We start from the raw sequence: 57,671 nt of genomic DNA, 5'->3' as shown, positions 1-57,671 counted from the left end.
TCCCTAAAGGGGAGGATTCTATTAGCGTTATAATACCATTGTACTTCATATATTTTTATTTTCTACCGTAATAGTAACAATGTCCTTTTTTGGTAGTTAGAAGGATTATTACTCATCCCACCATACTTTTACATTTATGCTATTACCATCTGTGTTAGTAGAGGCTTCTGTATAATTGCTATTATTTAAGGCTTCTTCCTCAGCTGGGTAGGGCATACGAACAGGAAGCATATTGTTGTTTAAGCTTGCCGAGATAGTTTTAAGTTGTGGGTAGCCTGTTCTTCTATATTCTATCCACCCTTCATAACCATTTATCATATTAGAAATCCATTTTTGGGTAATAATTTGTTCCATAGGATTTTGCCCGTTTTGCCCATATGCTGCAACAGTAGTAAGGTAATTTGTTGGTAATGTTGTACCCCAATACGCAAAAGATTCTTCTACTGCTTGTTCATATAATATCTGTGCATCAGCAGAAATAAGTAATTTTTCTGCGGCCTCTGCAAGTAAAAATTTGGTTTCCCAACTAGTCATAAAATTAGCATCTAAAACTCCAGGGTTCTCTCTAAAAATAGTTCCTGTTAAAGAATAATCTGCTAATGCAATGGAGGTTTGTGAGGCATCTATACCATTTAGTAAACCGTTGTATTCTCCTGTAGTACTATTACTAAAAGGTCTAAATAATGTAGCAAGCCTAGGGTCGTTTAAATTGGTTAATATGTCGTCCATTGTTTCTGATAAAACAAAGTTGTTAAAATCGCCAACACGTAATCTTGCTAGTCTAAAATTGTTTGGTTCTCCGTCTGTAAAATCAAATTTTGCATTTTGAGAATTGTTTGCAATAAACTTGTTGTCGGTATATAAAGCTTGTATTTGTGCTGCTACATTTTCTTTATCCGAAATACGCATTAAAAATTTTAATTGTAACGATTTAGCAAAACGAACCCATGCATCTAAATCGCCATTAAAAAGAATATCGCCTTCTAAGGTTATAGAACCGTTATAGTTTTCTATTGCAGTAATTCCTTTTTCTAAATTATCTAGTATACCACCTTCTTCTAAGTAAATAGATTCTTGTGTATCATAAGCCGGTGTTACCGTAATGTCTTTCCCTTTAAAAGCTTCGGAATAGGGAACATCACCAAAAATATCGGTAAGTGCACCAGCCATATATGCTTTTAGTATTCTGGAAGGTCCTTCATAAACAGCAAAAGTTTCATTTTCTAAAGCAAGCGTTAGTATTTGTTCGTTATCTCTAAGATTAGTATATAATATTGGCCAAGGATTACCACCAAGTTGTGGTGATTTTAAATCATGGCGGTCAAAAAGATTAAAATCTAATGCTGTAGTATACTGCCCCAATAAGTTTCCTGCAGTAAAACCTTCATAAGACATTTGCTCTCCATAATCATAAATTACTTGTCTTAAAAGTAAACTTGGTTGTACGCTAACAGGAGCATTAGGATTCGTATTTATTTCTTTAAAGTCTTTGGTACAAGAAAATACTGTTGCAATAATGCAAAGTGTTATTAGTATTGTATATTTTTTATATATCATTATAGTATCTTAAAAATTAAATCCTGCTTTTATTCCAAAGCTTCTAGTAGTAGCGTACGACATGTCTTCTATACCGCTAATAAATCCTTGCCCTTGAACAGCTAATTGCTCGGGGTCAAAGTGTGGATTCTCTGTTATTGCAAATAAATTTTTTCCTATGAAAGAAACACGTAGAGTAGCGTCATTTTTAAAAACTTTTAATTTATCAAAAGTATAGCCTAGAGAAACCTGACGAAGTTTTAAAAAAGAAGCATCATAGGTATTGTTTTCTTCATGGTTACGGTCATAAAATTGGCGGTAATAACTCTCTGCAGTTACGGCTGTGGTATTAGGTTCATATATTGGAGTATCTATTGTACCAACATTAACAACACCTTGAGGAACAATACCTTCTTCTGGTCTAAAAGCCGTTTCTGCTAATTGACCACCAACATTACCTAAGGCGCGTGTTCTAGAAACTATAATACCGCCTTGTCTCCAATCTAACAAAAAGCCTAAATCCCATTTTTTATAATTTAATTGATTATTAAAACCAAGCATAAAATCTGGATTGTAATTTCCTAATTTTTGTAGATTATTATCTGGAATATAACGGCCTTCATCCGTTAGTATAAAGTCGCCATTTTCATTTTTTAAATATCCAGTACCATATAAATCTCCAATACGACCACCTTCTTCTGCTTGTAAAAATACCGTTTGGTTTTGACTGTCGTATATTCTAGAGTAGGCCAATGTTAATAAGCCACCATCTTGTGGCAAGCTCTCTACAGTAGCTCTGTTTCTACTAAAATTAAAGGTGGTGTTCCAGCTAAAATCTGTAGTAAGAACAGGAGTAGCATTAAGAATAATTTCAACCCCTTTAGAGCGTACTTTTCCTCCGTTAACTACTTGTTGGGTAAAACCAGAAGAGATACCAATAGGTAAAGAAATAATTTGGTCTTTAGTAACGGCATTGTAATAGGAAACATCAAAGTTTAAGCGGTCTTTAAAAAAGCGAATATCTGCTCCTACCTCAAAAGAGGAGGTTTGCTCTGGTTTAAGGTTTGCGTTTGCAATGGTATTTTGGTCACTAAAAGTGGGCTGTCCGTTAAATGGTGTTTGTGCTACAAAAGCACCTGTAGTTTGGTACGGATTTGTATCATTACCAACTTGTGCCCAACTAGCTCTTAATTTTGCAAAAGAAATTTCTTGCGGTAAATCTACTACCTCAGAAATTATAAAACTTGTAGAAACAGAAGGGTAAAAGAAAGACGTATTATCTACAGAAAACGGTGTTGCTAGTGCGCTAGACCAATCGTTTCTTCCAGTAATATCTAAAAATAGAAAGTTCTTATATCCGAATTTGGCTAAACCATAGAAGCTGTTAATTCTTTTTTCCGATGCAAATTCAAATACTTCAATTGGTGATGCTGCATTAGATAGTTTAAAAATTCCTGGTTGTGCTAAACTTGTGGTTTGTGATTGGTTCGTTACTGCTCTTTGGTTCATTCTATTTGCACCTAAAGAAATATCGACTTTAAAATCACCAAATTTGTTTTTATAATTTAGAAGAAAATCGGTATTTATTTCTCTAAAAAAAACATCATGCTCTGCATACGCACCATTGCTAAACCTGTTAGAGCTATACGCACGTTTAAGTTGTCTTAACTCGCTAGAATAATCCATTCCTGTGCGTATGGTAGCACTTAAATTATTGGTAACATCATACTTGGCAGAAAGGTTACCAAAAACTCTATCTCTATTAAAAGAATTGGTGTTTTCATTTAAGATAAAGTATGGATTATCAAAAAAGGTATAATTAAAAGAATATTGTTGTGTGCCTTCTAAGCCAGGTTGCCAATAATTTTTTAGATTATTAATATTTAAAGAACGAGGTCCCCACGCTACTAAAGAATAATTTACATTCTCGGAACCATAACCACTAGAAGGCCTATTATCACTCTGTGAATTTACATAGCTTATAGAAGAATTTATATGTAGTTTTTCTGTGGGCTTAAATCCTAAACGTGCGGCTATGGTTTGGCGATCTAAATTAACTCCTGGAATAATAGACTTGCTTCGTAAATCGGTAAAAGAAAGTCTTAGATTTCCCTTATCAAAATTAGAAGCTATTGCTAAGTTATTTATGGCTGTAGTTCCTGTTTCATAAAAATCTTTAAGATTGTCTGGGTTAGCGTTAAACGGAGTTGCAGTTATTGGCAAACCACTGTAAAGAGCAGTATCACCACCACGTACTACCGTACCATTTGCAAGAGTCACAGGACTATCAAATTGAGGCACTAGGTTGCCTGCATTTAATCTTGGCCCCCAACTATAGGTTATATTATCATTAGTACCTCCACCAAGGCCATCTATATAGGCAAATTGTCCAGAATTACCTTGACCATATTCATTTTGAAAATCTGGTAAACGAAAAGCAGAATCTACAAAGAAACTGGTATTGTAACTAATACCTAAACCTTTGTTTTTAGAGCCGTTTTTGGTCTGTATTAAAATAACTCCATTAGACGCTCGTGTTCCGTATAATGCAGCAGCACTAGGACCTTTTAAAACAGATACTTCTTCAATATCATCTGGATTTACCTCCATGGCACCGTTACCAAAATCTATTTCCTGAAAACCTGCAGCGGCTTCATTGGTAAAATTAAAAACAGAGTTATTGTTAATAGGAACACCATCTACCACAAAAAGTGGATTGTTATTAGAGAAGGAGGCTTCTCCTCTAATAGTTATTTTAGAAGAAGAACCAACTCCTGTTGCACCTTGGTTAATAGTTACGCCAGCCAGCTTTCCGCTTAAATTATCTAGGAAGTTGGCAGATTTTACTTCGGTTACTCCTTTGGCATTTATACTTTGTACAGCATAGCCTAGTTCTTTAGTTTCTCTTTTAAAGCCTAAAGCAGTTAAAACTACTTCATCTAACTGTTCTGAAGATTCTTCTAAAACAGCATTTACGGTTTTATTATAGTGTATTGGTATTACTTGTGTTGTATACCCTAGGGCAGAGAATTGTAATGCGCCTTGAAAATTAGGAACATCTAAGGTATAAGCACCATTTGTATCTGAGGCAGTTCCTTTTGAGGTTCCTACTAATGTAATATTTACATTAGAAATTGGGTCTCCAAAAATAGTTGTAATAGTTCCGGATATGGTTTGTTGTGAATGGCCTAATGCACTAGCAAATAGGACAAATAAAAGCATTGTATACTTCATTAATAGGTATAAAAAATGATTATTTGTAGGGTTTAATGAACCTACATAGTTATTTATATAAAAGTTTATTGCAATTGTAAGGAAGGGGATCCTTTATTGTAGAAGATTCTTTTGGTAGATGAAATAACTATATTTTGTAAATAGTAGAATATGTTTTTGGCTTCTTGAACAAATTGAAGTAGTAGAATATAAAAACTAGAATTTCTTAAGCTGTATAAAGAAGTTATTGTAAAAACATCTTTTTCGACATCAATATCTTTAAATGTTTTTAGCTTATAGATGGTAATTTTAGATGCATTTGCCCAAGAAAAAACTTCCTTTTGTAAGGAATTTGTTTGCCACGATAAATTTTTAAAAAAGCTAGCGTTAAACTGACTTTTAGATAAACCCATAAGGTAAAAACCACCATCTGCAGACAGCCCTAAAATAGTTTTATTTTCAGAAATTTCTTTAGCCGCTCTAAGTAATTGGCTTGTTGTTAATTGCGGCGTGTCGTTACCAATTGTAATAACATTTTCATATCCTAAATTGTAGACCGATGATATTGCATTGGTAAAACGCTCTCCAAAAGTATTTCCTACTTGTTCTTGTTCTGTAAAATGAAAAAATGGAAGCTTAGACTTAGAAATAGTGTCTAATGTCTTTTTTGTTAAAGCCGAAAACAAAGAAATACCGTTAGCTATTTTTTTGTGCTTTACTTCTTCTATAGAAGATTGCGCAAAAAAAACAATGGCAGTTTGTTTTGAACTTGTAAATGTCATTTCCTTGATTCTAAAGTAAACTTACACAAAAAAAGATGCTTTTACATTGGTCGGCAGCTTCTTTTTTTCATTACAAAAGATAGTTTTTTATTTTTTTAATTAAGAATAAAGAAAAGACTAGTTAGTTTGTTATAGAAAGTATTTTAAACGTATTTCATTATTTAGAATACGGTAAAGAGAGTTGTTTGTTGGGTAAAAAGTTTTTTTGTATTTATTTCTTTAAGCAATAGATACAAAACAAACTACAGGGTTTGTTTTATTTAGAATTATTGGATGTTTTTTAATTATAAAAAGGGTAATTTTAGACAAGAATTATAGTAAAATGGCAAAGACAAATACAGATTTAGGTTCGGTAGGCCTAGTACTTTCTGGAGGAGGCGTTCGTGGGCTTGCGCACATAGGTGTAATTAAAGCTATGAAGGAGTATAATATAAATGCCACTACGGTTTCAGGGAGTAGTGCAGGCGCCTTAGTTGGGGCATTGTATGCAAACGGAAATAGTATAGAAGAAATGTTAGATTTTTTTAAAAGTACACCACTTTTTAAGTATAATTTTTTAACCATGGCCAAGGCTGGGTTTATAGATACTGATAAATATATTTCTCTTTTTAAAAACTACTTTCCAGAAGATTCTTTTGAGGCTTTATCTAAAAAATTATATTTAGTAGCAACTAATTTGCAGAAGGGAGAAGAAACCTATTTTTCAACTGGAGAATTAATACGACCATTATTAGCTTCTTCTGCTTTGCCTCCAGTTTTTAGTCCTGTAGAAATGAATGGTTATTTATATGCAGATGGCGGAATTATGAATAATTTTCCTATTGAACCTGTTAAGAAAAATTCTAACTTTATTATTGGCAGTAATGCCTCAGTAGTTAGTCCTTTAGAAAAAAAAGATTTAACGAATGCAGTTAAACTAGCCGGAAGAGTTACTGGTTTAATGATATATGCATCCTCTAAAGAAAAACTAAAATCTTGTAACGTAGTGGTAGAACCTTTAGAGCTAGAAGAAATAGGTCTTTTAGATAAAAAAGGTATGGACAAAGCCTTTCATATAGGGTATGAACATGCAGTAAAAAAAATAGAAGCGTATTTAGAATCTACACGTCATCAAAATCTACCTTTAGAGTAGGTGTTGTTGGGTGTGCTTGGCAAGTAAGTATTAAACCTTCTTCAATTTCTCCATCGGTTAAAATCTGATTTTTTACCATTTCTGCTTTACCCTCGGTAACACGAGCAATACAGCTACTACAAACACCGCCTTGGCAAGAGTAAGGTGCATCTATATTTTCTTTAAGAACGGCATCTAAAACAATTTCTTTCTTATTCATAGATAATGAAAATTCTTCATCATCTACAAGAACAGTTACCTGTGTTTTTCCATCCGCACTTTCACTTACAGGAAGTTCTTCTTTAATTTCGGTACTGGTAAAAAGCTCAAAATGTATTTTATCTTTAGGAACTTCATTTTCTTCTAGTGTAGCAGTTGCCAAAGTAATTAAAGCCTCTGGACCACAAAGGTAATACCCATCAAAAGAAACTTCTTTATGCTTATTTTTTAGGGCATAGTTTATGGTAGAAACATCAATCCTACCAAAAAGAGAGTTCTCCTCTTTAGTTTGGCTATTGGTAAAATACACAAAGAATCGGTTGGCATATTCTAACTGCAGTTTCATTAAATCGGTATAAAACATGGTTTCTTTATACGACTTGTTTCCGTATACCAAAACAAATGTACTATCTGCATTACTGTTTAAAACAGATTTTGCAATACTCATAATAGGAGTAATACCACTACCAGCAGCAATTGCGGCAATGTTTTTTGCAGAAGATGTAGCATTAAAAACAAAACGACCTTCCGGAGCCATTACTTCTAAAACATCCCCTTCTTTAAGCTTGGTATTGGCATAATCAGAGAATCCGCCAGCATCTACTTTTTTTACACCAATAGTAATAGTCTCACTTTTTGGTGAAGAACTTATGGAGTAAGCTCTACGTAACTCTTTTCCTTTAATTTCTTTTTTTATGGTAATGTATTGTCCTGGTACAAAATGAAAAGTTTGTAAATGTTCTTTAGGAATACTAAAGGTTATTGCTACAGAACTTGGAGTTAAAGGTTTTATGTGTTTTACCGTTAGGGGATAAAAATGAGCCATGCTTTACTATTTAAATAAGAATGCAAAATTAAGCAAAGCAAGTAGGTTACTAAAGTAGAATAGTAAAAATATATACCTAAGTTTATTATGCATAAGAAAATTATGCATATATTTGAGGTAAGAAAATTAATACATGGGTAATTCTAAATTATATAAAGGGAGTTTAAATACTATTATTTTAAAACTGTTAGACGAACAGGGTAAAATGTATGGGTATGAGATTACCCAAAAAGTAAAAGCCCTTACCCAAGGAGAGTTACAAATTACCGAAGGCGCTTTGTACCCTGCTTTACATAAACTAGAAGCCGAAGGTTTGCTAGATGTGGAGGTAGCCAAAGTAGATAATCGTTTACGCAAATATTATAAACTAACAGAAGCAGGAGAAAAAGAAACCGTAAACCGCTTGGCAGAACTAGAAGAATTTATACGTAGTATGCAAAATTTAGTAAATCCTAATTGGAGTATTAATTAAGATGTTTTTAATATGAGGTTGGTTAAACAAGACATACAAAATATAGATGCTTATTTAAAAGAAAAAGGTATTAAGTACATGGATATTCGTTATGAACTTATAGATCACTTGGTATCTGAATACGAGTCTATAGAAAATTACCCAGATTTAGAAAGTTTTTTAAGAAAACGTGTTGCATGGTGTAGAAAAGTAGCAGAAGAAAAAAGAAAATCTATACATTGGGGATATCAAAAGGCATTTTGGACTAGGCTTTTTAGTTTTTTAAAGAAGCCGATGACTTATTTGTTTTTAATATTTTGGGCTGTTTCGTTACATATCTTGGTGAGTTTGCTAAGCCCTAAAGTTTTTAACGCTGTCATTATATCTATTTTTTATTGTGTTCCTATATGTCAAATAGGGTTGTTTTTTTATCAAAGACAATTAGATGGAATAAAGAAAAAGGTGTTGTCATATGATACCTTATTTAATATTTATAGTTTTCCGCATTTGTTTATGTATTTTCTTCCCCTTATAGTTGATTATATGAAATCGGAACCGTATTGGCTTGCGGGCTATTGTACTATTGGGATATTATTAAATGCTACTGCTCTAATAGAAGTTGTTAATAGAAGAAAACTAATACTAAAAGAGTATAAATTTCTTAAAAAATATTTTTCATGAAATTAAGCCAATCTCAAATACAGAATATTGAAAACTACTTAGATAATAAGAAGTTAGAACAAGTAGACCTTAGATATGAGGTACAAGATCATATGATTGTTGGGATAGAGCAATCATTAGCAGAGGGTATTTCTTATAAAGATGCGTTTAACCAGCAAAAAGAGAAATGGAATCCGGAATTGGAAAGTTATTCTTCTTTTTGGTTGGGGTACGCATATGTTGGGCCTAAATTAATGATGAAAAAATGTATTGCGATAATTAAGAAAATATATTTTAAATCAATTCTTTCATCTTTAATAACAACTGGCTTACTATTAGTGTTTTTTAGTTTTATACCAAAGAGTTTTTTTGTTAGTGCAATAGATGTATTTATTGGAGTTGTTTTTTCTTGCCTTTTTTTATTATCTGTCGTCTGGTTTTTTAGTATTAAAACTTCTAATATTAAAACTACCTATCAATATTTTTATAAGATACAAAGTCTAAACATTGGTATATTTATTTTTATGTTCATGGACATGGCATTTAATGAAAAACAATATGTTACACCTGACATGGCTTTTTTAAAACTGTTATTCCCAATATATATGTTAGTTTCCTACCACCATTTATTTAAATTTTACCAAAAACATAATAGAGTTATAAAAAGACTAGCTTAGTAATGCAACTAAATCAAGCACAAATACAACAACTTTATGCTTTTACTAGCAAGCATTTTGTAGAACATTATGATTTGCAAACCGAATTGGTAGACCACATAGCAAACGGTATAGAACAACAACTTTCTGAAAACTCAGATATAACTTTTAAACAAGCTTTAAATAATGAGTTTAGAAAATTTGGCGTTCACGGTTTTGAAGATGTTATTGTTAAAAGAAAAAGAGCAATGTCCTTAAAATACTGGAAAATAATTTTTGGGTTTTTTAAAGACTATTTTAGTTTCCCTAAAATAATTGCCACGCTTTCTGCTATTTTGTTTTTAGGATTGGTTTTTTGGAATATTCCTTTAGAAATAAAAGAAAACTTTTTTTCAGGGATAGGAGCACTAATTATAGTTCTATGGTTGTTTTTTATGATTAGAAATAAAAAACAAAAAAAAGAAACAAAAAAAAGGTGGATGCTAAAGGACCAAATAGATAATATAGGTAACTCATTTAACCTTATTCATTTAATCTTCTTCCCTATTATAAATTCTAACCTTTTAGGTTCCGTTTTAAGATGGCAAGTATTTTATATAGATGTTCTATTAGCTTTTATTATAGTTACAGTAGTGCTTATTAGTTTTATTATTCTTAAAACTATCCCTCAAAAAGCAGAAGAATTATTGACTAAAACCTATCCAGAATATAAATTACTACAAACCTTGTAACAAATTACCCTATTTTTATACTAACAAATAAATTTTTAAACACAAACCATGAAAAAAGTAGTATTAGGTCTTATTTTATTTTTAGCAGTACAGGTACAAGCCCAAGAGAAATCAGCTTTACAAACAAAATCCGAAGAACTTATAAAATTAACGGGGGCAAGTAAAGCTTTTGAAGATGCTATAGCGCAAATAGGAGCAGGTGTTGGCGCAGATAAAAAGGAAGCTTATAAAAAAGAAGCAGACGGTACTCTAGGAGAAATCTATGACCAATTAGGAGCATTATATGCAGAAGAATTTACAGAAGAAGAAATAGATTCTTTAATTAGTTTTTACCATACAGATTTAGGTAAAAAGTTAAGCGTAAAACAATTATTAATTAGTCAAAAAGCAATGATGATTGGACAATCTTGGGGAATGAAGGTTGGCGGGATAGCACAAAAATATGCACAGTAATATTGTTTTTATTTTAGTTTCATAAATTCAATTTTCAACGTACAAGGACTAAGTACTTTTAAAAGTGCTTAGTCCTTTCTTTTTATAGAAGCCTATACATCATAAAAATAAAGTGCATTTTACCGACCAACGGTATAATAATATGGTTGTTTTTTAGTTTAAGTTAGGTACGAATACAGATAATTTTGAAGCTTCAACATAAATTTATAGTTACCGCAATTTTAATTGGACTAGGGTTTAACTCTTGTTCTACTAAAAAAGATGCCTTTTTGAATAGAAATTGGCACGCCTTAAATACCAAGTATAATACCCTATACAATGGTAATATTGCTTTTGAGGAAGGAAGAGAAACTTTGAACACTAATTACCAAGACGATTATTGGGAAATACTACCCATAGAACGTATGGAGGTAAGTGGAGAAATAAAGTTAGACTCAGAAGATAACAATCCAAATTTTATTATTGCCGAAGAAAAAGCTACAAAAGCCATACAAAAACATAGTATGGATATTAAAAATGTAGAGCGCAATCCGCAAACAGATGAGGCTTTTCTACTTTTAGGAAAGGCAAGATATTTTGACGAGCGCTATATTCCTGCTTTAGAAGCTTTTAATTATATACTTAGAAAATACCCAGCTAGTGATAAACTTAGTGAAGCCCGCATTTGGAGAGAAAAAGTAAATATTCGTTTAGAAAATGATGATTTGGCGGTTAAAAACTTAAAAAACTTAATGAAGTATGATAAGTTAAAAGACCAAGAATATGCAGATGCCCGTGCTATGTTAGCGCAAGCATATATTAATTTAAATGCACCAGATACTGCAATTCAGCAATTAAAAATAGCATCGCACTATACTAAAAAGAACCCAGAAAAAGGTCGTTACTACTATATCATAGGACAATTATACAATCAATTAGGTCATAAAGACAGTGCAAACTATGCTTTTGATAAGATTATAGATTTAAACAGAAAATCTCCTAGAGTGTATATGATAAATGCACACCTGCAAAAAATTCAGAATATAGAATTAACAGGAGAAAATGAGGAAGAACTTTTAAAATACCTTACTAAGTTAGAGGAGAATAGAGAAAACAGACCTTTTTTAGATAAAATTTATCGCCAAAAAGCAGAGTATTATTTAGCAACAGAATCGGATAGTTTGGCAATTGTATATTTTAATAAATCGCTTAGAAGAACACAAAACAAGCCTAAATTAAATGCTTTAAACTATGAAAATTTAGCGGAATATAATTTCGATTTAAATTCTTATAAAAATGCAGGAGCTTATTATGATAGTGTACTAACTAACGTACCAGAAAACACTAAAAAATATCGTACTGTAAAAAAGAAGCTAGACAATTTAGAAGATGTTATAAAGTATGAAGATGTTGTACATTATGCAGATAGTGTTATTACAGTTTATGATATGCCTAAAGACAAGCAAATAGCATATTATGGCAACTATATTGAAGAACTAAAGAAAGCCAAAGAAGAAGAAGAAAAAAAGGCAAAGCAAAAATTAACAGATGGTTTTGCAGCGTTTAGCGAAAGTAAAGGGGGCAAGGAAAATAAAGGCAATTTTTATTTTTACAATATTACTAGTTTAGGATATGGTAAGAACGATTTTAAGAATAAATGGGGAACAAGAAAGCTAGAAGATAATTGGCGTTGGAGTAATAAAAACACAACAGTTATAGAGGACAATTCTGGAGATATTGTAGCAAATAATAAAAGCAGCTCTTTAGATCCAACAGAAGAGGAAAAATTTTCGGTAGAGTTTTATCTAAATCAAATTCCAACAGATGTTTCTGTAATAGACAGTCTTAAAACAGGAAGAAATTTTGCAAACTACCAATTAGGATTAATCTATAAAGAAAAATTTAAAGAGAATCTTTTAGCTGCCGGTAAACTAGAGGGGGTGTTAAACTCTAATCCTGAAGAAAGATTAATATTGCCATCTAAATATAATTTGTATAAAATTTATGAAGAAGAAGGTAGCTCTTTAGCAGCATCTATGAAGCAGAATATTATTAGCAATCATGGCGATTCTCGTTATGCAGAAATATTATTAAACCCAGAAGCAGTATTGGCTGGTAATTTAGATAGTCCAGATGTGCGTTATGCAGCATTGTATAAAAAATACCAAAATCAAGAGTTTTTAAAAGTAATAACAGGAGCAGAAGAAAACATTAACAAGTTTACAGGAGACCCTATAGTTCCAAAGTTTGAAATGCTTAAAGCAAATGCTATTGGAAGGTTACAAGGTTTTGTAAACTTTAAAGAAGCTTTAAATTATGTTGCTCTTACTTATCCTAATAACCCTGAAGGAAAAAAGGCAGAGCAAATGATTGCAGAGCATTTACCTAAGTTAGAAGAAAAAGAATTCTCTTCAGAAACAGGCGCTACAGGAAAAGGAAATTGGAAAGTAGTATTCCCTTTTAAAAGAAATAATAATGATGCAGCTCTAGTTTTAAAAGAGCTTTTAGAAAAATCTATAAAAGATTTACGATATAAGAATGTAGTTTCTAAAGATATTTATAACTTAGAAGACCAATTTGTGGTGGTGCATGGTTTTAAATCTAAAGAATTTGCTTTAGGTTATGCAGAGCTATTAAAAAATAATAAAGACTATAAAGTTACTAATGAGAATTTTGTAATTTTATCTTCTAACTATAAAGTAACACAAGTACATAAGAATTTAACAGAGTATAAAAAGTCTCTTTTAACCCCAAAACCCTAAATTAATGTTTTCAGATAAACAAAAACCTAGAACTATGAACGAAGTAGGAGGACAGCCTAACAGAATTGAAAAAAATACTAAAATAAAAGGAGATATTGTATCTGAAGCAGATTTTAGGATAGATGGTAAGTTAGATGGTAATGTAACCACCTCTGGTAAAGTAGTTATTGGTAAAGGAGGTTATATTCACGGTAAAGTAGAATGTGTAAATGCAGATATAGAAGGTAATTTTAACGGAGAACTTTTAGTGTCCGATTTACTTTCCTTAAAAGCATCTGCAGTAATAGAAGGTACTGTTTCTGTGTCTAAATTAGCGGTAGAGCCGGGTGCTACTTTTAACGCTTCTTGTACTATGAAAGGTAAAGGTGGTAGTTTTAATAAACAACAACCAAGCAGTGGAGCAAAAGCCTCGTAAAAAAGATAACGGAGCTTTACGTACAGCAGCAAAACTTTCTGGAATAGGCATTCAAATGGGTGTTACTATTTATTTAGGTAATTTGCTAGGAACTTGGTTGGATCAAAAATTTAATACTACGTTTTTAGAAATTTCAATAACTTTGTTGGCAATATTTTTATCTACTTATATTTTAATAGTTAAAGCCAAGAAACTAAATACCTAAACAAGTTGTTAAAATCGTTCATTCAATATAGTATTGTTTTTACAATACTTTTTTTTGTTGCAAAATATTCGCATTTATATTTTGTACAAGACTCTATTTCTTTTTCTCTCGGAAAAATGTATGTATACCATTATTTATTTTCTTTAGGTATATGTATTCTCTTTGCTTATTTAGCTTTTTCTAATATTTTAGAAAATCAACTAGGTTTAATTTACCTTGGAGCATTGTTTTTAAAAATAATTTTCTTTGTAATTATTTTTAAAAACATAGTGCTTAGTGAAACACCAATCCCAAGAATAGAAAGGGTTCATATGCTACTTCCATTAGCTTTATTTTTATCTGTTGAGGTGTTATTTATTTCAAGAATATTAAGACGTTTGTGACAAATAAAGAATAAAGAAAAAAAGTATTTGATATTTATTTATAATACCTACCTTTGCGCAAAATTTTAAGGGAGTAATTTTTCGAATTGTTTATAATGAATATAGCATCAAAATACTTTAGTAAATTAGCTTTATTAATTATCCTTATGTCCTCATTTCAAGGATTTTCTATTTCTGAAAAAGAAAAAGAAGGGCATTCTCAGGAGGATAACGGACATGTAGATACTAAAGAAGAAATTGGCGATTATATAGCGCATCACCTTAAAGATGCACACGATTTTCACTTATTTTCATATACAAGTGATTCAGGAGAACGCAAGCATGTAGGTTTTTCTTTACCAGTAATTATTTGGTCTAGTAAAGGTTTGGTTTCTTTTATGTCATCAGAATTTCATCATGATGATGCTGGGCATACTATAGTAGACAAGAAAGGGTTAAAATTCACAAAAATACATAGTAAAATTTATGAGTTAGATGCTAATGCAACTGCCGTAAGTTTTGATGAGGAACACCATGCAACTAATGCACATAAAGTTTTAGATTTCTCTATTACAAAAAGTGTTTTTGGAATATTAATAGCAGGTTTGTTAATGTTCTTAGGGTTTTTCTCTTTAGCAAAAGGATATAAGAAAGGTGCTATTCCTACCGGAATAGGACGTGTTTTAGAGCCTCTAGTAATATATGTAAGAGACGAAATTGCAAGACCTAATATTGGAGAGAAAAAATATAAGAAGTTTATGCCTTACTTGCTAACAGTATTCTTCTTTATATGGATATTAAACTTAATAGGATTAACACCATTAGGTTTTAATGTAACAGGACAAATAGCAATAACAGTATGTTTAGCATTATTTACTTTAGTAATATATATGACAAATGGCTCTAAAGATTTTTGGGCGCATACGTTATGGATGCCAGGGGTTCCTTATATTTTAAGACCGGTATTAGCTTTTTTAGAATTAGTAGGATTTATTCTTATTAAACCATTCTCATTATTAGTACGTTTATTTGCAAATATTACGGCAGGGCACTCTGTTGTTATGGGTATTGCGGCACTTATGATTTTGCTAAAAGCGCAGTTTGGAACAGCAGGGGCAACAGGAATATCATTTTTCTTAACCTTATTTTTAATGGTTATAGAGGTTTTAGTAGCTTTTTTACAAGCGTTTATTTTTACAATGCTATCGGCACTTTTTATAGGAATGGCGGTAGAAGAACACGATCATACACATGATCATTAATTTAGGATTTGTTTAATTAATATATAAAAATCAAGTAGTATGTACAATTTAATTGGAGCAGGATTAATCGTAATCGGTGGAGGAATCGGATTAGGTCAAATTGGTGGTAAAGCAATGGAAGGTATTGCTCGTCAGCCAGAGGCTGCTGGTAAAATCCAAACAGCAATGATTATCATCGGAGCATTATTAGAAGGTTTAGCATTCGGTGCTTTACTTTTAGGAAAATAATTCCGAAGAAAGCTAAAAAAGAAACACATTCTGCAACGGTTGGTTGCAGAAGTGTTTTTTTAAAAGATTAAACAAAATTAGAATAGATATAATATGGATATTTTTAACGATTTTTCTATAGGCTTGTTCGCAATGCAGGCTTTTATTTTAATAGTATTAATTTTCTTATTAGGAAAATTTGCTTGGAAGCCAATTCTTAATGCAATAGAAGGTCGCGAAGAAGGTATTAAAGATGCCTTAGAAGCTGCAGAAAATGCTAAGAAAGAAATGCAAAATTTGCAAGCAGATAACGATAGGTTATTAAAAGAAGCTCGTGCAGAAAGAGAAGCTATGCTTAAAGAAGCAAGAGAAATTAAAGATAAAATGATTTCAGACTCTAAAGAACAAGCACAAGTAGAAGGCGATAAAATTATTAAGCAAGCGCAAGCTGCTATAGAAGGGGAGAAAAAAGCAGCATTGGCAGATATTAAAAACCAAGTTGGTAGCCTTTCTGTAGAAATTGCAGAGAAAGTAATCAAAGAGCAGTTATCGGATAAAGACAAGCAACTAAAATTAGTTGAAGGTTTATTAGGAGATATTAAATTGAATTAATAGAAGATGAGCAATTCAAGAGCAGCCGTTCGTTACGCCAAAGCAATTTTAGACCTTGCAGTAGATAATACATCTGTGGATGCAGTGGAAGCAGATATGCGTTCTATAGTTAGTACTATTGCAGAAAGCAAAGAATTGCGAGATTTATTAGAGAGCCCTGTAGTTAGTGGAGAAACTAAGAAAAGTGCATTATTGGCAGTTTTTAGTGGAAGTAACACTATTACAGAAGGAGCTATATCTAATTTAATAGCAAATAAAAGAATCTCTATATTAAATGAGGTTGCTTTAAAATATATAATACTTAATGAGCAGTTAAAAGGTAAAGATGTAGCGTATGTAACTACAGCAGTTCCTTTAACAGCAGATTTAGAAAAGAAAGTATTAGAGAAAGTAACAAAGTTAACGGGTAAAGAAGTTACCTTAGAAAACAAAATTGATGAGAGTATTCTTGGAGGTTTTGTGTTACGTGTAGGCGATTTGCAATATGATGCTAGTATCGCTAATAAATTAAATAATTTACAAAGAGAATTTACAAGTAGTCTATAATATATTTTCGGATTTTTAGAAATCCAGAACCTTATATCTAAAACAAATGGCAGGAGTAAAAGCCGCTGAAGTATCAGCAATTTTAAAGAAACAATTATCAGGATTTGACGCTACAGCTTCATTGGATGAAGTAGGGACAGTATTACAAGTGGGTGATGGTATCGCACGTGTATACGGTTTATCTAATGTACAATACGGAGAACTAGTTGAATTCGAGGGTGGTTTAAAAGGAATCGTTCTTAACTTAGAAGAAGATAACGTTGGTGTAGTACTTTTAAGTCCATCTAGAGACGTTAAAGAAGGGTCTGTTGTTAAACGTACACAAACTATTGCATCTGTAAACGTAGGTGAAGGTATTGTAGGTCGTGTTGTAAATACTTTAGGTCTTCCTATAGATGGTAAAGGACCTATTTCTGGTAAAACGTATGAAATGCCATTAGAGCGTAAAGCTCCTGGAGTTATTTATCGTGAACCTGTTACCGAGCCATTACAAACTGGTATTAAGGCAATTGATGCTATGATTCCTGTAGGTAGAGGACAACGTGAGTTGGTTATTGGTGACCGTCAAACTGGTAAAACTACCGTTTGTATTGATACCATCTTAAATCAAAAAGAATTTTACGATGCTGGGGAACCAGTATATTGTATATATGTTGCAATTGGCCAAAAAGCTTCTACGGTTGCTGCTATTGCACAAACATTAGAAGATAAAGGAGCATTAGCATATACTACTATAGTTGCTGCAAATGCATCTGATCCTGCACCAATGCAGGTTTATGCTCCATTCGCTGGTGCAGCTATTGGAGAGTACTTCCGTGATACTGGTCGTCCTGCATTAATTATATATGATGATTTATCTAAGCAAGCTGTTGCATATAGAGAGGTTTCTTTATTATTAAGAAGACCACCAGGACGTGAGGCATATCCTGGAGATGTATTTTATCTTCACTCTAGATTATTGGAGCGTTCTGCAAAAGTTATTGCAGATGATGATATTGCAAAAGATATGAATGATTTGCCAGATGTTTTAAAACCAATAGTAAAAGGTGGTGGTTCTTTAACTGCATTACCTATTATTGAAACACAGGCGGGTGATGTTTCTGCATATATTCCTACCAATGTAATTTCTATTACAGATGGTCAAATTTTCTTAGAACAAGATTTATTTAACCAAGGGGTTCGTCCAGCAATTAACGTAGGTATATCTGTATCTCGTGTTGGTGGTAATGCACAGATTAAATCTATGAAGAAAGTATCTGGAACATTAAAACTGGATCAAGCACAATTCCGTGAACTAGAAGCGTTCGCTAAATTTGGTTCTGATTTAGATGCTGCTACCTTAAATGTAATTGAAAAAGGTCGTCGTAATGTTGAGATATTAAAGCAAGCGCAAAATGACCCTTTTACTGTAGAAGATCAAGTTGCTATTATCTATGCAGGTTCTAAGAACTTGTTAAGAGATGTTCCTGTAGATAAAGTAAAAGAATTTGAAAGAGATTTTATTGAGTTTTTAAATGCGAAGCATAGAGGTGTTTTAGATACCTTAAAGTCAGGAAAACTTACCGATGAAGTAACAGATACATTGAGTGCTGTTTGTAAAGAAATGTCGGCTAAATATAAAAACTAGTACTGAGTTTTAAGTACAAAGTATTGAGTACAAAATAATTTAGATAGTAGCTAAACTACTTTGTGTTCATTACTTAATACTAACAAAATATGGCAAACTTAAAAGAAATACGTAATAGAATAGCATCGGTATCTTCTACCATGCAAATTACTAGTGCCATGAAAATGGTGTCTGCAGCAAAGCTAAAAAAAGCACAGGATGCTATAACAGCAATGCGTCCTTATGCAGATAAACTTACAGAGCTTTTACAAAGTTTAAGTGCAAGTTTAGATGCGGATTCTGTAAGTACCTATGCAGATAATAGAGATGTTAACAAGGTGTTGGTTGTAGCCATTACATCTAACAGAGGTTTATGTGGTGCTTTTAATACTAATGTTCTTAAGCAATGTTTCTCTTTATTGGAGAATACCTACGCTGGAAAGCAAGTAGATTTTATCGCAATAGGGAAAAAGTCTAATGACATTCTTTCTAAGAAACATAATGTAATTGCAAATCATAGTACTGTTTTTGATGATTTAACTTTTAATAATGTAGCTGCAATAGCAGAAGAGTTAATGCTTCTTTTCACAGAAGGGAAATATGATAAAATTGAAATCGTTTATAACAAATTTAAAAATGCTGCAACGCAAATTGTTATGACCGAGCAATTTTTACCAATTGTACCAATAGAAGGAGAGTCTAATTCAAATGTAGATTATATTTTTGAACCTTCTAAACTAGAGATAGTTGAGGAGCTTATACCAAAGTCCTTAAAAACACAATTGTTTAAAGGTATTCGTGATTCTTTTGCTAGTGAACATGGCGCTCGTATGACTGCTATGCATAAAGCAACAGATAACGCTACAGAATTAAGAGATCAATTAAAACTTACCTATAATAAAGCAAGACAAGCTGCAATTACTAATGAAATATTAGAAATTGTTGGTGGTGCAGAAGCATTAAATAATTAGAATTATAGCATATAATTATTTTATAAAATAGAAAGCTCTACTTTTAAGTAGAGCTTTTTTGTTGCCTAAGTTTAAATACCTATTTTTAAACTCTAATTTCTAGACTATTGAACCCGTTAAAAAAACTTTTTAAGCAGACTTTTGTATATGGTCTTGCTACGGTATTGCCTAGAATGCTCTCCTTTATTTTAGTGCCTTTATATACTTCGGTAATGGCACCTGGTTTATATGGTAAAGTAAGTGTAATATTTGCTTGGTTTGCAATTTTTAATGTGGTTTTAGCTTACGGTATGGAAACTGCTTTTTTTAGGTTTTATAGTAAATCTAATGAAAAAAATACAGTAGTATCTACCTCTTTAATTTCTATAGTAATAACAACTGCTGTATTTGTTTGTATTACTTTTTTGTTTTTTGGCTCTTTATCTCAAATCTTAGAAATAGACAAAAAATACTTAGGATACGTAATTAGTATTTTAGCATTAGATGCAATAGTTGTAATTCCGTTTGCTTGGTTACGAGCAAATGAGAAACCTATGAAATATGCAATTATTAAGATTTTAAATGTAGGTATTAATCTTGGTCTTAATGTTTTCTTTTTACTATTGCTCCCAAAGCTTGTTACTGAAAATTCAGAAGGTATTTTATCTACTCTATATAAATCAAATTTTCAGATTTCATATATTTTTATTTCCAATGTTATAGCAAGTGGAATTACCTTTTTACTGATGAGTGAATTGTATAGAAAAACAAAATGGGTTTTTGATAAAGTACTATGGAATTCTATGATGAAATATGCAATGCCAGTTATGGTAGCCGGAATTGCTTTTAGTATAAATGAAGTGTTTGATCGTGTTTTATTAGAAAAATTACTACCTGAAGATGTATCAGAAGCTAAAGTAGGAATGTATTCGGCATGTTATAAAATAGCATTGTTTATGACTCTTTTTGCAACAGCATTTCGCATGGGAATAGAACCATTTTTCTTTAGCCACTCTACCTCAGAAAACCCACAAAAAGCCTATGCCCAAATTACCAATTATTTTGTGATTTTAGGAAGTGTAATTTTATTGTCTGTAGTAGTTTATGCAGATGTTCTAAAAACTATTATTGTACGTGACCCCGCGTATTGGGAAGCAATGTCTATTGTACCAATTATTGTACTTGCTAGTTTCTTTTTAGGAATATACCACAACTTATCTGTTTGGTATAAAGTAACGGATCGTACAAAATTTGGTGCTTACATATCTATAATCGGTGCAATTTTAACTATTGTTATTAATATAGTTTTTATAAAATATTTTGAATATATGGCTTCTGCAGTAGCAACCTTAGTTGCTTATGGTACTATGATGTTTCTTTCGTTTTATTTTGGAAGAAAATATTACCCTATTCCCTATAACTTTAGAAAAATAGGATTTTATTTAGTACTATCTATTAGCTTTTCTGCAATTGCTTTTTATGGGTTTAATAGAAACTTAATTGTTGGAAATATACTTTTAGCTATATTTTTAGTACTACTATATAAATTAGAAAATGATAACCTTAGAAAGGTATTTTTAAAAAATGGAAATAAAAATAATTAATAAATCGTCTCACGATTTACCACATTACGAAACTGGCGCATCTGCTGGTATGGATTTAAGAGCTAATATTCAAGAAGCTATTACATTAGAACCAATGGGAAGAACTATTGTAAAAACAGGATTATTTATAGAGCTTCCTGTTGGTTTTGAAGCACAAGTAAGACCAAGAAGTGGCTTAGCTGCTAAAAAAGGCATTACCGTGCTTAATGCACCTGGTACTGTAGATGCAGATTACCGTGGAGAAATAGGAGTAATATTAGTTAATTTATCTAACGACGCATTTGTAATAGAAAACGGAGAGCGTATTGCACAATTGGTAATAGCTAAACACGAAAGAGCAGAGTGGGTTTCTGTTAATGAGTTATCTACAACAGCTAGAGGCGAAGGCGGATTTGGTAGCACTGGCGTAAAATAAATTCCTGCGAAGGCAGGAATCTCTATACAGATAATAAATGAATCATTGGTATGTATATATAATGACAAACAAGCCTAATGGAGTATTATACATAGGAGTAACAGATAATATTGAAGAACGAGTAAAAGAACATAAAATAAAAGCCTATCCTAAATCGTTTACAGCAAAGTACAATTGTGATAAATTAATTTATTTTGAGGAGTTTCATAGTGGAACTGATGCAGTAAAAAGAGAAAGACAATTCAAAAAGTGGAAAAGGGATTGGAAGATTAATTTAATTAAAGAGATGAATCCAAGTTGGTCGGATATTAGTATCAATTGGAATTTAAAATATAATAATTTAAGAAACATATAAAAGATTTCTGCCTGCGCAGGAGTTAAGTTTAACCATTAAAAGATACCCGCCAAAGCGGGCAATAGTATGAAAATAATAGTTCCAATGGCGGGTAGAGGCTCGCGACTAAGACCACATTCTTTAACCGTTCCCAAACCATTAATTCCGGTTGCAGGAAAACCAATAGTGCATCGTTTAGTGAGTGATATTGCTAAAGTTTTAAAACAACCAATTGAAGAAATTGCTTTTGTTTTAGGTGATCCAGCTTGGTTTGGGGATGATGTAATTGCTAGTTTAAAAGAACTAGCAGAAAGCTTAGGAGCAAAAGCATCTATCTACAGGCAAGATAAACCATTAGGAACAGGACATGCAATTATGTGTGCAGAACCTTCTTTATCTGGCCCAGCAGTAATTGCGTATGCAGATACTTTAATTAGAGCAGAGTTTGATTTAGACCCAACAGCAGATAGTGTTATTTGGACTAAGAAAGTAGAAAACCCAGAAGCATATGGCGTTGTTAAACTTAATGATAAAAATGAAATTGTAGAGCTTGTAGAAAAGCCAGAATCTTTTGTTAGTGACCAAGCAGTAATTGGTATATACTACTTTAAAGATGTTGCAGTTTTAAAAGGAAAATTACAAGAAATTTTAGATGAGAATATTATGAACGGCGGAGAATACCAAATTAATGATGGTATTAAACGTATGATGGCTGATGGGAAGATTTTTAAAACAGGTACTGTTGATGAATGGATGGATTGTGGTAATAAAAAAATTACGATAGAAACTAACCAAAGAATGTTAGGCTTTTTAGAGGCAGACGGAGAAGAATTAATCTCTAACTCTGTACAATTAGAAAACGCAAATATTATAGAACCTTGTTATATAGGCAAAAATGTAGTTTTAAAAGACACCACAGTTGGGCCTTTTGTTTCTATTGGAGACAATTCTGTAATAGAAAACTCTACAATTAAAAATAGTTTAATACAAACAAACACTACAATTACAAATGCAAATTTAGATAATGCTATGATTGGCAACCACGCTAAATTTAATGGTAATTTTGAAAGTATTAGTATCGGAGATTATTCTGTCTTGGAATAGTTTTTGCAGTTTAAATCCCATCTAAATATTTTAAGATGGGATTTAATTTTTTTTTCTGTTTTTTAGTTCCTGTTAATTCCTTGTTATAGTAAGCCCATCTTTTTAGAAATATTCAAGTTTTATACTAATTTAGTAGCTTACAAGGATTACAAACTCTTCTCTTGGCTAAAGAACATTTCAATGGAAATTAGAAATATATTTAAAGTAGTATCTTATTTAGGGTGTTTTTTTACACTCTTGTTGGGGAATAATACTGCTATAGCTCAAGAAGATAAAATAGACATTGAAGAAAGTGCAGCTGTTTTTCTAGAAGCCTATTCAGATGATTTTCAAGAAGAATTTTTTGAAGGATTAAAGCAAAAAGGGATAGAAAACTATGATAAAGCAATTAACCACTTTCTAAAATGCAAGTCTAAAGAGCCTAATAATACAGTTGTGAGCCATGAGCTGGCAAAAGTTTATTTGTTAGATAAACAATACATAAATGCTAAAAATTATGCATTAGAAGCGTTAAATAACGAACCAGAGAATATGTGGTATCTAAATACGCTAGTTAAAGCCTTACAATTACAGGGAAATTCTTTAAATAATATTACTAAAGAGGTTCCATATAGTAATTTAAAACTTAGAGAAAACTTAAGTTATATTTATTATAAGCAGACAAATTATAAGGAAGCATTAACGGTTTTAGAAGAACTAAAAAGAACAGATAAGACACAAGTATTATATTCTAAAATTAAAGACGCTTTAAAAAAACAAGAATCAGAAATAACAACAGTTTCCTATTCTACTTCTAATACGATTACTAAAACTTCAAATAATAGAGACAACGCTCCGCAATCCTATAAAACAAGACTTCAGGGTTTAATACGTATAGAAGCTTATGCATTGGTAAAGCAAATTTCTAAAGAAGCGCTAGAACAATATCCTTTACAGCCTTATTTTTACTACGCACAAGGGTTAGCTTTAAATCAAAACAAAAAATATAGAGAAGCCCTTACTACGTTAGAAGCTTCTTTAGATTATTTAATAGAGGATATTTCATTAGCAAACAAAATTTATAAAGAAATGGCAAATGCCTATACAGGATTACACCAAACTTCTAGAGCAAATATGTATCTTCGTAAGATAAAACCTGGTTTTTAAAGTATGATGCATTCCACAAAACAATTCATTAAATATGCTATATTAAGTATTGGTTTTCTATTAGTTTTTTCATGTAAAACCAATAAAATAGTTATAGATGGTGGTATAAATGAAAACCTTTCTGCTAAGGCTATTATAAAAACACACTACCAAAACCATTTAGATTTTAAAACGTTAAGTGGAAAAGTAAAAATTAACTATTCAGACGGGGAATCTTCCCAAGGAGTATCGGTTAGTTTGCGTATGCAAAAAGACAAGGCCATTTGGATGAGTGCTCCATTAGGCATGGTAAAAGTATACATTACACCAAATAGAGTATCTTTCTATAACAAATTGCAGAATGAGTATTTTGATGGAAATTTTTCTTATTTAAGCAACTTATTGGGAACCGAATTAAATTTTGAAAAAGTACAAGATTTACTCCTTGGACAAGCAATTTTTGATTTGCGTAAGGAAAAATACAATGCTTCTATAGCAGATAAAAACTACCAGTTAAAACCACGTAAAGCAGGAGAATTATTTAAAACCCTTTTTACAATAGAACCCACTAATTTTAAAATAGCTACGCAACAACTCTCACAACCTTTAAAGAAAAGAGTTTTAGAGATTGATTATAAAAATTATCAAAAAATAGAAAATAAGGTGTTTCCAAATACGGTGGTTATTACTGCAATAGATAAGGAAATAACCAATACTATAAATTTAGAATATAGGAATATGGAGTTTAATAGAAACCTGAATTTTCCATATAAAATACCAAAAGGTTTTGATGAGATTGTATTAAAGAATAATGGAAAATAAATTCTTTTTAAAACTAATTTTAGTTGTTATTATAACTGTTAGTTCAGTTACCATAACTTATGGGCAAACTAATGAACAAAAATCTTTAGAAGCAAAAAGAGAAAAACTACAAAAAGAGATATTAGATATAAATAGATTGCTTTTTGCAGAGAAAAAAGAAAAAGGGAATGTCTTGGATCAGATGGAAGCTTTGGATAAAAAAATAAGCGTTCGCCAGCAACTAATACGTGTTACAAACCAACAATCTAATTTATTAAACCGAAAGATTAACGCTAATATTAGAAGCATTTCTAAACTAAATAAAGAATTAAAAGAGGTTAAGGATGCTTATGCTTCAATGATTCAGAAGTCCTATCAAAATAAATCCCAACAAAGTAGATTATTGTTTTTATTGTCTTCTACTAATTTTTATCAAGCTTTTAAGCGTTTACAGTATATGCAACAGTATACAGAATACCGTAAAGAACAAGGGCTGCAAATAGCTGCTAAAACAGAAGAATTGGCATTACTTAATAAAGACCTAAATGAAGAGCGAAAGGTAAAAGAAGTTTTAATTGCCCAAAACAGAAAAGCTAAAAACAAACTTTTTGGAGAAATAAAAGCGCAAAAAGAACTTCTTAGTAGTATTAGAAAAAATGAAAGCAAGTATACTAGTGTTATAAATAAGAAGAAAAAAGAAGCTCGTAAGATTGATAAACAAATAGAAAGTTTAATACGTAAAGCCATTGTTGCGTCTAATAAAAAAATAGGAAAAAAAGCAAAGAGCTCTTCTGCTAAATTTTTACTAACACCAGAAGCAACTACGGTTGCTAATAATTTTTCTGCGAATAAAGGAAAACTTATTTGGCCTGTAGAGAAAGGAATTAAAAGTCAAGGTTTTGGAATTTATAAAGATGCAGTATACCCTGGTATAAAACACCAAAGTAATGGTGTAATTATAGCTACAGATGAAGGGGCTAAAGCAAGGTCTATTTTTGAAGGAGAAGTTATTGCAATACTTGCGGTTCCTGGTGGTAATAAAGGAGTACAAATAAAACACGGTAATTTTATAAGTACGTATTATAATTTGTCGGAATTATATGTGAAAAAGGGCGATAAGGTAACTGCAAAACAAGAACTTGGCAGTATTTACACCAATCGGTCAAATGGGCAAACACGCCTTAAATTTTACCTATATCAAGATACCGCTAGGTTAAACCCAGAGGAGTGGGTGTATCAATTATAAGTTTCTTTATTTCGTAATTTTTATTTTCTTTTTACGACTACCTAATTCCTAAAGTAAAGTATAAAGAATCATGAAAAGCATAAAACTCCATATAGTAAACCATAAAGGTTTTAAGTTACAAGCACATCTTGAATTGCCTGCAAACCAAAAGCCTAGTAATTATGCCATTTTTGCACATTGCTTTTCTTGTAATAGTACTTTAAGTGCGGTAAAGAATATTAGTAGAGCTTTAACCAATCATGGTTTTGGTGTTATTCGGTTCGATTTTACGGGCTTGGGTAGGAGCGAGGGAGATTTTGCAGACAGTCATTTTTCTGCAAATGTAGAAGACCTCTTAGCTGTAAATTCTTTTATAACAAAGGAGTACAAGGCACCAAGTTTACTTGTTGGTCATTCTTTGGGAGGTGCAGCAGTACTTGTTGCAGCAAGCAAATTAGAAAACATTAAAGCAGTAGCTACCATTGGTGCGCCTGCAACGGTAGAACATGTTACTCATTTATTTTCTCATGATCCAGAAGAAATTAAAGAAAAAGGAGAGGTTAAAGTACATATAGGAGGTAGGCCTTTTGTTATTAATCAGGAGTTTGTAGATAACTTTAAAAAAACAGATTTACCAGAAATTACTAAAAATTTACGCAAGCCTATTTTGGTAATGCATTCTCCTACAGATACTATAGTTGGAGTAGATAATGCACAGCAAATTTATCATAATGCGCGCCACCCTAAAAGTTTTATTAGCTTAGACGGTGCAGACCATTTACTAACGAATACTAAAGATAGTTTGTATGTTGGTAGTATAATTGGCACATGGGCGCAACGTTATTTTCCTGTAAAAGAAAATGAAATGATTTCTACAGAAGGAGAACAGCTTGTTGGGCATTTAAATTTGATAGAAGATAATTTTACAACCTCTATTCAGACCAAAAAGCATTCTTTTATTGCAGATGAGCCAGAGAGTGTTGGTGGGGACGATTTTGGTCCATCTCCATACGATTTTCTAAGCGCTGGTTTGGCTGCTTGTACGGTTATGACATTAAAAATGTATGCCGAGCGTAAGAAATGGGATTTACAGGAAGTGTTTGTTTACATTACTTATTCTAAAAAGCATAGTGATGATTTAGGAATAGCGGTAGATAAACCTACACGTTTTGATTATTTGGAAAAGAAACTAAAGTTTGTTGGTAATTTAGAGGAAGCTCAAATTCTTAGGCTAAAAGAAATTGCAGCCAAATGTCCAGTACATAAAACATTGCAAAGTAAAGTCATTATAAACACCACAGTTTTAGAATAACTAAAATTATGCGTCCATAAACAAAGCTCTGAGCTCTGTGGCTTCATTTGGCTTCATTTTACCTGCTAGTACAAGGCTAAGTTGTTTTCTTCTTAAAGCACCATTAAAACGCTCCTTTTCAAGTTCTGTCTCCGGAATAAGTTGCGGTACTTTAGTAGGTTTTCCTGTTTCATCTACAGCAACAAAAGTATAAATAGCTTCATTAGCTTTTATTCGTGTACCATTAGAACGGTCTTCTAGCCAAACATCTATATAAACTTCCATTGATGTAGTAAATGCTCTAGAAACCTTAGCTTCTATTGCTAAAATACTTCCTAAAGGAACTGATTTGTTAAAAGCAACATGGTTCACAGACGCAGTTACTGTTACATGACCACTATGACGTCCGGCAGCAATACTTGCTGCTCTATCCATACGGGCTAGTAATTCGCCACCAAATAAATTATTTAAAGCGTTCGTTTCACTTGGGAGAACCATATCTGTATTATAAGTGATGGATGCGCTAGGTTTTTTGGATTGCATGTAATTTATTTTTTACAAAGATACACTCTTATACTGAGGTTATATGTAAATTATTATAACCAAAAGCTTTGTAAAAGAATGGTATTTGTTTGTAAAAAAGAAAGAATTAGTTATTATTTAGCAGAAAATAACCAAGCATCTTTAGCGTGTGTATGCTTAATTTGCTTTAATGTTTTTAAGGCTTCTTCTGTATCTGTAAAATGGTCATAAGACACCATATGTAGGCCGTGTGCATTTGTTCCAAAGTAAGATGCATTGTAACCACGTCTGTTTAATTGTCTTATTTTTTTCTCTGCATTAGTTTTGTATCTAAATGCGCCAGCAACTATATAATGTACCGTTTGGTTTTTGTCAGAATCACCATGTATAGCATTCTTAATAGCAGTAGTTGCATCTAAGGTAATAGAAGGCAACTCTAGTGGAGAAGTTTCAAAAAATGTAGCTTCTTGTATGTGTTTAGAAACTCTTTCTTGTGCTTCTTGTTGTACTAATTGTTTCGTAGTTTCAGATTGTTTGTACCCTCTATAAGCGGTTAATCCTGTAGACAACGCAAGTAAAAATATTGCAGCATATTTTAAATAGGGTCTAAAAGAAGTTGTTTCTCTTTTTTCAGGGGTAATAATAAAAGGTATAGTCTCTTCTAACTGCTCTATCTCTTCTTTTAAAACTTCTCTTGTTATAGAAGCAGAGTTAAAAGATGTAAGACCAAAAGAACTAGTTAAATAATTTACTTTCTCTAATGGTTTAAATTGAATTTTTTCTTCAGCACTTAAAGTTAATTCGCCAATATTTTCAAGGAAAAGTATCTTGTTATTTGTAAGCTCTTCTGTCCATTCTGTAACTACATTTTCAATTTTAGCAAGAATAGCTTCATAAGTAGATTTTTCTGCCTCAGCAATGTACGAAACCAATAAACCATCATTAGTGGTTAACTGTCTGTTAAATGAAATCTCTTTAGTAGGCGGATAAAAAGTATTACTTTCCTCTACCAATTTGGCATTTCTTTTTTGAGTTAAAAAAGCTCCAAAATTTGGAACTGCCACACAGTTATACCTGTACAATAAATCGCTTATATAGTGTTCTAATACCATCGCTACAAAGATTGTAAAAAAATAGATTTATGGAAACTCTTCTCATAACTTTTTATTAACATTATATTTTCGGTATTTTGTGAATAACTAACCATTAATTATAAATGACTACAACTGAATTAATTGCGGTCTTAAGATTGCAAAGAGTGCCCAATATTGGAGACATAACAGCTAAAAAATTAATTGCGCATTGCGAGAGTCCAGAGGCTATTTTTGAAGAAAAATTGCAAAATTTACTAAAAATTGATGGTGTAGGTACCCATACATTAAAGGGCGTATTTGATGCAGAACACTTAGAAGCTGCAGAGGATGAAATGGCGTATATAAAGCGCAATAATCTGGAATACAGCTATTTTATGAATCCCGATTATCCTTCGTATTTAAAACACTGTATAGATAGCCCAATTCTTTTGTTTAAAAGAGGGAAAATAGACCTTGAAAATAGAAAAATCATTAGTGTAGTTGGCACAAGAAATATTACTAGTTATGGTACCGCTTTTTGCGAAGAGTTTATAGAAAAAATTGCGCCATTAGATCCTATAATTGTTAGTGGGTTTGCTTATGGAGTAGATATTTGTGTACAAAAAGCAGCAGTAAAACACGGTTTACAAACTATTGGTTGTTTAGCGCATGGACTAAATCAAATTTACCCAAAAAAGCATGCTAGTTTTGCTCCTGAAATAGAAAAAAATGGTGGGTTCTTAACAGAGTTTTGGAGTACTAGTAATCCTGAAAGAGAGAATTTTTTAAAAAGAAATAGAATAATTGCTGGTATGACAGAGGCTACAGTTGTAATAGAATCTGCAGAAAAAGGGGGTAGCTTAGTCACTGCAGATATTGCTCATAGTTATAGTAGAGATGTTTTTGCAGTTCCAGGAAGAGCAAAAGACAAGTATAGCTTGGGTTGTAATAACCTCATAAAACAACAAAAGGCCCATATGTTAACCTCTGCCGAAGATTTAATTTATTTATTAGATTGGGAGGTAGAGCAAAAGCCTACGCCAATGGTACAAAAACAGCTTTTTGTAGAATTAGAAGATAAAGAACAAGCAATTTATAACTACTTACAAAAGGAAGGAAAACAACTTTTAGATACTATAGCACTGCAATGTAACATTCCTGTGTATAGAGTATCTTCTACATTACTAAATATGGAAATGAAAGGGGTTATTAGACCGCTACCAGGAAAATTATTTGAGGCTATTTAGTTTTTTTACAAACTAAGCAGTCTTTTACATCTCATCTAATTGGTATTTTGTTGTTTTTAGGTGTTTTATATGGATAAAAAACAACAAAAAATCTAGTGCCTTCTTTAAAACAGTATTCTATTTACTTTTTAAAACAAACTATTGGGTTTGTTTTGCTTTTATATTAAATATATGGCGGTAGTATTTTCTGCTTTTTAATTTTAACTATTTTCGCATCAAAATAAATTATAAAAATGAAGAATTTTATCCTTGTTGCAATATTACTACTTGTGGGTGGCAATAGTTATGCCCAAAAGAAAAAAGATTTAATTGCAGAAGTTGCAAAATTAAAGACAGAAGCTAGTGATTTAAAATCTCAACTTCAAGAAATTAAAAAATCTAAGAGTGTAAATTTAGAAGATAGCCTTCATAAGTTTAGTTATGCTTTTGGAGTAGAAATAGGTTCTAACTTAAAAGCTTTAGGGATAGATTCTTTAGCGTATACTATTTTTGCTGTAGCACTGGAAGATGCCATTAACGGAAAAGAAAAAATAACTTCACAGGAAGCCCGTTCTGAAGTACAAAATACTATTCAGGAAATACAAGAAAGGAAAGCAAAAGAATTAAGTAAGGCAGGAGAGCTTTTTTTAGCTGAAAATGCTAAAAGAACAGGAATAGTAACTACGGAAAGTGGCTTACAATACGAAGTTATTAAAGAAGGCAATGGTGCTAAACCAGTAGCTACAGATAAAGTTAAGGTACATTACGAAGGTAAATTAATAGACGGTAAAGTTTTTGATAGTTCTATAGAAAGAGGAGAACCAGTTGTTTTTGGGCTATCGCAAGTTATACCAGGATGGACAGAGGCTTTACAATTAATGCCAACGGGCTCTAAATGGAAGGTATTTATTCCACAAGATATTGCATATGGGCAAAGAGGAGCTGGGGCTTCTATACCTCCTTATTCTGCTTTAATTTTTGATATAGAGTTAATTTCTATTGAAAAGTAAACTACCTTGGGGCAAGCCCACGAGGCATTAGAAGGAAAATTAGCATTGATTTCGGCGCAAGCGTCGGAGCATTTAAATCTCGATTATCGAGTAAAAAACGGATTAAGAGTAAGGGCAAGTCTAGTAGCCTAGTTTTGTTCTTACTCTTTTTAATACACCATCTGCAACCTTGCTAGCTTTTTTTGCTCCTATGGCAAGTGCATCATCTATCTCGTTAAGATTGTTCATGTAGTAATCAAACTTTTCACGAGCTTCTCCAAAGGTATCTACAATAACTTCATATAAAGCTTGCTTTGCATGACCGTAACCATAGTTGCCATTTAGGTAGTTGGCACGCATTTCTGCAATTTGTTCCTCGTTAGCCAAGATTTTATAAAGTGCAAATACATTATCAGTATCAGGATCCTTTGGGTCTTCCATAGGGGTGCTATCTGTTTGGATGCCCATAATTTGTTTACGTAACTTTTTATCTGTTTGGAATAAGTTTATTAAGTTGCCTTTACTTTTACTCATTTTAGCACCATCTGTTCCAGGAATGTACATGGTTTCCTCTTGTACTTTGGCATCGGGTAAAACAAAAGTTTCTCCTAATTTTGCATGGAATCTAGAAGCAACATCACGGGTCATTTCAATATGTTGTAATTGGTCTTTGCCAACTGGTACTATTTCGGCATCATACATAAGAATATCTGCAGCCATTAGCATTGGGTACGTAAATAAACCTGCGTTTACATCATCTAAACGGTCTGCTTTGTCTTTAAAAGAATGCGCAAGAGTTAGCCTTTGGTATGGAAAAAAACAGCTTAAATACCAAGAAAGCTCTGTAACTTGTGGAACATCACTCTGTCTATAAAAAACGGTATTACTAATGTCTAAACCAAATGCTAACCAAGTTGCAGCAACCGCATAGGTATTGTTACGTAACTCTCCTCCACTTTTTATTTGGGTAAGAGAATGCATATCTGCAATAAAAAGAAAAGACTCATTTTTAGAATCGTTTGCCATTTTAATTGCGGGCATAATAGCGCCTAAAATGTTTCCTAAATGTGGTGTTCCTGTACTTTGTATTCCTGTTAAAATTCTAGACATAGCATTATCTGCAAAAGCAGGGCATTTTATTAATAAGTTAAACGTAAGGCAAAGGTAATTTTTTTAATAGAATAGCTCATTACAATTATGTATTTTTGGTTTTATATGATTGTTTTTAAATATATATTCTGGCTTCTATATCGTATTTGGTTTTATGTTTTAGTAGCCATACCAATATTTTTATTTTTTCCTTTCTTGTTATTATTTTCTCTTAAAGAAAAGTGGTATCCTCAGTTTTTTTGGTTGGCAAGAAATTTATGGGCAATACCTATTTTATATGGTATGGGCTGCCCTCCGAGTATAAAGAAAGAACAAAAAATAATAAGAGGAAAAAGTTATATGCTGGTGGCAAACCATACTAGTATGTTAGATATAATGCTTATGCTTTATGTTAGTAAAAATCCTTTTGTTTTTGTTGGAAAAAAAGAGCTCGTAAAAATCCCTGTATTTGGGTTTTTCTATAAGCGAGTATGTATTTTAGTAGATCGCGAAAGCACTAAAAGTAGAACAGGAGTGTATAGAAGAGCGCAAAGAAGATTAGAGCAAGGATTAAGTATTTGCATTTTTCCTGAAGGTGGTGTCCCAGAAGAACATATTGTATTAGATAGTTTTAAGGATGGTGCTTTTAAAATGGCAATTGCACATAAAATTCCTATTGTTCCCATGACATTTTACGATAATAAAAAAAGATTCTCTTTCACTTTTTTTAGTGGTTTTCCAGGGATTACTAAAGCAAAGATTCATTCTTTTTTTGAAACGGGAATATTGGCTGAAGAAGATAAAATTACATTGCGAGAAGAAGTTAGAGACGTGATTTATAAAGAGTTGGTAAAAGCTGAAATTAACTAAATATTACTACTTTAGTTAAGAATAATTGGGTTTTGTTAAGGTGAACCTTTAGATCAAAATGGATAAAACACATTTTTTAAATAGCATTTTTAAAACGGAGAATTTTAGTGCAGAGGAGCTAAAGTTAATAGTAGCGCAATTTGAAGAAGTAGATTTTAATAAGAACGATTATTTAATTGAAAAAGGTAAAGTGGCAAGTTATTATTACTTTTTAGAATCAGGATTTTTACGCTCCTTTACTATAGATACAGAGGGGAATGATATTACAACCAAATTCTTTTCTGTAAATGATATTGTGATAGATTGGCATTCTTATTTCTTAAAAAAGCCATGTAAAGAGTCTATAAAGGCTATAACAGAAGGAAAATGTTGGAAAATTAGCTTTTCTAATTTCATGAAACTATTTAATATAGAAGCTTTTAGAGAGGTAGGAAGAACAAGACTAATAAATAATTATTTTGAGTTAAAAAATCATTCTATATCCGTAATTGCTGATCAGGCAAAGGACAGGTATTTAAATTTATTAAAAGAGAAGCCCTCTATAATTCAAAATGTGCCTTTAAAGTATATTGCTACGTATTTAGGGATTACAGATACATCTTTAAGTAGAATCCGAAAAGAAATTACTTTATAACACTAGCCTATGTTTTCTAATCAAATTCCAATAATTTTTTCTATTCTTTTTTTACTGGCTTTTTTATTTCCTATACTAATGGTAGCTCGTTTAGCAAAAAGAGGAAAGATTAAAAACGGATTTTGGTTGGTTCTTGGCTTTTACATTGTTTATTTAATGATAGTTTCAGTAGCTAGTATTAATGGCTTTTTTGATACTGTAATGTTACCTCCAAAAATTGTAGTTACCACAACACTACCATTAGCAGTATTTGTAACTATAATTTTTAGCACCAAAATATGTAAAAAGGCAAATGCAATTTTAAAACTAGAGCACTTAGTTAAGATTCACATATTTCGTTTAATAGGAGGTACTTTTATTATTCTATATCTTTATGATTTATTACCACCAGCTTTTGCTCTATGTGCTGGTATAGGAGATTTACTTACTGCAGTCTCAAGTGTTTTTGTTGCCAAAGCTATCAGAAATAATAAAAGTTATGCTAATAAGCTTACTTTAATTTGGAATACGTTTGGTCTGGTAGATATTTTAATTACATCTGCTATGGCTATTATCTTTACTAAAATTAGTATAGATAATACTGTTCAGGGTGTAGAGTTTTTGGTGGAATTTCCTTTTTGTTTTATTCCGGCCTTTGCACCGCCAACTATTATTTTTCTTCATCTTTTGGTTTTTCGCAAATTGTCTTGGCTCAAAAAAGCCTAATTTTTATTTCTTGTCATAGGCAAAGTTTTTTGTCTTTTTCCTCTTCTACTTTTGAAGTATTGTTTAACTCTTTAAAATAAAAGAAATGAAAGTAGAGAAAAAATTTATGATGTTATTTAGGTATACTCCTAATCCTAATTACAAACCAACACCAAAAGAAATGGAGCAAATGCGACAAGATTGGGGAGGTTTTATTGGTAATATAGCTATGAAAGAAAAATTAGATAGCACCTACCAATTAGGTTTTGAAGGAAAACAAATAGCTGCTAATTCATCTGTCTTAGATGGAATTCTAATTTCTGATAACAAAACAATTAGTGGAAATATGATTGTTAACGCAAATTCTTTAGAGGAAGCGGTTGAGATGGCTAAAGACAGCCCAATTTTAAAAATGGGAGGTTCTGTTGAGGTTCGTAATATTATACCAATGGATAATTAATATAATTTTTTAAAAATGAAAAAAATGATACTAATAATAATTGCCGTAGCATTAGTTCTGTTTTTAGGCATTGGATTTTATAATGCAAATAAACTACAACAGATTCATATTCAAAAAACAGTACATATTCAATCTGATATACAAACTACTTTTGATAATGTAGTTTACTTAAAAAACTTTACTAAATGGTCACCGTTCTATGAGGCTGATCCAGCTCAAAAAACAAATATTAAAGGCACTGATGGGCAAGTTGGAGCACAATTCCATTGGGAGGGTAACAAAGGAAAAGATTTGGGTTACCAAGAAACAAAGGAAATTGTACCATTAAAGTATATAAAAATGGAATGTGATATTCAAAAACCATTTAAGGCAAATCCAACTTTTGAATATTCTTTTATGCAAACAGGAACTTTAATTAAAGTAACACAAGATTTTAAATTAAAATCGGGCTTTATAGATGCTTTCTTTATGTGGCTTTTTGGAGCAAAAAAAGATATGGAAAAAATGAACGGAAGAGGAATGGAGCTATTAAAAAAAGTCTCTGAAAAGTAATAATATGCTATAATAAAGCGACTTTTATAGTGTTATTAAAGTCGCTTTATTTAAAATTTAAAAATTAGCCCACTATACACACCAATAGAGTAAGGGTTAAATGTTCCTTGTGTATTAGAAAATGTATTTAATTGGTATTTAAACATGGGTTCTACGTTTATTTTTACTTTAGGAGAAAACTTATAATTTAAACCAACTCCTATATTGGTACTAAAGTTTACCGAGTTAATATTGTTTGCCTCTCCTAGCTCCGTAGTTATATCTTGAGAAGATAAAAGAATAGAATTATCTATTAAGAATAAAGAACTTAAACCTCCAATAAAATTTATACCAAACTTAGTATCTAATATAGTATAATTAAGTTCTAAAGGCACTTCTATATAGCCAAATTGTTGCGACATAGAACCTTCTTTAGCAGGGCTTTTAGCAGAAGCGTCTAAAGCAAAACTTTCTTTAGGAGAACTTCTAGGAGTACTATTTGTGTCTGTGCTTAATACTTCTAAACTTGAAGAACTAGTATTATAACTAATAGTATTAATTCTACTTATTGCGCTGTTAAAGTTTGAAGAAAAAAGTACATTATTTGTGTTATATGAATAATCAACTTTATGAACCCCAGAACGTATACTTAACTTTTTGTTTACCTCATATGCCACAGAAAGCCCGTAACTTAAGTTAGTGCTTCCAGATTTGGAGTTAGATACAAACATGGCGTCTACAGGAGAACCGTCTCCAAGAGCATTAAAATAAACAGGAGCTACATTAGGTCCTGCAGACCATCTTTTAGTCGGAGTTTTATTTGCTAATGCTTCTTTTTCTTCTTCTTGCTCTTTAATTTCTTCAAAAATAGATTTTTTGGTTTCTTTTTCTTCAGAAGCTAGTTCGTCCTCTTTAGTCTCTTCCGTTATAATAGTTTCTTGACGGTTATTTGTAGAAGTATTTAAATCCTTTTTGGCAGTATTAACTTCTGCAAGATTGTTAATATTCTTTGTCTCTATAATAGAAGAAGCCTCTTTTTCTTTCTTGGTTTCGGCAATTAAATTGTCTTTAGAAGTGGGTTTTTTTCTATTTACGAATGCATTGGTAATATGCTTATTTGTATTGCTATTGCCATTGTTTTTAAGAATATTATTTTTTGAAACTGTAGTTATGCCATTTTCTTCTTTGGAAGTAGTATTACTAGGCGTTTCCGCAATTTTTGTTGTGGTATTAATTTCTTCTTTTAAGATTAAATTATTCTCTTTTTCTTGGGCATTATTTTTGTCTTTATTAGAATTTGATGTTTCTGTTACAACAGAAGAAGGTATGGTTTGTTTGTTGCTAAAAGGATTCATTAAGAAAAAACCCAATGCAATTATTGCTGCTACGCCACCTAATTTCCACCATAGTGGAATAGCTCTTCGTTTTTTTTCTTTTTCATTTAAAGAAGCCTCTATAGATTGCCAGACTTTTTCGTCTGGCAGCTCCTGGAAGCCTTTAAACTTTTCTTGGAAAAGTTTGTCTAATTTTATTTTACTCATCTTTATACTATCTTATGTCTTATGGTATGCTGGTTTAGGCAAACAAGAGACGTTTTATGCGTTTTCCAATCCAAATATTAAAATTCCTACTATTATAGATTGGGCGGTTTTGGTTTCTATTTTTTCTTTTAATATTAATCTTGCTCTAGCTAGGTTAGATTTTGAGGTACCTACGGTAGTTCCTAAAAGCTCGCTTATTTCTTTATGAGAATACCCATCTAGAACATATAAATTAAAAGTTATTCTATATTTTGATGGTAGTTCTTGAATATAACTTAGTAGTGTTTGTAAACTAATTTCGCTCTCTTCCTGTTCTACCTCTATAATATCTTCTGTGTTTTCTGTAACAGCGTTTAGATATTCTTTTTTTCTGTATTTCTGTAATACCGTATTAACTGTAATTCTTTTTAACCAACCTTCAAAAGAGCCTTTAGATTTATATTGCCCTATTTTTTCATAAATAGTCATAAAACTGTCATGCAAACTATCTTCTGCCTCGGTTTTATTACGAGAGTACTTAAGACAAATGCTAAAAAGTACTGGCGAAAACATGCTATACAATTGAGCCTGGGCCTTTCTATCGTTTTTTTTACATTTATGTATGAGTTCTTCTAGACTCAATTTAAAGTTTGTTTAGTTGTTACTACTCGTTTACTGGCACATCAATTTCTAAATACTCATCTTCTCCTGATGCAGTTTCTCCGAGCCAGAACTTAAAGGTATATGTTTCGTTGTAAAGTACAACAAAATTAAATTCTGCCGTTTGTTCAACCGCTTGTTCTGTACAATCATCGATATCTATACGCTCAGAGCCTACAACAACAACATTACGTATAGTTTGGTCTTCTTTGGTAACATCAAAGCCTTCGTAAGAAGTACAGCCGTTTGGTTTAATAAAGGAAACTTTAATTTGATAGGATTCATTTAAATTAAAAGATTCTGGTAATTGGGCACTTATAATTTGTAAAGGAACAAATTTAAAGTTTGGACTGTCATTATCTACACTACAGTTACTTAGTAAAGTACCTAGAAAAATTATAGCAATAAGGGAAACAAGCCTTTTCATAAGCAAACATTTTATTTTAAGATGTTTGCTTATGCTAAAGGTTGCGTTTTTGCTTTAATATATGGGGAAAAGACTTGTTTTTTCTCGATAATCGAGATTTAAATGCTCTGATAACTTAGCTATACGCTATTTACTTTACAGCATTTATTGCTTCACGAATTTTAGACTCTAATTCTTCAAACAATTCTGGGTTATCTAATATTAATGCTTTTACAGCATCTCTACCTTGACCAAGTTTAGTATCGCCATAGCTAAACCAAGAACCACTTTTCTTTACTATTTCATACTCAACACCAAGGTCAATTAATTCTCCTACTTTAGAAATCCCTTCACCATACATAATATCAAACTCTGTAGTTCTAAAAGGAGGAGCTACTTTATTTTTAACCACTTTTACTCTAGTTTTATTTCCTAGAACATTGCCATCGGTATTTTTAATTTGTGTAGACCTTCTAATATCTAAACGTACAGAAGCATAGAATTTTAAGGCATTACCACCAGTAGTAGTTTCTGGGTTTCCAAACATTACTCCAATTTTTTCACGTAATTGGTTAATAAATATAACCGTACAATTGGTTTTACTAATAGATCCCGTTAGTTTACGTAATGCCTGAGACATAAGCCTTGCATGAAGTCCCATTTTAGAATCTCCCATTTCTCCTTCAATCTCACTTTTTGGAGTTAAAGCAGCAACAGAATCAATTACAACAATATCAATAGCACCAGAACGAATAAGATTATCTGCAATCTCTAAAGCTTGCTCTCCATTATCTGGTTGCGAAATAATTAAGTTATCAATATCTATTCCTAATTTTTCAGCATAAAAACGGTCAAAAGCATGTTCTGCATCAATAAAAGCAGCAATACCGCCATTTTTTTGAGCACCAGCAATAGCATGCAAAGTTAAAGTTGTTTTACCAGAAGATTCTGGACCGTATATTTCTACAATACGACCTCTAGGGTAACCACCAACGCCTAAAGCAATATCAAGACCAAGTGAACCAGACGGAATTACCTCAACATCTTCTATAACACTATCTCCTAATTTCATTACGGAACCTTTACCGTATGTTTTGTCTAATTTATCTAGGGTTAGTTTAAGGGCTTTTAATTTCGCATCTTTTTCAGAACTCATTATCTATTTTTTTAGGCTAGCTAAATTACCAATTCTTTTATCAAAATAACAATCAGGAATTTAATTTTATTAACAGATTTTATGGCTTTAAAAATATTTTTTTGAAGCTTACGCAACCTTTTTTAAAAAATTGCATCTTATAAAAAAAGTATATACTAACTCAATATATAATCTACTGTTTTTAGTGGCAGTAGGCAATGATGACCATCTCCTTTTAGCACTACTCAAAGAATGCTATGAAAAGGATTAATTGGAATGGTCGATAAAGAGTCTTGATTTTTCAAGACTCTTTTTTGTTTCCCTCTATTTAATGTTTAGTTTTGTAGCTTCATAAATCTTTTTAACTTAAAAATTAGTATAGCATGCAACTGTACAATACATTAAGTGCAAAGGAAAGAGCTGCCCTTATTGAAGAGGCAGGTAAGGAGAGACTTACTATTTCTTTCTACAAATATGCACACATAGAAAATACTACTGTTTTTAGAAACCACTTATTTATTACTTGGAATGCGTTAGATGTACTAGGGCGCATTTATGTTGCTAACGAGGGAATAAATGCACAATTATCTGTACCTGCAGAAAATTTTGAAGCATTTAAAAAACATTTAGACAGTATTTCTTTTTTAGAAAACGTGCGTTTAAATATAGCTGTGGAACAAGACAACAAATCGTTCTTAAAACTAAAAGTAAAAGTGCGTAATAAAATTGTAGCAGATGGTCTTGTTGATGATACTTTTGATGTTACAAACAAAGGAATTCATGTTGGTGCAGAGAAATTTAATGAACTTATAGAAGACCCAGATACGGTTTTGGTAGATATGCGTAACCATTACGAAAGCGAAATAGGACACTTTAAAAATGCAATTACACCAGATGTAGATACTTTTAGAGATTCTTTAGATATTATTGAAGAAGATTTAAAAGATCATAAGGAAGATAAAAAATTAGTAATGTATTGTACAGGGGGTATTCGTTGCGAAAAGGCAAGTGCTTATTATAAGCATAAGGGCTTTAAAAATGTGTACCAACTAGAGGGCGGAATAATAGAATATACTAGGCAAGTAAAGGATAAGGACTTAGAAAATAAATTTGTTGGAAAAAACTTTGTTTTTGACCATCGCAGAGGAGAACGTATTTCCGAAGATGTAATTGCGAATTGCCACCAATGTGGTGAACCTTGTGATACTCATGTAAATTGTGCTAATGAAGCTTGCCACTTATTATTTATTCAGTGTCCAACATGTGCAGAAAAAATGAATAATTGCTGTTCAGATGATTGTAAAACAGTACATGAATTGCCTTTTGAAGAACAAAAAAAATTGCGTAAAGGAAAAACGGTAAGCAATAAAATTTTTAAAAAGGGAAGGTCTCCAGTTTTAAAATTTAAAAAATAGTATCTTTACGTTTAAGATTAATATGAACCTTTTTTGAAAAGCAATTTTCTTGTTTTTCAAATCTAGATATAAAATATGGGTTGCAGTAGTTGTTCAACCGGTAAGGACGGACAACCAAAGGGATGTAAGAACAACGGTACTTGCGGAACAGATGGTTGTAATAAATTAACGGTTTTTGATTGGCTTTCCAACATGTCACTCCCAAATGGGGAAAAACCTTTTGACTTTGTTGAAGTACGTTTTAAAAATAGCCGAAAAGAATTTTTTAAAAACACAGAGAGTTTAACACTTTCTATAGGAGATATAGTTGCTACACAAGCACAATCTGGTCATGATATAGGCATGGTAACTCTTACAGGAGAATTGGTAAGAGTACAAATGAAAAAGAAGAAAGCCGCTTTTTCTGGAGAAGAAGTATGTAAAGTATATCGTAAAGCATCTCAAAAAGATATTGATATTTGGCAAAAATGTAGAGATCGTGAAGAAGAAATAAAAAAGCGAGCTCGCGAAATAGCAATTGTTTTAAAATTGCAAATGAAAATCTCTGACGTAGAATTTCAGGGAGATGGTTCTAAGGCTACTTTTTATTATACAGCAGAAGAACGTGTAGATTTCCGTCAGCTTATAAAAGACATGGCAAAAGCCTTTGGTATTCGTATAGAAATGCGCCAAATAGGATATAGACAAGAAGCGCAGCGTTTAGGAGGTGTAGGTTCTTGTGGTAGAGAATTATGTTGCTCTACTTGGTTAACAGATTTTAGGTCGGTAAGTACTTCCGCAGCTCGTTACCAACAATTATCATTAAATCCGCAAAAACTAGCTGGGCAATGTGGTAAGCTTAAGTGTTGTCTTAACTATGAATTAGACACGTATTTAGATGCATTAAAAGGTTTTCCTGGGCAAGACACAAAACTTTATACAGAAAAAGGTCTTGCATACTGTCAAAAAACAGATATTTTTAAAGGTTTATTATGGTTTACATACAAGGATGAGCCATCTAACTGGCATGTACTTTCTAAAGACCAAGTAAAAGAGATATTAGAAAAAAACAAGAAAAAAGAAAAAGTTGCTAGTTTAGAAGAATACGCAGCAGATAATATAATAGAAGAAAAAGTTGTTTTTGAAAATGTAGTTGGGCAAGATAGTCTTACACGTTTTGATCAACCAAAACGTAAAAGCAATAAAAATAGAAACAGAAATAAGAAAAGAAGAAATAATAAAAATAGAAAACCCAAAAATGCTTAGGTCTTTTTCCCTTTCCATTATAATACTTTTGCTTCTTGTGTCTTGTAATGACACTACAATAAAATCTGAATATCAAAGCTTAAAAGATGCTAGTTGGCATAAAAACGATACTATTACTTTTAATTTTTCAGAGTTAGATACTATAGCAAAGCACCATATTTTTATTAATGTAAGAAACGATCAAAACTACCCGTATAGTAACCTTTTCTTAATAACAGAGTTAAATTACCCTAACGGCGATGTTGTAAAAGATACCTTAGAGTATAATATGGCTTTACCAGACGGTACCTGGCTAGGAAAAGGAAAAGGAAGTTTAAAAGAAAGCAAATTATGGTTTAGAGAAAACATCGTTTTTCCTTCTTCTGGCGTATATACTTTACAAATAGTACACGCTATGCGTAAAAACGGCACTATACCTGGTGTAGTAGATTTAGAAGGCATAACCGATGTTGGTTTCCAAATAGAAAAAAGCAAACAGTAAACTAATGGTAAAAAAAGCTGTAAAGAAAAAACAAACAACAAGTTTTTTTAAATTTATTAAGTGGTTTTGGATATTATTTATAACAGGATTACTATCTGTGGCACTATTATTTATTTTGGCTGCAAATGAGTTTTTTGGTGAAATGCCAACCTTTGAAATTTTAGAAAATCCGCAAACTAATTTGGCAACAGAAATTATATCATCTGACGATAAAACATTAGGTAAGTTTTATTTAGATGATAATAGAACGCCAGTAAAATTTCAAGACCTTCCTAAGAACTTAGTCAATGCCCTAGTAGCTACAGAAGACACTCGTTTTTATGAACATTCTGGTATTGATGCAAGAGGAACCTTAAGAGCATTTGTTTATCTAGGAAAAAATGGAGGTGCAAGTACAATCTCTCAACAATTAGCAAAACAATTATTTACAGGAATCGCAGCTAGAGGTTGGAAAAGATATACTCAGAAAATAAAAGAATGGGTAATTGCAACTCGTTTAGAACGTAATTATACCAAACAAGAAATAATGACCATGTATTTTAATATATATGATTTTGGTAATAATGCAGATGGTATACGTTCTGCTTCTAAGATATATTTTGGAAAAGAACCTAAAAATTTAAAAATAGAAGAATCTGCAATGTTAGTAGGAATGTTTAAAAATTCATCTTTATACAATCCTAGACCACATAGAAACCCTGTAGGAACTAAAAATAGAAGAAATGTAGTACTTGCCCAAATGGCAAAGTATGATTACATAACAGAACAAGAAAAAGATTCTTTACAGGATTTAGAGATGAAGCTAAATTATAACCCTCAATCTCACCGAGACGGTCTTGCAACTTATTTTAGAATGTATTTACAAGGCTTTATGAGCGATTGGATTAATAAAAATCCAAAACCAGCCTTAGAAGGGGAACGAGACAAGTATAATTTATATTTAGACGGACTTAAAATTTATACCACAATAGATTCCCGTATGCAAACCAATGCAGAAAATGCAGTGTCGCAGCATATGACAAAACTACAAGCCGAATTTTTTCATCAAAACACACCAGAACGCAATAAAACAGCACCCTTTTTAGATTTAGAAAAAAATCAAATAGATGCTATTATGGAGCGCGCAATGAAAACTTCGGACCGTTGGAGAGAGATGAAAAAAGAAGGGAAATCGGAAAAAGTAATACGTGCTTCTTTTAACAAGAAAAAAGACATGACGGTTTTTGATTGGAAAAGCGAAACTAAAGAGAAAGATACAGTAATGACTCCTTTAGATTCTATTAGGTATTATAAATCTTTCTTAAGAACAGCTATGATGTCTATGGAACCACAAACAGGACATGTAAAAGCTTGGGTAGGGGGTATAAATTATAAGCATTTTCAGTATGACAATGTTATACAAGGGTCTAGACAAGCAGGTTCTACTTTTAAGCCTCTAGTATATGCAGCAGCTATAGACCAATTACGATACTCTCCTTGCGACTCGTTACCAGATACGCAGTATTGTATAGAAGCAGAAAAACACGGAAACCCAGAACCTTGGTGTCCAAAAAACTCTAATGGAAAATATTCTGGAAAAAATTATACTCTTAAAAAAGCCTTAGCAAACTCAGTAAACACAGTAACAGCACAATTAATTGATAAAGTAGGACCAAAGTCTGTTGCTATAATTGGAAAAAATTTAGGAATAACTAGAGAAATAGCAGAAGTACCTTCTATTGCATTAGGAGTTTCTGAAATGAACGTGTATGAAATGGTGGGAGCTTATGGAACTTTTGCTAACCAAGGGGTATATGTTAAACCTGTTATGGTAACCCGTATAGAAGATAAAAACGGTACAGTGTTGTATGAATATGTTCCAGAAACAAAAGATGTTCTTAGTAAAGATGTTGCTTATGCCATGCTAAATTTAATGGAAGGAGTAACGCAAGGAGGTTCAGGAACGCGCTTACGTACTCAAGGAGTAAATAAATGGAAAAAAGAATATGATGAGGTAATTACTGGTTATCCTTATGGATTTAAAAACCCTATTGCTGGTAAAACGGGTACCACCCAAAATAATAGTGATGGTTGGTTTATGGGCATGGTTCCTAATTTGGTTACTGGTGTTTGGGTTGGCGGTGAAGAAAGAGCTACGCACTTTAAAACTATTACTTACGGACAAGGAGCAACCATGGCATTACCAATTTGGGGGCTTTATATGAAAGAAAATTATAAAAATAAAGATTTAGGTATCTCAGATAAAAGTTTTACGAAGCCTAAAGATTTATCTATAAATGTAGACTGTACTAAAGTTGCGGAAGAAGCTCAGGAAAATAACGATACAGAAGATGATTTAGAGGATTTAGATTTCTAAACATTAAAAAATTATTTACTTTAAAAAGCACCTCTATTTTTTAATAGAGGTGCTTTTTTTATATTAATATTGTATTTTTAGTGAGAATTATTTAAAATGATAAGAAATATTTAATCTAAATATGAGAAATCAATAATGATAAAGAAAAAAGTTACTAATGTTCAAGAAGCATTAATAGGGGTTCAAGATGGGATGACTTTTATGCTTGGAGGTTTTGGCCTTTGCGGTATTCCTGAAAATGCAATTGCCGAATTGGTTAAGTTAGAAGTAAAGAATATTACTTGTATTTCTAACAACGCAGGTGTAGATGATTTTGGTTTAGGCTTGTTATTACAAAAAAGACAGATAAAAAAAATGATATCTTCTTATGTAGGGGAGAATGATGAGTTTGAAAGACAAATGTTAAGTGGAGAGCTAGAGGTAGAGCTTACTCCACAAGGTACTTTGGCCGAAAAATGTAGAGCAGCACAATCTGGTTTTCCTGCATTTTATACCCCAGCTGGTTATGGTACAGAAGTAGCCGAAGGAAAAGAAACAAGAGAGTTTAATGGAAAAATGTATGTGCTAGAAGAAGCTTATAAAGCCGATTTTTCTTTTGTAAAAGCTTGGAAAGGAGATGAAGCTGGTAATCTTATTTTTAAAGGTACTGCTCGTAATTTTAACCCAGCAATGTGTGGCGCAGCAAAAATCACAGTTGCAGAGGTAGAGGAATTGGTACCTGCGGGTACATTAGATCCTAATGAAATTCATGTCCCTGGGATTTTCGTTAAAAGAATTTTTCAAGGAAGTAATTATGAAAAAAGAATAGAACAAAGAACGGTTCGCAGTAAAGAATAATTTATGCGATTAACGTATACTTGTAGGGTATGTAAACAACAAAATTACTTACCTATAAAGGAAGAAACAAGACCAGATTTACAAAAGAAGGTTAATGCGGATGAGGTTAGAGTTAATTGTAAAAATTGTGGTAAAGATGATAAAAGACATATTAGCAGAATTACCGCAATTCCTGATAATAGAATAATTTTAGTAGGGGTCATTATGGGAGTTATTTTAACTTTTGTATTAATACAATATTTAGGCTTAATAGCATCTATTACTTTTTCTACACCAATATTTGTATGGAAATATGAAAGTGAGCAAGCTCATAAGTTTAACTCGTATGCTTTAAGAAGAAAGTAATTAAAAAATTTTCAAATCAACACATTTCCAAATTTAAAAAGATGTTAGATAAAAACGGAATAGCAAAAAGAATAGCAAAAGAAGTGCAAGATGGGTATTATGTAAACCTTGGAATAGGAATACCAACTTTGGTAGCTAATTTTGTGCAAGAAGATATAGATGTAGAATTCCAGAGTGAGAATGGTGTTTTAGGAATGGGACCTTTCCCTTTTGAAGGAGAAGAAGATGCAGATATTATTAATGCAGGTAAACAAACCATTACAACTATGCCTGGGGCATCATTTTTTGACTCCGCTACGAGCTTTGGGATGATTAGAGGAAAACACGTAGACCTTACTATTTTAGGGGCTATGGAAGTTTCTGAAGAAGGAGATATTGCCAATTGGAAAATTCCTGGTAAAATGGTAAAAGGTATGGGTGGGGCAATGGACTTAGTAGCATCTGCAGAAAATATTATAGTTGCCATGATGCATACTAATAGAGCAGGAGCATCTAAATTATTAAAAAAATGTAGTTTGCCATTAACCGGTGTTGCTTGTGTAAAAAAAATAGTTACAAATCTTGCTGTTTTAGAAGTAGTTAAAGATGGTTTTAAACTATTAGAAAGAGCACCAGGAGTATCTGTTGATGAAATTAAAAAAGCTACAGAAGGAAATTTAATAATTAATGGAGAAATACCAGAAATGAAATTGTAAACTTATAAAAGTGTGTAGTTTATCTAATAAATTGAAACTTCATTTTTTTCACAACAAATAAAGTATGTTTCACAACAATAATTACTCAAATACTTACGTTAGGAAGTACATTTGTATAAAAACAACCTCAACCCAAATCTAAAAAAGTAAATAATGGACGCCCAAATTAGCAACATGCCAGCACCAAAAGAAATTCAAGTTTATAGAAATGATTTTTTTAGTGGTGTTGTTCATCTTGTGAGAAAACTCTTTATGTTATAAAAAACAGGACAAGATTAAAAAAAAGGAACTACTCTAAAGTAGTTCCTTTTTTTTTAATCTTATTTGTGATTATCTATAAATAGAGACTCGTTAATTTTTATTATTTTGTTTAGGAATAATTTATCTCCTTCCGCTTGTAATTGCCTTCCAAGAGAGTTGTCAAAAGCTCGGATAATTAGAAACAAAATTGCTTTGGAATTCGATTTTGTTACACTGTTTGTTCTATGAACAACATCTCTTATTGTAGAAAAACTAATATTGGTTTTAGATGCTATATCTGCATAATCATCTTTTGTTGTATTTCTTCTTAGTACAATAGATAGTTTTTCATTGATTGGTTTACCATAGTTTTCTTCTGATAGCATAGTGAATAATGTGTTTATAAGGTTTAGAATAATAGTAAGGAACAACTTTTTGATACTGTAACCATGTTACATTTTAGTATATTTGTTTGTAATCCAATTACAAATATACGCAATAATCTTACGTATTAACACAAAATATGTAAGATTATTACGCAATAATACAATTTTATGTTTATACTAAAGCTATTGCGTCAAAAAAAAAATATAAGTCAGACTGATTTGGCCAATGCTATTGGAGTTAGTTTACGAACAATTCAGCTTTATGAAAAAAAAGACGCTAATATTCCCAAAAAAAACCTGGATAAGATTGCTAATTTCTTTAATCTAAGTATAAGCGAACTTTATGCTTCAGAAGTAAATGAAGTTGATGTTGTATATAAAAAGTTGACTAAAAGTAAGACGAAGGAACAATTACATAAAATTACAAAATTGGGACCTGGTAAATATGTAATAGAAACCCCTTTAATTATTGCAGAAAACCAAATAGAGTATACTAAAAATTATAATAATTTTACTTTTTTAAAACAAATGCCCTCCATAAGTTTTGTGGTAGAAAATGTATCAGTTTCACAGTATATTTCTTTTGAAATTACAAATAACTCTATGTGGAGCAACAATCATCATGGTTTGCCAAATAAAGCAATTGTTTTGGGAAAAATAAGTACTATAAAAGAATTAGGAAAGTCCTCTAATGCCTTTGAATCTTGGATTATAGTATTAGAAAACGTTGTTATGTGTAAACAAATAATTAATTATGATAAAAGAAATGGCACAGTAACTTGTCATAGTCTTAATACTTCTCCAGAATTTCCAGATTTTACTATTAATCTAGATGACGTTAAATTACTTTTTAGAGTTATAAAAAAACAAGTATATTAAATGTTTTAGTCCCAATTTTTTTAAAATATTAGAAGCTATAGATTTTCCAGAGAACAAGTTAGAAACGGTTACTCTTAATCATACTCGGGAACAGCATAAAAAAGACTCACTGGGGAAGAAAAAGCTCTTAATAAAAGAATACTTGATCTACATATAGTTTTTCTTTTTTATGGGGTATGCCAACTATTTTATAGTATCTGTTTTTAGATTTAGGAATTTCCAAAGTAATTTGTCTTTGTCCTCCTTTTTCTACTATTATTTTATTGTGATTTTTCTTAATATGCTTAATTAAGGATAGATTATTTTTATTTTCTCCTGCCCAAATTTCAAGTAAAGCTAGCGACTCTTTCTTTTGATTATTTCTCATTCCATAACTAAAAATAACTTTTTTAATATCTGGAGGGTTTGCTCCAAAATCGGCAACTGCATTCAAGTAATTTTTTTCACTAAAAGTAGCCCAGAATGGAGACGAATTTGCATATTTACCACCTTTAATATGGTCAATTAAGATTGTTTTTGCTTCACCAATAAATTCGCTGTTAAGCCCTTGATGAATTAATTCAAATTTTTCTGGCGTGTACCCTTTATCAGAGAAACTGTAATCCTTTATTTCACTTGCTAACCAATTTTTTTTGTACGCAATTGTTTTAATTGGTTTTTTGTTTGCAAAGTCTATTTTTAAAGGCCTTTTATATAAAGTTGAAGTTGAGTCTGGTTTTGAACCATCTGTTGTATATCTAATTTCAACATTTTGTATTTTATGGCCAAGCTCTATAAACTCTTCTTTATCTAGGATAGTTTTTTTACTTACCAATATCGGAGGAGTTAGCTGTAGCGTATCTCCAAGGCTTATAAATCCAGTTTCAAAGTTGATAGTAGTAAATTCGGATTTTAGTATTTTAATATCATCTTCAGAAATAGAAGTATTCCATATAAAAACATTATTTAACTTAGGTAAATGTTTTAATATAGGGGCAATATTTGCATCGACCTGAGTGCCGGATAATCCTAAGTTTTTTAGATTAGAACAAGTCTTTATGGCTTCTAAATCTTCTGTATTTACATTTGTAAAATTCAATAATAAATCTTCTAAATTATGCAATGAACTTATAAAATTAATAGAGTTTTTATCAATTGGTAAATAAGATAGATTTAAAGAAACAATCTGTTTTTTTATTTTAGATAAATCGGTTATAAATTCTTGTTTAAATGTTTGTCTTCCATGAATAACAACATCAATTGCAGGGGAAGATGGAGATTTTTGAATAACCGTTCTAAAAGGATTCTCTAACGCTTCAATATCTTTTTTGTCAGCAAAATCAAAGGTATAAGCTAATTTTTTCTTATTATCAATCGTTTTTAATCGGCTTTTTATTAATACTCCTAGAGCGTCATTTGCGGGTAAATCTGTTAATGTTATTTTCTCATTGGCGCCTTGATTAATCCAAGCGGATAGTAATTTAATTTCCTCTGAAGTAAGTTGCTTTTTCCCTTCTGGCGGCATGTGTTTCTCATGTTCTATTGGTAAATGTGCCCTTTTTAATAGAGAGCTTTCTTCAGGGTTTTTACTTATCCAGAGTTTGCCTTTTTTTCCTCCTAACATCATTTTCTCAAAAGATGTCATATCTAAATCTCCTTTTTGTTTTTCTGCATTATGGCAACTTACGCATTTAGCATCCAAAATAGGTTTAACAAAACCAATAAAAATGGGAGTATTTTCATTAATTTCTATACTCTCTACTTTTGCAAGTGGTTCGGTAATAAAATTAGCTCCATGTGTTAATCCTGCACCAAAATGGCCTGTAAATAAAACACAAATAAACCCTATATAAAGCACTGTTTTATATAAAGTTTCTTTTTTAATGAACGTTAGAAAGTAAATTAAAAAACTAACTACAACTCCAATCCATTTATGTAATGTCATTAATTCTGTAGGAGTACTTTCTAAGGAAAGAAACAACCCCATTATAGTTGCAATAACTGTTGTAAACGAAGTAAATAAAACTAAAAATCGATTTATTTTTTGAAAAGATTTAGAATCTATCTGCTTTTTTAAAAAACTTAAAATAACTAGTAGAACAATAAATGCTATTGGGAAATGTAAAATTAAAGGATGCATTCTTCCTAAAGGTTGTAACCAATATGGAATAGAAACACTGTTCTCAAAAATTAAAAGCATTACTAAAAAGCAATGAAAAAGAAATAATAGGTTTGATGAAATAGATTCTAATTTTTTCATGTTTTAAGCTAAAATATCTTTTACTACATGTCCATGTACATCCGTTAATCTAAAGCGCCTTCCTAAGTGTTTATAGGTTAATTTTTCATGATCTAATCCCATAAGGTGTAAAATGGTAGCATGTAAATCATGAATATGAACCGGATTTTCTATAATGTTATATCCTAGCTCATCCGTTTTACCATAAGAAGTACCTGCTTTTACACCTCCACCAGCCATAAACATACTAAATGCTCTTGGATGGTGGTCTCTTCCATAGTTATCTTTAGTTAATTTTCCTTGACAATAGTTTGTGCGTCCAAACTCACCTCCCCAAATGACTAGGGTTTCATCTAATAAACCACGTTGTTTTAAATCGGTTATTAAGGCAGCAGATGCTTTGTCTACATCTAAAGCCTGTTTAGGCATATCTCTTTGTAAATTACCGTGTTGGTCCCAACCTTGATGATATAATTGGACAAAACGAACTCCAGATTCTGATAGTTTTCTAGCCAATAAACAATTTGATGCGTAAGTTCCTGGAATCATAGAATCGGCACCATACATTTTGGTTATATGATCTGGTTCTTTAGATAAATCTGTAATTTCTGGTACAGCGGTTTGCATCCTAAAAGCCATTTCATATTGTTTAATTTTGGAATGTATTTCTGGGTCTCCAAACTCTGCATGTCCAAGGTTATTTAGTTTTGCTAAATGATCCAACATTTTTTTTCGCTGTGCCTTATCCATGCCATCAGGATTGTTTAAATACAAGATAGGGTCTTCACTAGCACTTAGTTGTACCCCTTGGTGGGTACTATCTAAAAAGCCATTGGACCATAATTTAGAATATACACCTTGCCCGTTTCCAGAGCCTTTAGATAATAATACACAAAAGGCAGGAAGGTTTTTATTCTCACTTCCTAGACCATAGCTTAACCAAGAGCCCATACTTGGTCTATTTCCTTGTTGCGAACCTGTTTGTAAAAATGTTAATGCAGGATCATGATTAATAGCATCTGTATGCATACTTTTTATAACACAAATATCATCGGTAATTTTTGCAATGTTTGGAAACAAATCACTTACCCAAGTACCAGACTTTCCGTGTTGTTTAAAATCAAATTTTGACCCAACTAAAGGAAAGTTTTTTTGATTAGCGGTCATACCAGTTAAACGTTGCCCTTGGCGAATAGAATCTGGTAAATCTTGCCCAAACATATCATTAAGCTTGGGTTTATAATCAAAACTTTCTAGTTGGGAGGGAGCACCATTTTGAGTAAGCATAATTATACGCTTTGCTTTGGTTGCAAAATGTTTTATTCCCAGAGGTAATTGGTCCTCTATTGTTTTGGGGCCTTTAAATAAGTCAGGAATTAATAGTGAACCAAGAGCAGCTCCACCAACGCCCATAGCCATTTTACCTAAAAAATGTCTGCGATTAACATTTAAACGATGTTCAAAAATTTCTTTATCCATTGGGTTATTAGCTTTTCATTATTGTTTCTTCCATATTATACAGTGTATGTATAATTTGCATGAGCGTTGCAACTTCTATTTCATCTCTATGAATAGATACTGGATATTCACCAACTGTAATAAAGGATTTGGCATTATCAGGATTAGCGGTAAAAACTTCTTTCTGTTCTTTGTAATATGCTAACAAAATACTTTTCTCTTCAGGTTTTATTTTTCTACAAAGAATAAGTTGAAACGCTTTTTCTATTTTTTGTAATGGGCTTAAATCTTCAATGTTTAATCTTTCTGATAAAACCCGAGAAGACTCTAGTGTTGTAGGCCCATTTAACATGATTAAAGCCTGTAGGGGTGTAGAGGTACTATGTCTTTTTACTTCGCACTGATCTCTAGCAGCAGCGTCAAAAGTGGTTTGTACAGGAGGTAAAACGGTTCTTTTAATTAAAGTATATATGCCTCTACGATATAATTTATCGCCATGATCTTGCACGTAAGTAGCTAACAAACCTCTTCTTGAACTTGCTGAAGCCCATAAATTATCTGGTTGATATGGTTTTACACTGGGTCCACCAATTTCTTTATTTAATAAGCCACTACTTTCTAAAATAAGATCCCTAATTATTTCTGCATTTAAACGTGTTCTTTGCATTCTGGCTAAGTACATGTTTTCTGGGTCAACTTCTAGTTTGTTTTCTTGCACAACAGTAGATTGTGTATATGTAGCAGAGGTAACAATTTGTTTTATAAGTCTTTTAATGTCCCAACCGTTTTCTTGAAAATCTACTGCTAACCAATCTAGTAATTTAAAGTGTGTTGGTAAATCGCCTTGCATACCAAAATCTCCGGAGGTGTTTACAATACCTCTACCAAAAATATCTTGCCAAACTCGGTTCACATATACTCTAGATGTTAAAGGGTTTTTTTTATCAAGTAACCATTTAGCTAATCCTAATCTGTTAGATTCGAATTTATCTTTATTAAATTCTAAAATGGCTTTAGGAGTATTAAAATCTACAGTATCCGTTTTACCATCGTAAACACCTCTGTCTAGAACATGTGTGGTTCTAATACCAACAGAATCTTCCATAACCATAACCTTAACATCTTCTGGTGATTTTTTGTTGATAAAAGGTAATTTGTCTTTAATTAACTTGTTATCAATTGTTATAAAAGGAGGGTTTGCAAGTACACGTACGCCACTGTATAATCCTTTTTCTGGAACTTTATCAAAAAAGGCAAATGTACTATAGTAATCTTTTTGAGAAATAGGGTCATATTTGTGATCATGGCATTTGGCACATTCAAAGGTTAAACCTAAAAAAGCTTTGCCAAAGGTGTTAGTCCTATCTGTAACATATTCTATACGGTATTCTTCATCAATAACACCACCTTCTTGAGTTATTTTATGGTTTCGGTTAAATCCAGTTGCCAAAATTGCCTCAATATTTTTCTTTGGAAGTAAATCTCCTGCTAATTGCCATGTTAAAAACTTATCATAACTGTAATTTTCATTAAATGCATGAATAACCCAATCTCGCCAAGGCCACATGGTACGTCCACAATCGTCTTGATACCCATGAGAATCTGCATAACGTGCAACATCAAGCCAATGAATAGCCATTTTTTCTCCATAATGTTTATTGGCTAGAAGTTGGTCTACAATTTTTTCATAGGCATCTTCAGAAGTATCCTTTAAGAATTGATTTTGTAATTCTATTGAAGGCGGTAGTCCAGTTAAATCAAACGAAACACGTTTTAATAGACGTTCTTTTTCTGCTCTTTGGTTGGGTTGTAGCCCTATGCTTTCCATTTTATTTAAAATAAAGTAATCAATTTCATTTTTAAGCCAATCTTTATTTTCTACTTCTGGAAGGCCTTGTTTGGCAGGAGGAACAAAAGCCCAATGTTTTTGGTATGTTGCACCTTGCTTTATCCATTTTTTAATGACCTTTATCTCATATGCAGAAAGTTTTAAATTAGATTCATTAGGAGGCATTATTTGGCTTGTGTCTTTTGTAGTAATTCTTAAAAATAGTTCAGATTGGTCTGGAGATCCACTTACTATTGCATGTTTATTTTTATTGTCTTTTAATGCTTTATAAGCACCTTCTTCTGTGTCTAATCTAAGTTCAGCAGCTCTTTTATTAGCATCTGGTCCATGGCAATTAAAGCACTTATCAGAAAGAATAGGACGTACATCAAAATTGTAATCTACAATCTTTGGTATTTTTTTTTCAGGAATACTGGTATAGCTAGCACCCTTATCTTTGCAAGAAGAAATGATAATTATAATTAAGAAGATAAATCTGAATTTCATTTTATACTCTTTCTAATTTTATAGGATATGATTTGTTAGCATTCCATTGACAGATATAGAGATTTTTATCTTCATCTACACAAACATCATGACAGTGATTAAATAAGGTGTTGTTTTGTAGCATTAATTGCAATTCGCCACCTTTATATTTTGGTTTAGCACCACCTGGATTAGATACTACTTTATCATTTTTGTCAAGAATAGTAACAAAACCAGAGTTTGGAGTCCGTTCTAAATATTTCATTCTAGACCAGCATACTCCCGAATAAATGTTTTCTCCATCTATTACTGGTCGGCATACATATGCTCCAGGCAAATAAATAGTAGAAATGTACTCGCCATCTAGGGTAAATCTTTTAAAAGAATTATGCATTCTAGATGTACATAGAAGCGTTATGTTATTAGGGTCTCTATCATCTATTGTTACCCCATGTGCATTGTTTAATTGTTCATCTAAATGCCCCTTTCCTCCAAATTTTCTTATAAACTCACCATCCTTATTAAATTGTAAAATCCAATCTGAGCCGTAACCGTCAGATACATAAATATCACCGTTAGGTGCAATAGCAGTTTCAGTAGGTTTGTATCTCATTTTCTCTGAATAAACTCCAATGTTTTTAGGATTCGGAAGTTCTAGGAGTATTTTTCCTTCTACCGTTGTTTTTATCACTTTTCCACCATTAGGATCACAAATAAAAAGCACATCGTCTTCTCCTTCATTAAATAGTGTGAGTCCGTGTCCAGATTTATATTCATGCCCCCAAGTTTTAATTACTTTTCCAGATTTATCATAGATGATGATGTTGTTTTTTGTTTCATCGGTAATCATGATAAGACGACCTTTGGAATCTAAAACCATTTCATGACAGTTTTTAATAGGGGTAGAATTTGGGTTTAAGTTTCCCCATTCTTTATGAACTCTATATTTAAAATCTCCATGACCTATAATTTCTGATTCTAATTTTGGTTTTTTTAGAATTGTAAATCCGTAAGAAGGAATAGATAAAGCGGTACTTGCTAAGGTTGTTTTTTTTATAAAATCTCTACGGGAGTTTGCCATTTGGGTTTAGTTTTTTTTAACGGAGCAGTGTTTTCAAAAATATGCTGAAACCTAAAAAACTATGGTGGACTTTTTGAGTAAAAAGGTGTAAATATTGAGCAAAGAAGATTACGCTTTCTTCTTAGGTATATACAAAGACGGTGGGTTTCCAAACTCTTTTTTAAAAGCGCGACTAAAATAACGATTGTCGTTATAGCCTATTTTATAGGCTATTTCTTTTAGCGTATAGCGGCCTTCTTTTATCAAGATCATAGCTGTAGAAAGCCTGTGAAAGTTAATATATTCAATTATGGATTTTCCTGTGAGGGCTTGAATTTTTCTGTAAAGTTGAGATCTTCCTATGGCTAATTCTGAACAAAGTTGATCTACAGAAAAATCAGAATTTTCCAAGTGTTTTTCAAGTTCTAAGTTTACTTTTTCCAGATATTTATCTGTGTTTTCACTATTTGTTTTTTTAAATTCTCCTAAATTCTCTTGAGTAAACTTTTTGAGTAATTGATTTCTACCATCTATAACATTCTTGATTTTAAGTTTAATTTCTGAAATATTAAATGGCTTTTGAATATAATCTTCTGCTCCGGTGGTTAAACCTGTAATTTTATTTTGAATTCCAGTTTTTGCAGTTAAAAATAATAATGGAATGTGAGAAGTTAGCTCGTTACTTTTTAACTGATTTGCTAATTGAATGCCATCGGATTCTGGCATCATAATATCACTAATTATAACATCTGGTAAGGTTGCAATAGCTAATTTTAATCCAGTTTTTCCGTTTTCTGCTTCAATAATTTGATAGGTTTCTTTTAACTCGTCATTAATATAATTTCTTATATCATCATTATCTTCAACAATTAAGACTAAAGTTTTATCTGTATTAATTTCAGGAAGTTCATCACCTTTTTTAGTATAGGTGCCTTCATAATCTTGATGCCCAATAGGAATTTCAACTTTAAAATGACATCCTTTTTCTTTGCTTGATTTTAACTCTATATTTCCTTTGTGAAGTTTAACTAATTCCGCCGTGAGCGATAGACCAATACCACTACTATAACCAAAGTCTGCATTTTCGCCTAATTGATAAAAACGTTCAAAAACTTTTTCTTGATATTCAATGGGAATTCCTGAGCCGTTATCTATAACATGAATCTCCATAAAACCATTACTAACCTTGCCATCTTCTTTAGCTTCTATATCTTTAAGCTTAACTAATAATTGCACTGTACCCTCTTTAGGCGTGTATTTAAAGGCATTAGACATTAGGTTGGTTACTATTTTTTCTAAAACATCAGCATCAAAAAATAGCTCATACTTATCTTCAGGAAGGGTATTATTGTAATGGATGTTTTTTTCTTTAGACCAATAATGAGATGAGGCGTTAATATTATTAAAAACAGATAGGTCTTTTTGGGTAGTAATTTGAAGTTTTTGATTGCCTTCTAGTTTTCTATAATCTAAAATTTGATTTACCAATTCTAAGAGTCTTGAACTGTTTCTATGCATCATTTCTAAAACCTTATTACTAGGTTTTATGTTTTCTTGGGTATATTTATCTAAAGGTGATGTAATAAGGGTTAAAGGAGTTCGTAACTCGTGAGATATATTAGTGAAGAATTTTAATTTCATTTTAGCAACTTCTTCAAACTGAAAAACACGGTCTTTTTCAATTTCAAACTTGGCTCTGTTTCTTTCTTTTTTTATGACAAACCTTAATATTAATGCAAAGAATAAAATAGCTAATAATAGTCCTATCATTTTTACCCATAAAAGTTCCCAGAATGGAGGGGTTATAGTAATGGTTATTTCTTTTATTTTATTACTCCATACCCCATGTTCATTGCTTCCTTTTACCATAAAAGTATACTCGCCAGAAGGTATGTTGGTGTAAGTTGCTTTTTGGTTATCTTGAACGTTACTCCAAGATTTATCATAACCATCTAGCTTGTAGGCAAATTTACAGCGTCCATTATTATTATAGTTTATAACATGAAATTCTATTTCAAATTTCTTGTCGCTATATTCTAGATTAATCTGATTTTCAATTTCAATATTTTTTGAAATATATTTACTGTTAGGTTTAATAATTTCATTATTTACCCAAAGCTTAGATAAATATATCTTAGGACTTTTATTACTTTCTTTAACATCTTCTGGGTTAAATATCATTAAGCCTTTATTGGTGTTAAAAACAAGGTGCCCGTTTTTTAAAGGAAGGCTAGAGGTTCCAATTTTATGAGATAGTACACCGTCTTGCTCATTTAAAACCCTTATTTTATTATTTTTATAATCGTATTTTAGAAGACCATTTAAAGTTCCAATCCATAATATAGAATTAGCATCTTGTTCTATAGATAATATAATTTTATCTTTTATTATAGGGTTTTCGCTCTGTATAAAGGTATCTGTTTTTTTGTCTAATCTACATAAACCTGCCTTAGTCCCAATCCATAAATTATTCTCATTATCTTCAAAAATTTCATGCACA

57 protein-coding genes (2 of these 57 only partly in view) are annotated in these 57,671 nt (G+C 31.7%); 39 read left to right on the top strand and 18 right to left on the bottom strand.

Annotated features, from left to right (window positions below; all coding sequences use genetic code 11):
- The 4 genes from Q0820_RS04040 to Q0820_RS04025 all read right to left on the bottom strand — a co-directional run.
- Positions 1 to 49: the 5' portion of a sodium:solute symporter gene (locus Q0820_RS04040; RefSeq protein WP_298485328.1), read on the bottom strand. It extends 1,331 nt beyond the left edge of the window; 49 of the gene's 1,380 nt are visible here — the first part of the coding sequence; the start codon lies at positions 47 to 49; the stop codon falls past the left edge of the window.
- 59 nt (positions 50 to 108) lie between these two features.
- Positions 109 to 1,557, bottom strand: coding sequence for a SusD/RagB family nutrient-binding outer membrane lipoprotein (locus Q0820_RS04035; protein WP_298485327.1), 1,449 nt, complete (start codon positions 1,555 to 1,557; stop codon positions 109 to 111).
- Between the two features lie 9 nt (positions 1,558 to 1,566).
- Complete coding sequence (locus tag Q0820_RS04030; RefSeq protein WP_298485325.1) at positions 1,567 to 4,770, bottom strand: SusC/RagA family TonB-linked outer membrane protein; 3,204 nt, start codon at positions 4,768 to 4,770, stop codon at positions 1,567 to 1,569.
- 65 nt (positions 4,771 to 4,835) lie between these two features.
- Positions 4,836 to 5,531, bottom strand: a complete 696-nt coding sequence (locus Q0820_RS04025; RefSeq protein WP_298485323.1) for a DUF2064 domain-containing protein — start codon at positions 5,529 to 5,531, stop codon at positions 4,836 to 4,838.
- Between the two features lie 322 nt (positions 5,532 to 5,853).
- Here Q0820_RS04025 and Q0820_RS04020 point away from each other — a divergent pair, with 322 nt between their 5' ends.
- Positions 5,854 to 6,663: a patatin-like phospholipase family protein gene (locus Q0820_RS04020; protein ID WP_298485321.1), complete on the top strand. Its 810-nt coding sequence runs from the start codon at positions 5,854 to 5,856 to the stop codon at positions 6,661 to 6,663.
- Here the strand turns inward: Q0820_RS04020 and Q0820_RS04015 are convergent.
- Positions 6,632 to 7,687 carry a ferredoxin--NADP reductase gene (locus Q0820_RS04015; protein WP_298485319.1) on the bottom strand — a complete coding sequence of 352 codons (1,056 nt, stop codon included), beginning with the start codon at positions 7,685 to 7,687 and terminating at the stop codon, positions 6,632 to 6,634. The genes Q0820_RS04020 and Q0820_RS04015 overlap by 32 nt on opposite strands.
- 133 nt (positions 7,688 to 7,820) lie before the next feature.
- On the opposite strand from Q0820_RS04015, the gene Q0820_RS04010 reads away from it, so the two are divergent.
- The 23 genes from Q0820_RS04010 (at position 7,821) to Q0820_RS03905 (ending at position 27,464) form a co-directional block, all read left to right on the top strand.
- Positions 7,821 to 8,159, top strand: a complete 339-nt coding sequence (locus tag Q0820_RS04010; protein WP_298485317.1) for a PadR family transcriptional regulator — start codon at positions 7,821 to 7,823, stop codon at positions 8,157 to 8,159.
- Between the two features lie 12 nt (positions 8,160 to 8,171).
- Positions 8,172 to 8,819: a hypothetical protein gene (locus tag Q0820_RS04005; RefSeq protein WP_298485315.1), complete on the top strand. Its 648-nt coding sequence runs from the start codon at positions 8,172 to 8,174 to the stop codon at positions 8,817 to 8,819.
- The gene (locus Q0820_RS04000; RefSeq protein WP_298485313.1) at positions 8,816 to 9,475 is read left to right on the top strand and encodes a hypothetical protein; all 660 of its coding nucleotides are present in this window, start codon (positions 8,816 to 8,818) and stop codon (positions 9,473 to 9,475) included. Before Q0820_RS04005 ends, Q0820_RS04000 begins: the two co-directional genes overlap by 4 nt.
- Positions 9,476 to 9,477: 2 nt before the next feature.
- Entirely contained in the window at positions 9,478 to 10,185 is a 708-nt protein-coding gene (locus Q0820_RS03995; protein ID WP_298485311.1) for a hypothetical protein, read from the top strand.
- 48 nt (positions 10,186 to 10,233) lie between these two features.
- Entirely contained in the window at positions 10,234 to 10,638 is a 405-nt protein-coding gene (locus Q0820_RS03990) for a DUF2059 domain-containing protein (RefSeq protein ID WP_298485309.1), read from the top strand.
- Between the two features lie 185 nt (positions 10,639 to 10,823).
- The gene (locus tag Q0820_RS03985; RefSeq protein ID WP_298485308.1) at positions 10,824 to 13,379 is read left to right on the top strand and encodes a tetratricopeptide repeat protein; all 2,556 of its coding nucleotides are present in this window, start codon (positions 10,824 to 10,826) and stop codon (positions 13,377 to 13,379) included.
- A 4-nt stretch (positions 13,380 to 13,383) separates the two neighbouring features.
- Entirely contained in the window at positions 13,384 to 13,794 is a 411-nt protein-coding gene (locus tag Q0820_RS03980) for a polymer-forming cytoskeletal protein (RefSeq protein ID WP_298485306.1), read from the top strand.
- Positions 13,775 to 13,999: an AtpZ/AtpI family protein gene (locus tag Q0820_RS03975; RefSeq protein WP_298485304.1), complete on the top strand. Its 225-nt coding sequence runs from the start codon at positions 13,775 to 13,777 to the stop codon at positions 13,997 to 13,999. Before Q0820_RS03980 ends, Q0820_RS03975 begins: the two co-directional genes overlap by 20 nt.
- Positions 14,000 to 14,004: 5 nt before the next feature.
- Positions 14,005 to 14,382 (top strand): DUF6168 family protein, encoded by a 378-nt coding sequence (locus Q0820_RS16955; RefSeq protein ID WP_366941645.1) that lies wholly within the window; start codon positions 14,005 to 14,007, stop codon positions 14,380 to 14,382.
- A 146-nt stretch (positions 14,383 to 14,528) separates the two neighbouring features.
- Positions 14,529 to 15,623: a F0F1 ATP synthase subunit A gene (gene atpB / locus Q0820_RS03970; protein ID WP_298485303.1), complete on the top strand. Its 1,095-nt coding sequence runs from the start codon at positions 14,529 to 14,531 to the stop codon at positions 15,621 to 15,623.
- Between the two features lie 39 nt (positions 15,624 to 15,662).
- Positions 15,663 to 15,851, top strand: coding sequence for an ATP synthase F0 subunit C (gene atpE / locus Q0820_RS03965; RefSeq protein ID WP_053973883.1), 189 nt, complete (start codon positions 15,663 to 15,665; stop codon positions 15,849 to 15,851).
- 93 nt (positions 15,852 to 15,944) lie between these two features.
- Positions 15,945 to 16,442: a F0F1 ATP synthase subunit B gene (locus tag Q0820_RS03960; protein ID WP_298485297.1), complete on the top strand. Its 498-nt coding sequence runs from the start codon at positions 15,945 to 15,947 to the stop codon at positions 16,440 to 16,442.
- Between the two features lie 6 nt (positions 16,443 to 16,448).
- Positions 16,449 to 16,988 (top strand): ATP synthase F1 subunit delta, encoded by a 540-nt coding sequence (gene atpH, locus Q0820_RS03955; protein WP_298485294.1) that lies wholly within the window; start codon positions 16,449 to 16,451, stop codon positions 16,986 to 16,988.
- 46 nt (positions 16,989 to 17,034) lie between these two features.
- Entirely contained in the window at positions 17,035 to 18,615 is a 1,581-nt protein-coding gene (gene atpA, locus Q0820_RS03950; RefSeq protein WP_298485293.1) for a F0F1 ATP synthase subunit alpha, read from the top strand.
- An 89-nt stretch (positions 18,616 to 18,704) separates the two neighbouring features.
- The gene (atpG, locus tag Q0820_RS03945; protein ID WP_298485291.1) at positions 18,705 to 19,565 is read left to right on the top strand and encodes an ATP synthase F1 subunit gamma; all 861 of its coding nucleotides are present in this window, start codon (positions 18,705 to 18,707) and stop codon (positions 19,563 to 19,565) included.
- A gap of 107 nt (positions 19,566 to 19,672) precedes the next feature.
- The gene (locus Q0820_RS03940) at positions 19,673 to 21,148 is read left to right on the top strand and encodes an oligosaccharide flippase family protein (protein ID WP_298485290.1); all 1,476 of its coding nucleotides are present in this window, start codon (positions 19,673 to 19,675) and stop codon (positions 21,146 to 21,148) included.
- Positions 21,129 to 21,563: a dUTP diphosphatase gene (gene dut / locus Q0820_RS03935; protein ID WP_298485289.1), complete on the top strand. Its 435-nt coding sequence runs from the start codon at positions 21,129 to 21,131 to the stop codon at positions 21,561 to 21,563. The genes Q0820_RS03940 and dut overlap by 20 nt, the downstream gene beginning before the upstream one ends.
- Before the next feature lie 37 nt (positions 21,564 to 21,600).
- On the top strand, positions 21,601 to 21,918 hold the full coding sequence (locus Q0820_RS03930; RefSeq protein WP_298485287.1) for a GIY-YIG nuclease family protein: 318 nt from the start codon (positions 21,601 to 21,603) through the stop codon (positions 21,916 to 21,918).
- Between the two features lie 66 nt (positions 21,919 to 21,984).
- The gene (locus tag Q0820_RS03925; protein ID WP_298485285.1) at positions 21,985 to 23,001 is read left to right on the top strand and encodes a sugar phosphate nucleotidyltransferase; all 1,017 of its coding nucleotides are present in this window, start codon (positions 21,985 to 21,987) and stop codon (positions 22,999 to 23,001) included.
- Between the two features lie 180 nt (positions 23,002 to 23,181).
- On the top strand, positions 23,182 to 24,147 hold the full coding sequence (locus Q0820_RS03920; protein WP_298485284.1) for a hypothetical protein: 966 nt from the start codon (positions 23,182 to 23,184) through the stop codon (positions 24,145 to 24,147).
- 3 nt (positions 24,148 to 24,150) lie between these two features.
- On the top strand, positions 24,151 to 24,948 hold the full coding sequence (locus Q0820_RS03915; protein ID WP_366941644.1) for a DUF4292 domain-containing protein: 798 nt from the start codon (positions 24,151 to 24,153) through the stop codon (positions 24,946 to 24,948).
- Entirely contained in the window at positions 24,938 to 26,173 is a 1,236-nt protein-coding gene (locus Q0820_RS03910; RefSeq protein WP_298485282.1) for a peptidoglycan DD-metalloendopeptidase family protein, read from the top strand. The genes Q0820_RS03915 and Q0820_RS03910 overlap by 11 nt, the downstream gene beginning before the upstream one ends.
- Before the next feature lie 70 nt (positions 26,174 to 26,243).
- On the top strand, positions 26,244 to 27,464 hold the full coding sequence (locus Q0820_RS03905; protein ID WP_298485280.1) for a bifunctional alpha/beta hydrolase/OsmC family protein: 1,221 nt from the start codon (positions 26,244 to 26,246) through the stop codon (positions 27,462 to 27,464).
- 6 nt (positions 27,465 to 27,470) lie between these two features.
- Here the strand turns inward: Q0820_RS03905 and Q0820_RS03900 are convergent, their stop codons facing one another.
- Together Q0820_RS03900 and Q0820_RS03895 are read right to left on the bottom strand one after the other, a co-directional pair.
- Positions 27,471 to 27,986 (bottom strand): acyl-CoA thioesterase, encoded by a 516-nt coding sequence (locus tag Q0820_RS03900; RefSeq protein ID WP_298485278.1) that lies wholly within the window; start codon positions 27,984 to 27,986, stop codon positions 27,471 to 27,473.
- A 113-nt stretch (positions 27,987 to 28,099) separates the two neighbouring features.
- Positions 28,100 to 29,077, bottom strand: a complete 978-nt coding sequence (locus Q0820_RS03895; protein WP_298485276.1) for an SPOR domain-containing protein — start codon at positions 29,075 to 29,077, stop codon at positions 28,100 to 28,102.
- 104 nt (positions 29,078 to 29,181) lie between these two features.
- Between Q0820_RS03895 and dprA the strand changes: the two genes are divergently transcribed.
- Positions 29,182 to 30,285: a DNA-processing protein DprA gene (gene dprA, locus Q0820_RS03890; RefSeq protein ID WP_298485275.1), complete on the top strand. Its 1,104-nt coding sequence runs from the start codon at positions 29,182 to 29,184 to the stop codon at positions 30,283 to 30,285.
- Positions 30,286 to 30,518: 233 nt separating this feature from the next.
- Positions 30,519 to 31,274 (top strand): FKBP-type peptidyl-prolyl cis-trans isomerase, encoded by a 756-nt coding sequence (locus tag Q0820_RS03885; RefSeq protein ID WP_298485273.1) that lies wholly within the window; start codon positions 30,519 to 30,521, stop codon positions 31,272 to 31,274.
- A 120-nt stretch (positions 31,275 to 31,394) separates the two neighbouring features.
- On the opposite strand, the gene trpS is transcribed toward Q0820_RS03885, so the two are convergent.
- Positions 31,395 to 32,363, bottom strand: coding sequence for a tryptophan--tRNA ligase (gene trpS, locus Q0820_RS03880; RefSeq protein ID WP_298485272.1), 969 nt, complete (start codon positions 32,361 to 32,363; stop codon positions 31,395 to 31,397).
- Positions 32,364 to 32,468: 105 nt separating this feature from the next.
- Here trpS and Q0820_RS03875 point away from each other — a divergent pair, with 105 nt between their 5' ends.
- The 5 genes from Q0820_RS03875 (at position 32,469) to Q0820_RS03855 (ending at position 35,542) form a co-directional block, all read left to right on the top strand.
- Entirely contained in the window at positions 32,469 to 33,212 is a 744-nt protein-coding gene (locus Q0820_RS03875; RefSeq protein WP_298485271.1) for a 1-acyl-sn-glycerol-3-phosphate acyltransferase, read from the top strand.
- Positions 33,213 to 33,270: 58 nt separating this feature from the next.
- On the top strand, positions 33,271 to 33,846 hold the full coding sequence (locus Q0820_RS03870; protein ID WP_298485269.1) for a Crp/Fnr family transcriptional regulator: 576 nt from the start codon (positions 33,271 to 33,273) through the stop codon (positions 33,844 to 33,846).
- A gap of 9 nt (positions 33,847 to 33,855) precedes the next feature.
- Positions 33,856 to 34,551: a hypothetical protein gene (locus tag Q0820_RS03865; RefSeq protein ID WP_298485268.1), complete on the top strand. Its 696-nt coding sequence runs from the start codon at positions 33,856 to 33,858 to the stop codon at positions 34,549 to 34,551.
- A gap of 85 nt (positions 34,552 to 34,636) precedes the next feature.
- Positions 34,637 to 34,990, top strand: coding sequence for a YciI family protein (locus Q0820_RS03860; protein WP_298485266.1), 354 nt, complete (start codon positions 34,637 to 34,639; stop codon positions 34,988 to 34,990).
- Positions 34,991 to 35,014: 24 nt separating this feature from the next.
- Positions 35,015 to 35,542: a hypothetical protein gene (locus tag Q0820_RS03855; protein ID WP_298485265.1), complete on the top strand. Its 528-nt coding sequence runs from the start codon at positions 35,015 to 35,017 to the stop codon at positions 35,540 to 35,542.
- Between the two features lie 50 nt (positions 35,543 to 35,592).
- Here Q0820_RS03855 and Q0820_RS03850 read toward each other — a convergent pair whose 3' ends face one another.
- From Q0820_RS03850 to recA, 4 genes are all read right to left on the bottom strand, one after another.
- Positions 35,593 to 37,062 (bottom strand): hypothetical protein, encoded by a 1,470-nt coding sequence (locus Q0820_RS03850; protein ID WP_298485263.1) that lies wholly within the window; start codon positions 37,060 to 37,062, stop codon positions 35,593 to 35,595.
- 54 nt (positions 37,063 to 37,116) lie between these two features.
- Complete coding sequence (locus Q0820_RS03845; RefSeq protein WP_298485261.1) at positions 37,117 to 37,683, bottom strand: sigma-70 family RNA polymerase sigma factor; 567 nt, start codon at positions 37,681 to 37,683, stop codon at positions 37,117 to 37,119.
- 22 nt (positions 37,684 to 37,705) lie between these two features.
- The gene (locus Q0820_RS03840) at positions 37,706 to 38,128 is read right to left on the bottom strand and encodes a hypothetical protein (protein ID WP_298485259.1); all 423 of its coding nucleotides are present in this window, start codon (positions 38,126 to 38,128) and stop codon (positions 37,706 to 37,708) included.
- A 130-nt stretch (positions 38,129 to 38,258) separates the two neighbouring features.
- A complete protein-coding gene (recA, locus tag Q0820_RS03835; protein ID WP_121064187.1) occupies positions 38,259 to 39,263 on the bottom strand; it encodes a recombinase RecA in 1,005 nt (334 codons plus the stop codon).
- A gap of 362 nt (positions 39,264 to 39,625) precedes the next feature.
- On the opposite strand from recA, the gene Q0820_RS03830 reads away from it, so the two are divergent.
- From Q0820_RS03830 to Q0820_RS03800, 7 genes are all read left to right on the top strand, one after another.
- The gene (locus Q0820_RS03830) at positions 39,626 to 40,657 is read left to right on the top strand and encodes a rhodanese-related sulfurtransferase (RefSeq protein ID WP_298485255.1); all 1,032 of its coding nucleotides are present in this window, start codon (positions 39,626 to 39,628) and stop codon (positions 40,655 to 40,657) included.
- A gap of 75 nt (positions 40,658 to 40,732) precedes the next feature.
- Positions 40,733 to 41,902, top strand: a complete 1,170-nt coding sequence (ricT, locus tag Q0820_RS03825; RefSeq protein ID WP_298485253.1) for a regulatory iron-sulfur-containing complex subunit RicT — start codon at positions 40,733 to 40,735, stop codon at positions 41,900 to 41,902.
- Complete coding sequence (locus tag Q0820_RS03820) at positions 41,895 to 42,383, top strand: gliding motility lipoprotein GldH (protein WP_298485251.1); 489 nt, start codon at positions 41,895 to 41,897, stop codon at positions 42,381 to 42,383. The genes ricT and Q0820_RS03820 overlap by 8 nt, the downstream gene beginning before the upstream one ends.
- Before the next feature lie 4 nt (positions 42,384 to 42,387).
- Complete coding sequence (locus tag Q0820_RS03815; protein ID WP_298485249.1) at positions 42,388 to 44,739, top strand: transglycosylase domain-containing protein; 2,352 nt, start codon at positions 42,388 to 42,390, stop codon at positions 44,737 to 44,739.
- Positions 44,740 to 44,874: 135 nt separating this feature from the next.
- On the top strand, positions 44,875 to 45,576 hold the full coding sequence (locus tag Q0820_RS03810; protein ID WP_298485247.1) for a CoA transferase subunit A: 702 nt from the start codon (positions 44,875 to 44,877) through the stop codon (positions 45,574 to 45,576).
- A gap of 3 nt (positions 45,577 to 45,579) precedes the next feature.
- On the top strand, positions 45,580 to 45,921 hold the full coding sequence (locus tag Q0820_RS03805) for a hypothetical protein (protein ID WP_298485245.1): 342 nt from the start codon (positions 45,580 to 45,582) through the stop codon (positions 45,919 to 45,921).
- 41 nt (positions 45,922 to 45,962) lie between these two features.
- Entirely contained in the window at positions 45,963 to 46,616 is a 654-nt protein-coding gene (locus tag Q0820_RS03800; protein WP_298485243.1) for a CoA transferase subunit B, read from the top strand.
- A 320-nt stretch (positions 46,617 to 46,936) separates the two neighbouring features.
- Here Q0820_RS03800 and Q0820_RS03795 read toward each other — a convergent pair whose 3' ends face one another.
- On the bottom strand, positions 46,937 to 47,242 hold the full coding sequence (locus tag Q0820_RS03795) for a hypothetical protein (protein ID WP_298485241.1): 306 nt from the start codon (positions 47,240 to 47,242) through the stop codon (positions 46,937 to 46,939).
- Between the two features lie 168 nt (positions 47,243 to 47,410).
- Here Q0820_RS03795 and Q0820_RS03790 point away from each other — a divergent pair, with 168 nt between their 5' ends.
- The gene (locus Q0820_RS03790; protein ID WP_298485240.1) at positions 47,411 to 48,121 is read left to right on the top strand and encodes a helix-turn-helix transcriptional regulator; all 711 of its coding nucleotides are present in this window, start codon (positions 47,411 to 47,413) and stop codon (positions 48,119 to 48,121) included.
- A 127-nt stretch (positions 48,122 to 48,248) separates the two neighbouring features.
- Here Q0820_RS03790 and Q0820_RS03785 read toward each other — a convergent pair whose 3' ends face one another.
- From Q0820_RS03785 to Q0820_RS03765, 5 genes are all read right to left on the bottom strand, one after another.
- Positions 48,249 to 50,360 carry an FN3 associated domain-containing protein gene (locus tag Q0820_RS03785; RefSeq protein WP_298485238.1) on the bottom strand — a complete coding sequence of 704 codons (2,112 nt, stop codon included), beginning with the start codon at positions 50,358 to 50,360 and terminating at the stop codon, positions 48,249 to 48,251.
- Between the two features lie 3 nt (positions 50,361 to 50,363).
- Entirely contained in the window at positions 50,364 to 51,818 is a 1,455-nt protein-coding gene (locus Q0820_RS03780) for a DUF1501 domain-containing protein (protein WP_298485236.1), read from the bottom strand.
- A gap of 7 nt (positions 51,819 to 51,825) precedes the next feature.
- On the bottom strand, positions 51,826 to 54,132 hold the full coding sequence (locus Q0820_RS03775) for a PSD1 and planctomycete cytochrome C domain-containing protein (RefSeq protein ID WP_298485234.1): 2,307 nt from the start codon (positions 54,130 to 54,132) through the stop codon (positions 51,826 to 51,828).
- 1 nt (position 54,133) lies between these two features.
- Positions 54,134 to 55,192: a 6-bladed beta-propeller gene (locus Q0820_RS03770; protein ID WP_298485232.1), complete on the bottom strand. Its 1,059-nt coding sequence runs from the start codon at positions 55,190 to 55,192 to the stop codon at positions 54,134 to 54,136.
- 108 nt (positions 55,193 to 55,300) lie between these two features.
- Positions 55,301 to 57,671 carry the 3' portion of a hybrid sensor histidine kinase/response regulator transcription factor gene (locus tag Q0820_RS03765; protein WP_298485230.1) on the bottom strand. Its footprint extends 1,559 nt past the window's final position, so 2,371 of the gene's 3,930 nt are visible here — the last part of the coding sequence; its start codon lies beyond the right edge, outside the window; its stop codon occupies positions 55,301 to 55,303.

Origin of the sequence: uncultured Maribacter sp. (genome assembly GCF_947495965.1) — a bacterium.
In the GTDB taxonomy this organism is placed as follows: Bacteria; Bacteroidota; Bacteroidia; order Flavobacteriales; family Flavobacteriaceae; genus Maribacter_B.
This window is presented reverse-complemented; position numbering and strand designations above follow the sequence as displayed.

Coding starts and splice junctions, on each gene's coding strand:
- Q0820_RS04035 (WP_298485327.1), bottom strand. CDS start 1,557: ATGATATATAAAAAATATACAATACTAATAACACTTTGCATTATTGCA.
- Q0820_RS04030 (WP_298485325.1), bottom strand. CDS start 4,770: ATGAAGTATACAATGCTTTTATTTGTCCTATTTGCTAGTGCATTAGGC.
- Q0820_RS04025 (WP_298485323.1), bottom strand. CDS start 5,531: ATGACATTTACAAGTTCAAAACAAACTGCCATTGTTTTTTTTGCGCAA.
- Q0820_RS04020 (WP_298485321.1), top strand. CDS start 5,854: ATGGCAAAGACAAATACAGATTTAGGTTCGGTAGGCCTAGTACTTTCT.
- Q0820_RS04015 (WP_298485319.1), bottom strand. CDS start 7,687: ATGGCTCATTTTTATCCCCTAACGGTAAAACACATAAAACCTTTAACT.
- Q0820_RS04010 (WP_298485317.1), top strand. CDS start 7,821: ATGGGTAATTCTAAATTATATAAAGGGAGTTTAAATACTATTATTTTA.
- Q0820_RS04005 (WP_298485315.1), top strand. CDS start 8,172: ATGAGGTTGGTTAAACAAGACATACAAAATATAGATGCTTATTTAAAA.
- Q0820_RS04000 (WP_298485313.1), top strand. CDS start 8,816: ATGAAATTAAGCCAATCTCAAATACAGAATATTGAAAACTACTTAGAT.
- Q0820_RS03995 (WP_298485311.1), top strand. CDS start 9,478: ATGCAACTAAATCAAGCACAAATACAACAACTTTATGCTTTTACTAGC.
- Q0820_RS03990 (WP_298485309.1), top strand. CDS start 10,234: ATGAAAAAAGTAGTATTAGGTCTTATTTTATTTTTAGCAGTACAGGTA.
- Q0820_RS03980 (WP_298485306.1), top strand. CDS start 13,384: ATGTTTTCAGATAAACAAAAACCTAGAACTATGAACGAAGTAGGAGGA.
- atpB (WP_298485303.1), top strand. CDS start 14,529: ATGTCCTCATTTCAAGGATTTTCTATTTCTGAAAAAGAAAAAGAAGGG.
- atpE (WP_053973883.1), top strand. CDS start 15,663: ATGTACAATTTAATTGGAGCAGGATTAATCGTAATCGGTGGAGGAATC.
- Q0820_RS03960 (WP_298485297.1), top strand. CDS start 15,945: ATGGATATTTTTAACGATTTTTCTATAGGCTTGTTCGCAATGCAGGCT.
- atpH (WP_298485294.1), top strand. CDS start 16,449: ATGAGCAATTCAAGAGCAGCCGTTCGTTACGCCAAAGCAATTTTAGAC.
- atpA (WP_298485293.1), top strand. CDS start 17,035: ATGGCAGGAGTAAAAGCCGCTGAAGTATCAGCAATTTTAAAGAAACAA.
- atpG (WP_298485291.1), top strand. CDS start 18,705: ATGGCAAACTTAAAAGAAATACGTAATAGAATAGCATCGGTATCTTCT.
- dut (WP_298485289.1), top strand. CDS start 21,129: ATGGAAATAAAAATAATTAATAAATCGTCTCACGATTTACCACATTAC.
- Q0820_RS03930 (WP_298485287.1), top strand. CDS start 21,601: ATGAATCATTGGTATGTATATATAATGACAAACAAGCCTAATGGAGTA.
- Q0820_RS03925 (WP_298485285.1), top strand. CDS start 21,985: ATGAAAATAATAGTTCCAATGGCGGGTAGAGGCTCGCGACTAAGACCA.
- Q0820_RS03920 (WP_298485284.1), top strand. CDS start 23,182: ATGGAAATTAGAAATATATTTAAAGTAGTATCTTATTTAGGGTGTTTT.
- Q0820_RS03915 (WP_366941644.1), top strand. CDS start 24,151: ATGATGCATTCCACAAAACAATTCATTAAATATGCTATATTAAGTATT.
- Q0820_RS03910 (WP_298485282.1), top strand. CDS start 24,938: ATGGAAAATAAATTCTTTTTAAAACTAATTTTAGTTGTTATTATAACT.
- Q0820_RS03905 (WP_298485280.1), top strand. CDS start 26,244: ATGAAAAGCATAAAACTCCATATAGTAAACCATAAAGGTTTTAAGTTA.
- Q0820_RS03900 (WP_298485278.1), bottom strand. CDS start 27,986: ATGCAATCCAAAAAACCTAGCGCATCCATCACTTATAATACAGATATG.
- Q0820_RS03895 (WP_298485276.1), bottom strand. CDS start 29,077: ATGGTATTAGAACACTATATAAGCGATTTATTGTACAGGTATAACTGT.
- dprA (WP_298485275.1), top strand. CDS start 29,182: ATGACTACAACTGAATTAATTGCGGTCTTAAGATTGCAAAGAGTGCCC.
- Q0820_RS03885 (WP_298485273.1), top strand. CDS start 30,519: ATGAAGAATTTTATCCTTGTTGCAATATTACTACTTGTGGGTGGCAAT.
- trpS (WP_298485272.1), bottom strand. CDS start 32,363: ATGTCTAGAATTTTAACAGGAATACAAAGTACAGGAACACCACATTTA.
- Q0820_RS03875 (WP_298485271.1), top strand. CDS start 32,469: ATGATTGTTTTTAAATATATATTCTGGCTTCTATATCGTATTTGGTTT.
- Q0820_RS03870 (WP_298485269.1), top strand. CDS start 33,271: ATGGATAAAACACATTTTTTAAATAGCATTTTTAAAACGGAGAATTTT.
- Q0820_RS03865 (WP_298485268.1), top strand. CDS start 33,856: ATGTTTTCTAATCAAATTCCAATAATTTTTTCTATTCTTTTTTTACTG.
- Q0820_RS03860 (WP_298485266.1), top strand. CDS start 34,637: ATGAAAGTAGAGAAAAAATTTATGATGTTATTTAGGTATACTCCTAAT.
- Q0820_RS03855 (WP_298485265.1), top strand. CDS start 35,015: ATGATACTAATAATAATTGCCGTAGCATTAGTTCTGTTTTTAGGCATT.
- Q0820_RS03850 (WP_298485263.1), bottom strand. CDS start 37,062: ATGAGTAAAATAAAATTAGACAAACTTTTCCAAGAAAAGTTTAAAGGC.
- Q0820_RS03840 (WP_298485259.1), bottom strand. CDS start 38,128: ATGAAAAGGCTTGTTTCCCTTATTGCTATAATTTTTCTAGGTACTTTA.
- recA (WP_121064187.1), bottom strand. CDS start 39,263: ATGAGTTCTGAAAAAGATGCGAAATTAAAAGCCCTTAAACTAACCCTA.
- Q0820_RS03830 (WP_298485255.1), top strand. CDS start 39,626: ATGCAACTGTACAATACATTAAGTGCAAAGGAAAGAGCTGCCCTTATT.
- ricT (WP_298485253.1), top strand. CDS start 40,733: ATGGGTTGCAGTAGTTGTTCAACCGGTAAGGACGGACAACCAAAGGGA.
- Q0820_RS03820 (WP_298485251.1), top strand. CDS start 41,895: ATGCTTAGGTCTTTTTCCCTTTCCATTATAATACTTTTGCTTCTTGTG.
- Q0820_RS03815 (WP_298485249.1), top strand. CDS start 42,388: ATGGTAAAAAAAGCTGTAAAGAAAAAACAAACAACAAGTTTTTTTAAA.
- Q0820_RS03810 (WP_298485247.1), top strand. CDS start 44,875: ATGATAAAGAAAAAAGTTACTAATGTTCAAGAAGCATTAATAGGGGTT.
- Q0820_RS03805 (WP_298485245.1), top strand. CDS start 45,580: ATGCGATTAACGTATACTTGTAGGGTATGTAAACAACAAAATTACTTA.
- Q0820_RS03800 (WP_298485243.1), top strand. CDS start 45,963: ATGTTAGATAAAAACGGAATAGCAAAAAGAATAGCAAAAGAAGTGCAA.
- Q0820_RS03795 (WP_298485241.1), bottom strand. CDS start 47,242: ATGCTATCAGAAGAAAACTATGGTAAACCAATCAATGAAAAACTATCT.
- Q0820_RS03790 (WP_298485240.1), top strand. CDS start 47,411: ATGTTTATACTAAAGCTATTGCGTCAAAAAAAAAATATAAGTCAGACT.
- Q0820_RS03785 (WP_298485238.1), bottom strand. CDS start 50,360: ATGAAAAAATTAGAATCTATTTCATCAAACCTATTATTTCTTTTTCAT.
- Q0820_RS03780 (WP_298485236.1), bottom strand. CDS start 51,818: ATGGATAAAGAAATTTTTGAACATCGTTTAAATGTTAATCGCAGACAT.
- Q0820_RS03775 (WP_298485234.1), bottom strand. CDS start 54,132: ATGAAATTCAGATTTATCTTCTTAATTATAATTATCATTTCTTCTTGC.
- Q0820_RS03770 (WP_298485232.1), bottom strand. CDS start 55,192: ATGGCAAACTCCCGTAGAGATTTTATAAAAAAAACAACCTTAGCAAGT.